The organism is Algibacter sp. (assembly GCF_039977455.1).
Classification (GTDB): domain Bacteria; phylum Bacteroidota; class Bacteroidia; order Flavobacteriales; family Flavobacteriaceae; genus Algibacter_B.
This window is the reverse complement of the sequence record NZ_JBDWDG010000007.1, coordinates 115,343-162,124: the sequence shown is the minus strand read 5'-3', so window position 1 is coordinate 162,124 and position 46,782 is coordinate 115,343. Positions and strand designations below refer to the sequence as shown.

Sequence of the window (46,782 nt, the reverse complement as noted above, 5' to 3'; positions counted from 1 at the left end):
GGAATGATAATTACTATCTACTACCTATTTATATTCCTTTTTTAGATGATAATGTTAACCTAACACAAAATCCGGGTTACTAAAATATAATTAAATTTATTTACAAAAACCTCCAACGATTTAAAATCGTTGGAGGTTTTTCTTAATTTCTTTATTTTTTTCTTGCGTTTCTGCCAGTTATGGTTTGGAGCCTATTATGAGTGTAGAATTTAAAAAATCTACTAGCTATTTACAACAAACAGTAAGCGGTACCGTAACAGATGTTAACGGACAACCAATACCGGGCGTAAATGTCCTAGAAAAAGGGACAACCAATGGCGTGCAAACAGATTTTGATGGTGTTTATAACATAAGCACTTCCAACCAAAATGCAACATTAGTATTTTCTTTTATTGGTTTTAAAACAAAAGAAATTGCTATTACAAACCAAACTACTTTTAATGTTTCTTCAGAAGAAGACATTTCAGCTCTAGATGAAGTTGTTGTAGTAGGTTATGGTACCCAGAAAAAGGTAAACTTAACGGCTGCGGTATCTGCGGTAGGAACTGAGGTTTTTCAAGACAGACCAACAGCGAATGCAGCACGTTCTTTACAGGGTACAGTACCTGGTTTAGTAATTTCAAATTCTACAGGAGGTGGTCAACCTGGTGAAGATTCTAATATTAACATCCGTGGTTTTATTACAGCTGGCGGAGATGGGGCTATTGGAGATGCTGGACTTTTAGTGCTTGTAGATGGTATCAGTATGAGTATAAGCGATATTAATCCAGAAGATATCGAATCTGTGTCTGTGCTTAAGATAGCTATTTGGCTGCCGATGGTTTACCAACAGCAGTTAGTACTCTTGACGGAAGCAATACTGACCTAAACACCATTGAAATTGGAAGAGACCCTAGATTAGCGGCCTTAATTATGGTACCAGGAGATGTTGTAGAAGTTCGCGATGGCGTAACAACAGTTTGGGAATATCCAGATTGGACTGATGCCAACACCGGTAATACAGGTTATGAAAGCCAAAAGTATAGAAATGTAGACTATAATGCTGATTTTAATGATTTTACTGAAAATACATCAAGAATTATTATGCGTTATGCTGAAGCCTTATTAATTTTTGCTGAAGCTAAAGCTGAATTAGGTACTATTACTCAAGCAGATTTAAACAGGTCTATTAACCTATTACGTGATCGTGTTAATATGCCTGGAATAAATTTAGGAGCTATTATTCCTGACCCAAATTGGCCAAATTATGGTTATACACTTACTCCTATTCTATATGAAATTAGAAGAGAACGATCTTTAGAACTTATGGCTGAAGGGTTTAGAACTGATGATCTAAACAGATGGAGAGCACATACTTTATTTGATAACGACCAACCAAGAGGTGCATTTTATAATGATGGCGTAGTAAATACTTTACCATTAACAACGCCAGTAGATGCTGATGGATTTTTACTACCTTTTTCCAACTTTGGTAATTTTAATTTCGATGAATCTAAAGCCTATTTAAATCCTTTACCTTTAGATCAATTACAACTTAACCCTAACCTAACTCAAAACCCAGGTTGGGAGTAAGTTTTATAATAATTTGTTTAAGTTAGTTTATTAATAATTAAACCACTGAGAACCATTACGTCCTACACCACAAAAAAATTAAAACAGGATGCAAAGGCAAAATAAATTAATTAATTTGAAAAAATTAAGTTAGGTTTTATTCCTTAACTTTTTATACTTTTGCTCTCCTTATAATGCGCACGTGGCGGAATTGGTAGACGCGCTGGCTTGAGGGGCCAGTATCCGTTTTAGGATGTGGAAGTTCGAATCTTCTCGTGCGCACTATCTTATACTAAAAAACACTTCTTTTCTATTTAATCTAACCTCCTAATAGTCACTTTATTAATAAAACTAATAAAATTTAAATTAAAAAGGCATACTTTTGTTTAACTTAAATTCATTTTAAATGAACAACATTAAAGTTAACTTTAGTATTAAAGACCTAGAAAACCTAACAGGTATTAAGGCACATACCATTCGTATTTGGGAAAAACGCTATAATTTACTTAGTCCAAAACGATCGGACACCAATATTAGAAACTATAGCTTAACAAGTTTTCAAAAACTACTAAATATTTCTTACCTTAATAATAATGGTTTAAAAATTTCTAAGATTGCAAAACTTAAACCTGAACAAATCCCCATAAAGGTTAGAGAAATAGCATCTAGGGTTCAAGTGGAAGATTACTCCATTAATGCTCTAAAAATGGCTATGATAAACTTCGATCAAGTTTTGTTTTATAACACCTATAATAATCTTTTAGAGACTAAAACATTTAGCGAAATTTTCTATTCGGTATTCCTCCCATTACTAGACGACATAGGAATGCTTTGGCAAACCAACACCATAACTCCTGCTCATGAGCATTTTTTATCGGTACTCATTAAACAAAAAATATTAATAAATACTGAACGCTTACAACTATTAGAGCCAAAACCAAACACTAGTACATTTGTTTTATTTCTTCCAGAAAACGAAATTCATGACATTGGACTTCTTTTTGTTAATTATCAACTTAGAAGCAAGGGCTACCATACTATTTTTTTAGGAGAAAGTGTACCCATGGAAAATTTAAATAATTTACTTGAATTTTTTAATGAAGTTACTTTTGTATCATATTTTACAGTATATCCTGAAAGTAAGGATGTTCAAGAATACATAATCAAATTCCATAATTTAATTCTAAAAAACGAAAACACAAGACTCATGCTATTGGGCAAAAAGTTTTCTGATTTGCAAATTGAAAATATCCCAGAAAAAGTAACTATCTTTAATTCAATTGAAAATTTAGTTAAACCTTTATGAAAATTTTCATATTGTTTAATTTTTAGCTAAATTTGTTAAACAATATGAAAGCAACTGTAAATATAATTGGCTCGGGTTTTTCTTCTTTGGCGGCAGCTTGCTATTTAGCCAAAGCAGGATACCAAGTAACTGTTTTTGAAAAAAATAAAACTATTGGAGGTCGTGCAAGACAGCTTCAAACCCATGGTTTTACTTTTGATATAGGACCAACTTGGTATTGGATGCCTGATGTATTTGAACGTTTCTTTTCAGATTTTAACAAAAAACCTTCAGATTACTATACTCTAGAAAAGTTGAATCCGGCATATAGCGTTTATTTTGGCAAAGATGATTTTATTACCATAGAAGACACTTTAGAAAAAATTTTAATCGCTTTTGAAAAAGAAGAACCAGGAAGTTCGAAAAAACTAAAAACCTTTATAAACCAAGCTAAAAACAATTATGATATCGCCATTAAAGATTTAGTATATAACCCGGGTGTGTCCCCTCTAGAATTAGTTACACCAGCTACCATAAGAAAAATAAATCAGTTTTTTAGTACTATAAAAAAAGATGTTAGAAAAGCCTTTAAAAATGAACGGTTAGTAAAAATACTTGAATTCCCTGTATTATTCTTAGGCGCCAAACCTAGCGATACACCGTCATTTTATAGTTTTATGAACTATGCTGATTTTGGACTTGGCACCTTTCATCCTAAAAAAGGAATGTATCAAGTGATATTAGCGATTGAGAATTTAGCAACATCACTTGGTGTAAATATTAAAACAGAAAGTCCTGTTGATAGCATTATTGTAAATAATAATAAAGCAGTAGGTCTAGAATCTAACGGTTCAACATATTTTTCTGATGTTGTAGTAAGTGGAGCAGATTATCACCATACCGAAACCTTGTTAGATAAATCTTTAAGGCAGTACACGGAGTCGTATTGGCAGAAAAAAACTTTTGCCCCTTCCTCACTCCTATTTTATGTAGGTTTCAACAAAAAACTTAAAAATGTAAATCATCATACTTTATTTTTCGATGTAGATTTTGATGTTCATGCCGAAGCTATTTACGACAATCCTAAATGGCCAGAAAACCCACTTTTTTATGCAAGTTTCCCCAGTATAACAGACCCAAATGCTGCTCCAGAGGGTAAGGAAGCTGGTATATTTTTAATTCCTTTAGCACCAGGTTTAAAAGATACACCACAATTAAGATCCACTTATTTTAATAAAATAATAAAACGCTTTGAAGAATTAACCTCGCAAAACGTACAAAATGATGTCATTTTTAAAGAGAGCTTTTGTATTAACGATTTTATAAAAGATTACAACTCCTATAAAGGCAATGCATATGGCATGGCAAATACTTTGTTACAGACCGCCTTTTTAAGACCAAAGCTAAAAAGTAAAAAAGTAGACAGTTTATTTTTCACTGGGCAATTAACCGTTCCCGGACCAGGTGTACCACCAGCGTTAATTTCAGGAAAATTAGTAGCCGATTTAGTAACAAAACATAATAAACTATTAGTATGAAATCCATATTTGATACCGTGTCTTACAACAGCAGTAAGCTTGTAACCAAGACTTATAGCACGTCGTTTTCGTTAGCTACTAAAATGCTATACAAATCAATTCGTGCCGATATTTATAACATATATGGCTTTGTTAGGTTTGCCGATGAGATTGTAGACTCTTTTCATGATTATAATAAGGAATTCCTATTCAATAAATTTTCTGAAGACTTAGAATTAGCATTAACACACAAAATTAGCTTAAATCCTATTTTAAACTCTTTTCAACACACCTTTCATAAATATAACATTGACAAATCGTTTGTAGATGCGTTTATGCATAGCATGCGACTAGATTTACATAAGTCCAACTATTTAAATGAAGATGAATACAAATCCTATATTTACGGTTCTGCCGATGTGGTTGGTTTAATGTGTTTACGTGTTTTTGTAAAAGGCAACGACGAAAAATTTAATGAACTTAAAGAGACCGCCATGTCACTTGGTTCAGCCTTTCAAAAAGTGAACTTTTTAAGAGATTTAAAAGCAGATTTTGAAGGTTTGGACCGCACCTACTTTCCAAATACCGATTTAAAAAATCTAGATGAAAAATCGAAACAATATATTATCAACGATATTGAAGCCGATTTCAAAAAAGGCTTAAGCGGTATTAAAAAACTGCCAATCGAAGCTAAATTTGGGGTTTTTATGGCATATAGGTACTATAGCCAATTACTAAAAAAACTAAAAAAAACACCAGCACTTAAAATTAAAGATTCCAGAATTCGGGTTTCCAACTCTAAAAAAATAGAGCTTTTAATGCGTAGTTATGTAAAATATCAATTAAATTTAATGTAAAATTACACCATGCATACCTTATATTGGATACTCATATTTATAAGCACCTATTTATTCATGGAATTTATGGCTTGGTTTACCCATAAGTACATTATGCATGGATTTTTATGGCGTTTACATAAAGATCATCATCACAAGGACCATGACAGTTGGTTTGAACGCAACGATGCTTTTTTTATATTTTACGCCGTAATAAGCATTGTTTTCTTTTTACTTTGGAAGCATACAAGCTTTTGGGCAGGATTACCTATTGGTTTAGGAATTTTTGCTTACGGACTATCTTATTTTATAGTGCACGATATTTTTATCCATCAGCGCTTTAAACTTTTTAGAAATGCTAATAATTGGTATGCCAAAGGTGTTAGGCGTGCTCATAAAATGCATCACAAGCACCTAGGAAAGGAAGATGGTGAGTGTTTTGGTATGCTGTTTGTTCCTTTTAAATATTTTAAAAAATAGATTTCAAACTGGCTTTAACCATGAGTAAAAACCATTTCGACTATATCATTATTGGAAATGGATTAGCTGGTTTACAACTGGCTTTAAAAATAGCAGCAGATTCCTATTTTAAAAATAAAAGCATTGCGCTTATCGATCCTTCTAAAAAAGACACGAACGATAAAACGTGGAGCTTTTGGGAAAAAGAACCTTCCACATGGAATTCTATAACACACAATACATGGAATAAAGCTTCAATAATAACAGCTAAAAAACACATTGATTTAACCCTAAAACCATATGCTTACAAATCAATTCGTTCTATAGATTTTTATAAAAAGGCTATAAAAACACTTTCAAAAAAAAATAATATTAAATTCATTTTAGAACATGTAACCGAAGTACAAGAAAATCTCGAAGTCCATGTCTCTACATTAAAAAATACGTATATGGCTTCGCATGTTTTCGATAGTAGAATCCCTGAGTCCTTTTCCATAAATTCAGAAAAACACATTTCAATAATTCAACATTTTAAAGGTTGGGTTATTAAAACAGAGAAAAACGCTTTTGAGAAAAACACTCTAATCATGATGGATTATAGACTGAAGGATGGCGAGCAAACTACATTTACTTATGTACTACCATTTTCTGAAACCGAAGCCTTAGTTGAATTCACCTATTTCACCTCTACTATTGTTTCAGATGAAACTTATGATGCCTATATAAAGCAATACATAGAAGACTATTTAAAACTAGAAAGCTATTCGATTATTGAAACGGAAAACGGGCAAATACCTATGACTACATTTCCGTTTGAAAAATTCAATACTAAAAAAATAACCAAAATTGGTACTGCAGGTGGTTGGGTTAAGGGATCAACAGGATATTCATTTAAGCATACCGAAAAAAAAGTAGCTAAAATAATTGAAAACATTAAGACAAACCAAACACCTTCAAAACAATTATTTAAGACACGATTTAAGTTTTACGATAAAGTATTTTTAAAAGTTTTAAAGGATGAAAATCATAAAGGTGAATGGATTTTTCAACAATTTTATGACAAAAATAGTGTTCAAACCATGTTTCGTTTTTTAGATGAAGATTCGTCTATCTTTGAAGAATTAAAAATAATGATGTCTTTGTTTTCTTGGCGTTTTATAAAGGCTTTCTTTAAAACACTTTAATTAGATGTTTTATAAACGAATTAGGAATTAACGACATTAACAGGATTTCCTTCTAAATAAGCTTTTAAATTGCCAACTGTAGTTTGCATCAATCTGCTTCTAGATGCTTTAGAGGCCCATGCAATATGAGGCGTAATAATACAGTTTTTTGCATTTAATAAGGGGTTATCTGCTTTTATGGGTTCAGTAGAAACCACATCGACCGCAGCTCCATATACTTTTCCCGAGTTTAGCGCATCTTTTAAATGATCTTCAACAATCAATCCACCTCGAGATGTGTTTATAATCATTACTCCATCCTTCATTTTATCAATATTCAATTTATTGATAATACCTTTTGTCGCATCGGTTTCCGGACAATGTAAACTAATTATATCTGCTGATTTTAATAATTTATCGAACGAAACATATCTACACGTTTCGGTTTCTAAAGCTGCTTTTTTACTTCGGTTATATGCAACTATATTTAAACCAAAAGCTTCAGCTATTTTTGCTGTTGCTTGGCCTATTTTTCCAAAACCAATTATACCTAAAGTTTTCCCATCAAGCTCTATAAGTGGTGTATTCCAGAAACAAAAGTCCTTCGATTTGGTCCACTCACCTTTATTCACTGCAGTGGCATGACCACCAACATTGTGGCACAACTCCAAAAGTAAAGCCATAGTAAACTGTGCGACAGCCTGAGTGCCGTAAGTAGGTACATTAGCGACTGTAATACCCATTTCTTTTGCCGTATTTACATCTACCACATTATAACCTGTAGCTAAAACTCCTATATATTTTAATTGAGAAACTTGTTTCAAAACGTCCTTAGGCAGAGGTGTTTTATTAGTAAAAACAATTTCGGCATCGCCAATGTTTTTTACGATTTCTTCAGTCTTACTTCCTGTTCGGTCATAAACTAAGACATCGCCAAATTGCTTAATCCCCTCCCAACTTAAATCGCCTGGGTTAAGTGTGTAACCGTCTAATACAACTATTTTCAATTTATTAATTGGTTTTTATTACGTTTTAAAATTATGGTAAAATTTACGAAAAATTTAAATTGCAAGGCCTTTTATTTTTTAAGCAAGCTATCGATAGTTGATCTAACCGTTTCGCTATTCCAGTTGGAAGCTCCTGTTTTATCAATTACAATATTCCCTGATTTATCAATTAAAAATGTTCTAGGAATACTTGTCACATTAAAAACATCAGGATGTTTAGAAATGGCTTTGTACGAGCTAAAAGTATATTCGTTTTTAATTAAGAAGTTATTAGTTACTTGAAAGTCTTCATTAGAAACAAAAACAAACTCTATTTTATCTTTATAGTCTTCATATAATAATTGCATACTCGGCATTTCTGCAATACAAGGCGGACACCAAGTAGCCCAGAAATTAACTAAAACCACTTTGTTTTTTGTAGTACTAAAGTTAACATCGTTATTGTTTTCACCTTTTAATAGCCAATTATAATCTGATATTTTGTTTTGCTTTGACACATCTATAGTAGATGGTGCAAAAAGCGCTAATCCTTTATTTAAAAAGACCTGTATAGGTTTTCGGGTTTGTGGTATTAGCAATAGACCTATTAGTACAAAAAAAATAATATTCTTTATTTTACTTCTATTCATTTTGATAATTTACAATTAAAAAGGCACAGTTTCAAAATTTGAAACCATGCCTTAAATCTAACAAAAAAGTTTATGTCTATCTAGTAACTGTGCCTGTTAAAATAGTTAATGGACCTGCTGCCATAGAAATTACAGTATGGTCTGCTGCATCATCAGGCACAATATGGGCTAATGGTTTTAAAGTAAAAGGCGCTGCACTATTATCTGGACTTGGCTCCACTGAAATAACAATAGTTTTTCCTTTTAAATCTGTTGGAAAAGTAACTCCTGCCGCAGTACCCATTACGTAATCTTCACCTGGATAAGCTGGTCCGTCACCTACACTACCTTTAAAAGGTGAAGTAGCAGCATTATCGTCTGCTATAGCTGGATCTAAAAATGTCCCTGTTGATACCGGAGTTCCATCAAAAACCACCCATCCTTCGTATATCCATCCCGCCGAAAGTATTGGTAAATCAAGACCTGCAATTGCCGTTCCGCTAGAATTATCTAAAAACCAAACACCACTTGATTCATTAGTGTCATCGGCATCTGTTGGAGTTGCCAAAATGTAGTTACCCGAAACTGAAGCAAAATCTGCAACAATACCTGCAGAACTTACACTTGCAGAATCTCCCAAAAAATCACCAATTAATAATTTAGTTTCCGCTGGTGCTGGATCAGGATCGACTGCTGGTTCAATAGTTAAGACAAAATTTGTGGCTTCATCAAGTGTTTCCTTTAAAATTGAAAAACTTGTTTCAGATAAATTTCCGTTATCATCTACTGTAAATACACCTGTAGAAACAGGGTTCCCATCAACAATTAGCCATCCTTCGTAGACAAAATTGTTTCCTAAATTTTCTAATCCATCTAATGAGATATTTAATCTTGATGACACGGTTCCGTCATCATCGTTACTGCACGAACTGGCTAAAATCCCCACCGCTAATACGGCTAAAAACATTTTTTTAAACATGATATATTTATTTTAGTTATTGTAATACTTCAAAAGTATATCACCTATATTTTATAAAATGTTAGCTATCTAACATTAAGCCGTTTTATGATGGATTCTTATTGTTTTTCTAGTAAACTGAATAACATTTTCTTCTTTTAATTCGTTTAGCAAAATGTTTAATGTTGGACGAGATATACCTATTAATGAGGCAATATCTTTTTGGGTATATGGATGATTGATGATTTTATCCCCAGTTTTTTCGCAATTATAACCATAATCTGAACATAACTCGTCTAAAAACTCAATAAGTCTAGTTTTAGCATCTTTAAAAAGTAAAAGCTGCAACCGTCTTTCCAATTTTTTTAATTTAAAACCAATGAACTTATATATTTTTAAACTAAAGGTTTGATTATTTCGCATTAGTTCATGCATGGTATTAACACCAACGGGACAAATACTCGTAGCGTTATCTAAAGATTGAGCAAACTCCTCTCGCTTTAACTCACCTAAAATAGCAGTTTCTCCAAAAATTTCACCTCGTGTTAAAATGGCTTTTACAACCTCATTACCATCTTCGCTATAATAGCCAATTTTTACTTTTCCTTTTTCAATAAGATATACTTTGTTTGCAGAATCTTCTTCAAAGTAGATGTAGTCTTTCTTTTTATAGGCATCAAACTCATGACCTTTTTTATAAGCCTTAAACTTATGCGGACAAAGCACCTTAAACAGGTTGACATCGTCAAAAAACCAAAGAGACCTCATTATATAAGAGAGTTTTATTAGGTAATAAACAGTCGATATTCCTAACAAATCCTTACAAAAACGCATAAAAAAACCTTCAAAAAATTTGAAGGTTTTAATAGTAAATATTTAATTTATTTATTCTTTTTCGTCCGAAACGTTTTCTGCTTCTGTAACCTCTAACGCATCTAACATGTTATGTTCTTGTAATAAGTTATACCATTGAATAACTTTTTTAATATCGCTAGCATACACTCTATCTTCGTCATAATCTGGTAAAACATTAAAGAAGTACTCTTCTAATTTATCTTTACTGTCTTTAGGTTTTACAGATGTTTTTTCTCCATTTTCCTTTTCTTTTATGCTTTGAAAAACTTGACGTAAAGGAACCTCTTCGGTTAATGTATAAATAGCAATTTCACTTAATACACTTACATTGTTTTGCATACTAACAGAAATACGTTTGTTATCCATTAACGATTCTGCCACAAAACCTCCTCTTGTTTGGGTAATTAACTTATACAACCCTGGTTTACCTGATATTGAAATTACTTTTTCTAAACTCATAAATTATTTTTTGAAAGACACAAATATCAACTGTTTATTGATGTATTGCAAATATTATCGTTTCTTTTTTTGGCCTGGAAATCGCATACGGTAATCTACATTTATTTTCCCTTTAGAAATATTAGTAAGCCTACCTTTTAATAATCGTTTTTTTAAACTTGATAATTTATCGGTAAATAAAATACCTTCAATATGGTCGTATTCATGCTGAATAACTCGAGCTATTAAGCCATCAAAAGATTCCTTTTGTGCATTAAAGTTTTCGTCAAGATATTCAATAGTAATATTAGGTTTTCTAAACACATCTTCCCTTACGTCTGGGATACTTAAGCAACCTTCGTTAAAAGCCCATTCGTCGCCATCTTCTTCAACAATTTGAGCATTAATAAAAACACGTTTAAACCCGTTAAGTGCTTTTTGCTCTTCTTTACTTAAATCTTCATCTTCGGAAAACGGTGTGGTATCAACCAAAAACAATCGAATAGGTAATCCTATTTGAGGTGCCGCAAGCCCTACACCGTAGGCGTTGTACATGGTCTCGAACATATTTTCTAACAGCCCTTCAAAATTAGGGTAATCCTTAGTAATATCTTTTGCTTTTTTCTTTAAAACAGCGTCTCCGTAAGCTACAATAGGTAAAATCATTCTCTAAATTATTATTCTATGCAAAAATACAATACTTAATGTTTATGCTTTGTATTTAATAAAAAATTATTCTTTTTTTGTTTAACTATTTAGAGTACAAATAGCTTTGTAAAATTAGAGTTGCACTAATTTCATCTATGAGCGCTTTGTTTTTTCTTTGACTTTTTTTCAAGCCACTATCTATCATGGTTTGAAATGCCATTTTTGAAGTAAAACGTTCGTCTACTCGTTTTATTGGTATTTTGGGAATAGCTTTTTCTAATTTAGAAAGAAATTTAACAATATGCACTTCGCTTTCTGAAGCCGAATTATCCATTTGTTTAGGCTCACCAACCAAAAACAACTCGACGTTCTCTTTGGACGTATAATCCTTTAAAAACGCTACTAACTCTTTAGTGTTAACTGTAGTGAGTCCGGAAGCTATTATTTGAAGTTCGTCCGTTACAGCTATTCCTGTTCTTTTTGTACCAAAGTCTATTGCTAAAATTCTTGACATATTTTTTTTTCAAAAATAACAAACATTCCTCTAAGAACCTTTGTTTAGTTTCCTATTCCTTAGAGATTGAAAATTACAAATGGAATCTTTTAAAAGGTTATTTCTTAATTAAAACAAAAAAGGCCATCCTAATGGACAGCCTTTCTCGATAGTTAACCTTAATTATTAATATTTGAACATTATCGTTTAAGCTCTAGTTGCTTTATTAATTTCTGTAAATACTAAATTGATGTTACTCACTTTTCTTTTACGATTTAAATACACTCTAATATCGCTAGAACTGCGAGCAATTGTTTCGTTTACTTGAGACGCATCAATTAATAATGAATCATTTTTTACTGTTGTAGCTTCAGTTTCGTTTGATACTGATACTATCTTATTAGCTTCGTTGTTTACAGCTTCAGTAGTGCTTTGTGCATTTCCTAAAGAGAAGCTTAGTATAGTGATTAATAAGATGTAAAAATTTGTTTTCATTGTGTTTATCATTGTTCGATGGTTCAAATATATATCGCCAACTGTGTTCATCTACAAAAAATTAGTTATACGTCATGAATTTTCGATTATAAGAGGACCGTCATGTTTTTACCGATAAACAGATAAAAAACCAATTTAAACGCTCAAAAACACCAAACCACACAATAATCTAGTATTGATCTGCATTTCTAGGATTAAATGTGTATTTCATCTTAAAAACACCATTTTTACTCATTGGTATTCTTAAGGTTTTTTACTTAAAATAATTCAATTTAAACGCCTTTTTAAATGATAGCCATTATATTTGCCAAAAATTATAATACCAATGACTGAATTACAACAAATAATCGAAAACGCTTGGGATAATAGAGATCTTTTAAAAGAAGAAAAGACCACGACAGCAATTAGAAACGTAATAGATTTATTAGACAAAGGAGAATTAAGAGTTGCTGAGCCTATAACAGATGGTTGGCAAGTTAACGAATGGGTAAAAAAAGCAGTTGTTTTATATTTCCCTATTCAGAAAATGGAAACTTTAGAAGCTGGTATTTTTGAATACCACGATAAAATTCCATTAAAGAAAAATTTTGCAAAACGCGGTATTAGAGTTGTACCTAATGCAGTTGCAAGACATGGAGCTTATATTTCTGCGGGCACTATATTAATGCCTAGTTATGTAAATATTGGAGCTTATGTAGATGAAGGTACCATGGTTGATACCTGGGCTACCGTAGGTAGTTGTGCTCAAATTGGTAAAAACGTACACTTATCTGGTGGTGTAGGAATTGGTGGTGTATTAGAACCATTACAAGCTGCTCCAGTAATTATTGAAGATAATGCTTTTATTGGTAGCCGTTGTATAGTTGTTGAAGGTGTGCGCGTAGAAACTGAGGCTGTTTTAGGAGCCGGTGTAGTACTTACAATGAGTACAAAAATTATTGATGTAACGGGTGATGAACCTAAAGAATATAAAGGTGTTGTGCCTGCAAGATCGGTAGTTATACCTGGTAGTTATGCTAAACAATTCCCTTCTGGAAGTTATAACGTACCTTGTGCTTTAATTATTGGAAAACGTAAAGAAAGCACTAATAAGAAAACATCGCTTAACGATGCACTTCGTGAGCATAGTGTAGCAGTATAAATGAAAATTCTAATTATTCAGCAAAAAATGATTGGCGATGTGCTTACAAGCAGCATATTGTTTGAAAGCCTTCGCCATAAATTTCCTGAATCACAATTAGATTATTTAATAAACGACCACACTTATCCTGTTGTTGAGAACAATCCGTTTATAGATAAATTTATTTTTATCACTCCCGAAATAGAAAAAAGTAAAATAAAGTTTTTCGCATTTTTAAAAAAATTAAGAAAAGAAGAATATGATGCGGTAATTGATATTTATGGAAAAATAAGTAGCGCTTTAATTAGCCTTTCAATTAAGGCTAATATAAAAACGGCTTACCATAAAAGGCATACCGCATATATTTACAGCCACACCATAAAACGCTTAAAACAACCCCAAAACAATTCTAGTTTAGCTATTGAAAACAGGTTTAAATTATTAGAGCCTCTTCAAATAAAATTTAGCCCTATTACACCCAAAATTTATTTAACCTCCACCGAGGTTAAGGATGCGAAATTGTATTTACAGGAAAACAATATCGACCTTCAAAAACCTTTATATATGATAAGTGTTTTAGGGAGCAGTAAAAACAAAACCTATCCTAAAAATTACATGGCAAAATTGCTTAACACAATTGTAGAGCAAAATACAGATTCTCAATTACTTTTTAATTATATTCCGAGGCAGAAAGAAGAAGCTAAGGCAGTTTTTGATGCTTGTAACAAAGTAACGCAGCAACATATTTTATTTAATGTATTTGGTAAAAGTTTACGCGAATTTTTAGCTATTACAAAACATTGCAACGCATTAATTGGAAATGAAGGTGGCGCCAATAATATGGCAAAAGCTTTAGGTATTAAAACTTTTACTATATTTTCACCTTACTTGAATAAAAAAAATTGGTTTGGAGGTGTTGAAAGTGACAAACATCATGTAGCTATTCATATTTCGGATTTTGTACCTTTTTCAGAACAAGATATAGTCTTAGCTAAAAAAAATGTAGAGGATTATTATTTAAAATTAAAACCTGAGTATATAAAACCAAAACTAATAAACTTTTTAAAACAATAATTACCAATGGGTTATAAGTTTTTAATTTACATATCTTATAGTTATGCCATTCCCATTGGAAACCCTTTAGAACAAGAAATTTTAAAACGTGGTTATGAAATTAAGTGGTTTAGCGATGTGGATAATAAAAACCCAGAATTAAACAACAAGAAAAATGTTTTAAAAAACATTAGGGAAGTTATTAATTACGAGCCCGATATTGTATTAGCGGCCACAGATGATGTACCAGACTTTATTTCTGGAATAAAGGTTCAAATATTTCATGGGTTTTTATCCTTTAAACGCCCTGAAAAAAATAATGTAGAAGCACATTTTAGAATTAGAGGCTTCTTTGATTTGTATTGTACACAGGGCCCATCAACTACAAACGGCTTTAAATTACAACAAGCTAAACACCCACACTTTGATATTGTTGAAACGGGATGGAGTAAGGTTGACCCATTATTTCCATTGAAAGCAAAAGACAAAACCAAAAAGCCCACTATTTTCATAGCCAGTACTTTTACGAAACGACTAAGTTTAGCTTATAATGATGCGGTTTTTAATGAAATAAAAACATTATCAAAACAAGGTAATTATAATTTTTCAATGGTAATGCACCCAAAGTTACCAGAAGAATTAAAAACTAAATGGCAAAGTTTAAATAGTGAAAATTTCACGTTTTTTGATACCACTAATTTAATTCCTTTGTTTAAACAATCGGATATTATGTTTGCTGATACCACATCTGCAATTCAAGAATTTTTATTACAAAAAAAACCGGTAGTTACTTTTAATCATACCTTTAATCATAACTATATAGTTAATATTACCGAAACAAGTGCTATTGAATCCGCCTTCGAAAAAGCTTTAACATACCCTAGTGATTTAATTGAAAATATTGATGCATTCGTTAATAATTTACACCCTTATTTCGATGGAAAATCATCAGAACGCGTTATTAGGGCAACAATAGATTTTTTACATAAAAACAAAAATCATCTTAAAAAGAAACCTTTAAACCTTATTCGAAAATATAAAATTAGAAAACGCCTTAATTTCTTTACTTTTAAAAGTTTTAACAAGGCCTTTACCAAATAATTTTAACACCATTTAATTTTTGAAAAACAAACAAAAAATATCGGTTTTAATAATTACTTTTAATGAAATAAAACACATTGAGAGCGTTATAAAAAATGTGAGTTTTGCACAAGAAATTATAGTGGTAGATTCCTTTAGTACAGATGGTACGTTTGAAAAACTTCAGCAATTTAAAAACGTAAAAGCCCTACAACGTCCATTTAAAAACTTTGCAGATCAACGTAATTTTGCTTTGCAACAAGCTAATCATAATTGGATTTTATTCATTGATGCAGATGAGCGTATTCCGGAACCTCTTAAAAATGAAATTCTAGAAGAGATTAATAATCCTGACGGCACTGTTGCGTTTATGGTTAAACGCTTGTACTTTTTCAAGCAAAAAAGAATTCGTTTTAGCGGCTTTCAAACCGATACTACCTATCGATTATTTAAAAAAGGAACGGTAACTTATATTGAAGATAAAATAGTACATGAGATGCCTAAAATTGACGGAAAAAGTAAACTATGTAAAAACACCATGTTACATTATTGCTTTGATAGTGCTGCCTATTACAAATCGAAAATGGAGCATTATGCTCAACTAAAAGCTTTAGAGCTTTTTAATAAAGGTAAAAAATCAAATGCCTACCATTTATACCTCCACCCTGTAATTAAATTTATAACCAATTATATTTTTAGATTGGGTATATTAGATGGTAAAGAAGGATTTCAAATTTGTTACTTAAGTGCTTATGGCGTGCATTTTAGATACCAAGAATTAAAGAAGTTAACGCGCTGATTTCCAAAACTTAATTTTATTTTTTAATCGCCTTCTTCGGTGATATCTGGCCTGAAAATCTTCAGTTTCATGCCACATTAAGTTAAAAACTTTATCATAATTTTCTCCCAAGCATTTAGCATACTCATCACTCATCACTTCAACCATAGATTTATGAACGGTTAAACGTGCAAAATTCTTAATACGGGTTTCAAAATCCATAGATTTGAATTCCATTCGGTTTAAATCTACCAAATAAAACAGATATGTTTCATTCACCTTATTTATTAAAGTATTGCCAGGTGAATGGTCTAGAAAATTGATACCATTTTCATGTAATTTATAAGTAAACCTTGTAAATTCACGCAAAATATTTTCATAATCTGGATAGTTAAAATCTGTGGTAAGTTCTCTATACGTTAAATCATAGTTTAAATGCTCACTTATGTAATAACTTTTCTTGAATAAAAATGGGGTTTTAAACTCGTAATAAGCAATTGGCTGTGGTGTTCCTATATTTAATTCGGTAAGTTTTTTTGCATACTCAAAAGATCGTTGTGCTTTACTTTTCCTGAAAAACTTATACGCAATTTGGTTTACAATATTGGGTATTCTGAACGATTTGATATTTACTAAACTATCATTTAATTTAAACAGCTTTAAACTGTTACGTTGTTGATTACCAAAATCTTCTCCTTCATCATCAAAGTTAACAATGAAGCCATCTATTTCCGATTTATAAGGCTTAAAATTATCATGAATTACAGAATTCTTCATACCGCAATATTACAATATTTTACGTTTTTTATTATAATGTTTCAACAATTTAGATATATTATTTTACATTTGATGAATACAAATTTATATGAGATTACTTCAAATAACAGCTTCTAGTGTATGGCGCGGTCATGAACAGTAAATTGTTTATTTAATTCTCCTTTCATTCAATAAAACCACAACTAGTTACATTATCTTTCAATAAAATCAATAAATAAATATATTTTGTTTAGTTTTATTTTTAGAAACAGATATAAATGCATAATATTTTTTTAGAATCGCATAATATAAAAAATTTAAACTTTGGTTTTGGACAGTTTAATTACCACCTAATTAAAGGAATATATAACGCAAATCAAGACGATTTAAACATTACTGTTCATACCCCTAAAATTCAAATATTAAAGAAAGAATTTGGTAGCTCTTTTAAATACAAAAAGTACTATTCATTAAGGAGATATCCTATATTTAGAATTAAAAAAAAATATGACTTATGGCACGCCATGAATCAAAACACTTCTATTGAGCCATACCATAATACCCCATACCTATTAACGGTACATAATACATCTCACATAAAAGACATAACTGATTATAAAAACAAAAAAAACAATATTAAGTTTCAAGAGAAATTAAATAAAAGTGATGGTATTACCTATATTTCAAACTACGCCAAGGCTTCAACACATAAGTATTTTAATGTTCCAAAAGTACCAGAATTTGTAATTTATAACGGAAACCCTATTTCAAAAATATTGCTTACTGAAAAACATATACCAAAAATAAACATCCAATCCCCCTATTTATTTACAATAGGAGAAATAAAATCTCGTAAAAACTTTACTTCTCTAATTCCCTTAATATTGGGATTAAAAGATTATAAATTAATAATAGCGGGAAAAAATGATACAAACGAAGCAGAAAAAATTAAAAAACTTATTTCAAAACATAAGTTATCGAATCGTGTTTTTCTAGTTGGCAAAATTTCTGAGCTTGACAAACAATATTATTACAAAAATTGTTCGGCATTTGTTTTTCCATCTTTAAGAGAAGGTTTTGGGTTACCAATAGTAGAAGCCATGAAATTTGAAAAACCAATATTCACTTCTAACAACACATCATTACCCGAAATTGGTGGCGATTTAGCATTTTATTGGGACAATTATGATCATGAACATATGATTGAAGTTTTTGAAAACGGAATGCATACATTTATAGAAAAACAAGAGTACTATAAATCTAAATTGGCTAAAAGAGCTCTAAGTTTTAATTGGGACGATGCGGCTAAAGCATATTTAAAGGTCTATAATACTTTAATACAATAAAATGCAAAAATTAATAAACTCAGTTAAGCGGAACATAAAAAAAAGAAAAACTATAAAAACTATTCTAAATACTGAACAGCAAAATAACTCTGTGGTAAATATTCATAGAATAGATAACAGAAATATTGGTGACTACTTTTGTGCTCCTCATTTATATTTCGATTCTTTAAAAAACAAACAGTTAGATATTTTTGATTACAAAAAACTTAACAATGCCGTGACCGATAATTGGATTAACAAAATAACTAACAACGCCTTAATAATAGGAGGTGGTGGTCTATTAAACCGAGGGTGTTTTGAAAAACAATTACATCTTTTTGAACAACTTAAGGCTAAAGGCAAAAAGACTGTTCTTTGGGGAGTTGGGCACAACTCAAAAAACAAAAAAGAATTCGATTCTATTACCTCATACAATATAGACATCAACAAATTTGGATTAGTAGGTGTGCGCGATTATAGCATGAAAGCTACTTGGGTACCATGCGTTAGCTGTTTGCATCCCATTTTTAATAATTCATTTATCGAAACTGAAGAAATTGGAATAATTTACCATAAAAAAACTATTAAAAACAAACAACTTTTAAAAAAACTACAAAATTACCCATCTACCTCGAACACAACCAACTTAGAAGATATGATTTCCTTTATTGGAAACTCACAAACTATTGTAACAGATAGTTATCATGCTATGTATTGGTCCATGTTACTAGGAAAAAAAGTGCTTGTGATTCCAAATTCATCGAAATTTTTCGATTTTAAATATAAACCCGTAATAACCTCGTTTAATAATTTTAAGAACGATTTGCATAAAGCACAATCATATTCTGGGGTTTTAGAAGAATGTAGAGAAATAAATATTGAATTTTCTAAAAAAGTTTTCGACTATCTCGAAATATAAAAGCAAAATAAAACAACGCCAATTCTACAAGTAGAGATAAAACAGTTTTAGCTATTAACTTAAGCACAAATAAAAGAAGTGTAAAATTTGCTTTAATTAATTTAAAGGTTGAAGTAATCATTTATAAATAAATGAGATTTTAAAACGCATGTATTATGTCGTAATTTTGCAACTTTAAAAAAGTAGTTAATTATATAAAATAATGCAAAACGAAATCAATAAAACCCTAGAAATCCTAAAAAACGGCGGTATTATCCTCTACCCTACAGATACGGTTTGGGGTATTGGTTGTGATGCTACCAACCCTGAAGCTGTTAAAAAAGTGTATCGTTTAAAAAACCGTATAGATTCCAAAGCACTTATTTGTCTAGTAACTGACGATAGAATGCTAAAACAATATGTTAAAACCGTACCTGAAACAGCTTTAAACATTATTGATATAGCAGAAAAACCAACAACAATTATTTATGACGACGCCAAAAATTTAGCGCATAATTTAATTGCTGATGACGGTAGTATTGCTATAAGAATTCCAGATGATGACTTCTGCTACTGGCTATCGCGTAAACTAAACGGACCGCTTGTTTCTACCTCTGCTAATATTAGTGGTGCTCCAACACCAAAATCGTTTAAAGAAATAAGCGATGAGATTTTAAAAGGTGTTGATTATGTAGTAAATTTGCAGCACGAAAAAATTTGCAATAAACCGTCTTCAATTATTAAGATAAGCAATAGTAATGTTGTAAAGATTATTCGAGAGTAAACGCTCAAATACTGGTAATGAATTACAAAGAAGCACTTCAGCATAATATATTTAAAATCATATCAAAATCGGCAAAAGAACTCCAATTGGAATCTTTTGTAATTGGTGGATTTGTTCGCGATTTTCTATTAAAACGTGATGATGCTAAGGACATCGACATTGTTGCTATTGGAGATGGCATTCAATTAGCAAAACAAGTTGCCAAAAACCTACCTAACAAAACCAAAGTACAAGTTTTTAAAACTTATGGTACCGCTATGTTAAGGCATGATGATATTGAAATTGAATTTGTTGGTGCTAGAAAAGAATCGTATACGGCAGACAGCAGAAATCCATCGGTTGAAAATGGCTCGTTAGAAGACGATCAAAACCGAAGAGATTTCACTATAAATGCATTAGCCTTAAACTTAAACGAGAAGGCATTTGGCGATTTATTAGACCCATTTAATGGTGTAAACGATTTAGAAAACAAAATCATTAAAACACCTTTAAACCCCGATATTACCTATAGCGATGACCCGTTACGTATGTTACGCGCCATTAGGTTTGCTACCCAACTCGATTTTATTATAGAAGCAAAATCTCTTGAAGCTATAACTAATAATAGCAAGCGCATTAAAATAATTACTAACGAACGTATTGTTACAGAGCTTCATAAAATTCTAGAAAGCAAAAAGCCATCCAAAGGTTTTTTATTATTGGAAAAAACAGGATTATTGAAACATATTCTACCAGAATTAACTGCCTTAAAAGGTATTGATGAGGTGGAAGGGCAGCGCCATAAAGACAATTTTTACCACACCCTTGAGGTGGTCGATAATATTTCACAAAACACTGATAACCTTTGGTTGCGTTGGGCAGCCTTATTGCACGACATAGGAAAAGCACCAACTAAAAAGTTTAGCAAAAAAGTAGGATGGACCTTTCATGGACATGAATTTGAAGGTTCTAAAATGGTCTATCATTTATTTAAAAGACTAAAAATGCCATTGAACGACAAAATGAAATTTGTTCAGAAAATGGTTTTTATGAGCTCGCGGCCTATTGTGTTAGCCGATGATATGGCAACAGATTCTGCTGTTCGCCGTTTGGTTTTTGATGCTGGTGACTACGTAGAAGATTTAATGACGCTTTGTGAAGCAGATATAACCACCAAGAATCCAAAAAAATTCAATAAATACCATAATAATTTTAAAATTGTTCGCGAAAAAATTATTGAAGTAGAAGCCCGCGATCATGTTAGAAATTTTCAACCGCCAATATCTGGTGAAGAGATCATTAAAACATTTAACCTGAAACCCTCTCGCGAAATTGGCCTTATAAAAGAAGCTATTAAAGAAGCTATTCTTGAAGGTAATATCCCGAATGACTATGATGCCGCATTTCAATTAATGCTTAAAGAAGGTAAGCGTTTGGGGCTACAAGCAGTAAACACTAAAAAAATATAACAGGCCTTTTTATAAAGCAATACGGCATCATGCATTTAGTTAAAACAAACTCTGGGAACAACGACTTCATAGATTTAGTGACGCAACTAGATGCTTATTTAAAAATAATTGATGGAGAAGATCATGAGTTTTACAACCAATACAACAATATTGATGTCCTAAAAAACACCATTGTGGCCTATTTAGAAAGTAAACCCGTTGGTTGCGGTGCTTTTAAAGAAGTTGATAAAAATACGGTAGAAATTAAACGCATGTTTACACATGTACAAACCAGAAATTTAGGTCTTGCAACTAAAATTTTAGAAGGTTTAGAGAATTGGGCAAAAGAATTGGGATATAAAAAATGTATTCTAGAAACAGGAAAAAGACAAATAGAAGCTGTGCATTTTTATAAAAAAAACAACTATAATATTATACCAAACTACGGACAATATGCAACTATTGAAAATAGTTTATGTTTTGAAAAAGCGTTAATTTAATATGAAAAAGGACAACAAAAAAGTTATCTATTGGTTGCTTACAGGGTGTGTATTAATTTTTATTATGGTTGTTGTGGGTGGTATTACTCGACTTACAGATTCTGGATTATCCATTTCAAATTATAAATTAATAACAGGTACAATTCCACCGCTAAATAATGCAGAATGGCAAGAAGCTTTTAATTTATATCAGCAATACCCTGAATTTCAAAAATTACATTCGCATTTTACTATTGAGGATTTTAAAAGTATTTATTTCTGGGAATGGTTGCACAGGTTAATAGGTCGAGTTATTGGCTTAGTATTTATTATTCCTTTTTTATATTTTCTAGCAGCCAAACAACTTACAAAAAGCACTATAAAAAAATGTTTAGTGTTATTAATACTTGGTGGTTTTCAAGGTTTTTTAGGTTGGTATATGGTTAAAAGTGGTTTGGTAGATAGGCCAGATGTTAGTCATTTTCGTTTAGCAGCACATTTAACAACAGCATTCCTCACGTTTGCAGCTACACTTTGGGTAGCCTTAGATTTATATTTTCCTAATAGAAAAACCATTAATAAGAAATTCAGAAATCTTATAATAGCCAGTTATTTAATTCTTATCGTTCAAATTATTTACGGTGCTTTTGTGGCAGGTTTAAAAGCCGGTTTACTTCATAACCATTGGCCTTTAATGAATGAAAACATGTTTATACATCATACGGTATATGTTCTTGAACCTTTTTACAAAAACCTAATTGAAAACCCTAGCGGTATACAATTTATTCACAGAACTTTAGCGTATTTAGTCGTTATTTCAATTATAGTATTATGGTTTCAAGCTCGTAAATTATCGCTTACTAAACTTCAAAACAAAGGTATAAATGCCCTGTTAGTTTTAGTAGGATTTCAATTTTTACTAGGTGTTTTAACCATAATATATGCTGTTCCACTTTGGCTAGGTGTTGCACATCAAATAGGAGCCTTTTTTCTGTTAAGCGCCATGACATTTACGCTACATAGATTCTCAAAATAATTTAAAAAAAAGCTACCTTTGTAGCATAATTTGCTTTCCATGATTTATAGATTTAGAGTTATTTTAGATAATGATACCGAAGAGGATATTTTTCGCGATTTAGAAATTCGCGAAACCGATACGCTTGAAGATTTGCACAATATAGTTACACAATCTTTTGGGTTTGATGGAAGCGAAATGGCTTCGTTTTACTTAAGTAACGATATTTGGGAGCAAGGTGAAGAAATTTCATTATTTGATTTAAGTGATGATGGCTCTGCGCGTTTAATGAATGAAACGTCTTTAGATAGCGTGGTGCACGAAGCGCAAACAAAATTAATTTACGTTTACGATTTTATGAGCATGTGGACATTTTATGTTGAACTTGCTGAAATTGTTGAAGAAACCGAAGGTCATGATTACCCAAACCTAATGTTTGTTCAAGGGCAAGTGCCAGATAATGCTCCAGAAAAAGTATTTGAAGCTGATGAAGACGACCCATACAACGAATTTGACGATGGTATTGATGTAGATGATTATGAAGACCTAGATTTTAACGAAAACTGGAATTAGTATTTCGTTGTTGTCTTAAATTCTCAATATTTACATTTTCATAATTCCGAGTTAAAAATTCCAATGAATGTTTTAGAATTTGCCCCATATTTTCGCAACGTTTAAAATTAACGTCTTGGGTATATTCAAAGATTTTATATTTTAATAAATCGATATTATCGATTGTTGAAATGGTATCTTCTTCCATACATTCTAGAAGCATATCTATACGATCATGAAAACTTTTTAAACGTTTTACTAAAATAGAACGCTCTTCAGTTTTATACTGAGTAATGGACAATTTTTGCATACTATTAGAAACCAACTGTACCATCTCATAATTTTCTTTAAAAAATTGTGGCCTGTATATATTAAACTTCCCCTCATAAGATTGTTGATCGAAATCTATAGCTCTTATTTTATACACCACATGATCAAAATCGTGGGTAGGCACAATTACATAATTGTAAGAACGCATATCACCTAAAAGCCTAATCATACAACGTTCGTTAAACTTAACAAACTCTTTTGCTATTTGAGATTTTTCAGATTTATCACATTTTGGTAAAAAATTCTTTATAAACTCATCTCCAGGGATACCTGCAATATGTTCTTCTATTAATGTATTCTTATACACCAAATAATTCAGATTATAAGGCGACAACATATGTTCTAGCTCTAAACCATAAATCCTAGAAGAATCAGCTGTTTTTACATAAAAATACGTGTAATTATCATTTAAAATATTTCTAACTTTTATTCTAAATGGTTTTGAGTTTCCAAAGGTGCAAAAATCAATAGCATCAACATTTAAAAAGGGTAAAACACTATCGTTACCATCAGAATGAAATATGGTATATACTTTTTTTAATGCAGCGTCAATTTCTTCGCGTTCATAATCGTTATAATAAACACGAATCCAAAGGGTATCGTTATCATCTTTATCATAAACCACTATAGACCCTTGAAAACGCAACAAATCATCATAAAAAATAGGGATTTTTATATTTCTATTGTATTCGCTTAAATAGTCATGTAACTTAGGCGTTATAGGAAACGATGGCTTCTTCTTTGAAATTTTTAAATCTTGCATAGGTATCTTACTTATTCAAATTTAATCTTTTTATTGATATGTGTGTAACAAAAACCATATACAATCGTCGTATTAAAATAACAAACCATAGCTAACATATTCGGTTGGCCCAAAAATCTTTTAGTTTGGACACCATACTTTCAATTAACAACCTTACCAAAAAATTCGGATACTTAACAGCAGTAAAAAACTTATCATTTACGATTAAAAAAGGGAATGTTTACGGTATTTTAGGACCAAATGGTAGCGGAAAATCTACCACATTAGGCATTGTGCTAAATGTAGTTAATAAAACCGAAGGTGATTTCCATTGGTTTGACGGCAACACCTCAACCCACGAGGCCTTAAAAAAGGTAGGCGCCATAATTGAGAGGCCTAACTTTTATCCGTACATGACAGCAGAACAAAACTTAAAATTAGTTTGTAAAATTAAAGGTGTTTCGCTTAGCAAAATAAACGAGAAACTAGAAACGGTTGGTCTTTTAGAACGTAAGGACAGTAAATTCCAAACCTTTTCTTTAGGAATGAAACAACGTTTAGCTATAGCTTCTGCCCTATTAAACGACCCAGAAATATTAATACTTGATGAACCTACCAACGGATTAGACCCGCAAGGTATTCACCAAATTAGAGAAATAATAAAACAAATAGCCACTAAAGGAACAACTATTTTATTGGCTTCGCATTTATTGGATGAAGTAGAAAAAGTATGCTCGCATGTTGTAGTGCTTCGCAAAGGTGTAAAATTGTATTCTGGTCGGGTAGATGAAATGATTTCTAGCCACGGATTTTTCGAACTTAAAACCCACAAGCAAACTGAATTAATTACACTGCTAGAAAACAATGCTTCCTTTGGAAAAATTAAAGTACAAGGCCAACTGATTACAGCCTTTTTAAAAGAACCCATGCAATCTGAAGATTTAAACAAATACCTTTTTAGCCAAGATATTATTCTAACACATTTAGTGCAACGTAAGGAAAGTTTAGAAGAACAATTTTTACAATTAACAGATAATAACAACCAAAACTAAACCTAATGTTACGACTTTTAAATTTAGAATTACAAAAGTTATTGCTAAATAAAACGAGTAAAATACTCATATTCATATCCTTTGTTTTGCCATTTTTTGTAATACTTCTGTCATCCCTTAAAATTAATGTTTTTGGTTTTTTCACCTTAGAACTGGGTGAGTTAGGCATTTTCAACTTCCCTATTATTTGGCACTTAACAACATTTTTTGCTTCACAATTTAAGTTTTTCTTTGCTATTGTTGTGGTAAGTATGATTGGTAATGAATACAGTAATAAAACTATTAAGCAAAACCTTATTGATGGATTAAGTAAAATAGAATTTATACTATCTAAGTTTTATACAATTGTATTCTTTTCATTGGTTTCAACCATAATTATTGGTTTCATTTCGTTTTGTATTGGCCTGTATTACTCTAGTTATAATGAGGCATCTATAATTTTTAGTGAAATCGAATTTCTATTTGCCTACCTTTTAAAATTAATTGGTTTCTTTAGTTTATGTTTGTTTTTGGGTATGTTGGTAAAACGTTCGGCATTTGCTCTAGCTTTTTTATTTATTCTATTTATTACAGAATGGATAGTATTTGGTTTAATATCATGGCAATCTGATGTTGCATTGGCCGGTACAATTCAAGACTTCTTCCCTTTAAAATCCATGTATAATTTAATAGACCAGCCTTTTCAACGCATTGCCATGACGAAATTCCCAGATAAGGGAGAACTTATTTATGATTACGCCGTGCATTGGTACGAATTAGCTATTGTAATAGGCTGGACAGCGGTTTTTGTTTTTTTATCGTATAGATTATTAAAAAACCGAGATTTATAATACCTTTGATAGCTATTGCTACTAAAAAATGAAAAAGACTATATTATTCGTAATATTCTGTGTAATAGGTATATCTTCTTTTTCACAGGCTGAAGCTTCAAATTGGTATTTTGGCTATGGGGCTGGTATTACTTTCAACCAAATAAACGGAGAGGTTTCGGCATTAAATGATGGGCAATTATTTACTAATGAAGGTTCTGCTGCTATTTCAGACAGTTTCGGGAATTTATTATTTTATACAGATGGAATAACGGTATGGAATAAAAATCATGGCGTTATGACTAATGGTTCTGGGCTAAATGGCGATCCGTCTAGTACGCAATCGGCTATTATAGTACCTAAACCAAATACACCAGACATTTACTATATTTTTACTGTGGATGATCACAATCCTGATGAAACCCATTACGGATTTAATTACTCTGAAGTAGACATGACTTTAAGCGGCGGTCTAGGTGCTGTTACCAATAAGAACATTAATTTAATTAGCGATTGTTCCGAAAAATTATCGGCTGTAGTAAAAGATTGTGAAACGAAATCCATTTGGGTGCTTGCTTTTGCATCAGAAAGTGGTTTTTTAGAAGAATACAATACCTTTCATGCTTTTGAGGTAAGCGATCTAGGTATAAACACCACAGCAGTTAAATCAACTTTTCCTATTGCCATAAACGATTATAGAGGGAATTTAAAGATTTCTCCGGATGGCAATAAATTGGCTTGTGCCAATGTTTCTGCCGATAGGTTTATTGGTAACACTAGTGACAGGTTATTATTGTTCGATTTCGATTCGGCAACGGGTAAAGCTTCAAATCTTAACCGATTACTTTTAAGTGGAAGTAGTAATTATCCTTATGGTATAGAATTCTCACCTAACAGCGAGTTGCTCTATGTACATGCCTCAAACGATTATAATGGCGCGAATAGAAATGTGGCTTCAAATCATTCTTCAGTACTTGCACAATACAACCTTCTAGCACCAGATATTCAAAGCTCAGAAGTGGTAATTGACAATAGAACTCTATATAGAGGCGGTTTACAACTTGGTCCTAACGGAAAAATCTATAGAGCACTTAGTGCTACTTACGATTTGGGATTATCTAACCTAGGTGTTATTAACAATCCTAATGCTATTGGGGTTGCTTGCGGCTACCAGCATAACGGATTAAGTGTTTCCCCTAATTTATCATCTCAAGGCTTGCCACCTTTTATTCAATCGTTCTTTAACGAAAAAGTAGATATTATAAATAATGGTACCGGATCGTTAACTTTAAACCTTTGTGATGGTGATAAATATACCCTAACCGCCCCAGATATTGCAGGAGCAACTTATACATGGACGGTTAATAAAACCCCGTTAACAAACACCAACAATGAAATAGAAGTATCCTCTAATGGTAATTATGAGGTTTTTATAGATCTAAACGATGGGAATTGCGGGGTTCTTGAAGGTCAAGCTTTTGTGAGTTTAAAACCGAATCCTGAGGCTTATAATGACATCTTATTACAATGTGATGAAGACGGGACTCCAGATGGTCTTACTATATTTAACCTGAACAAATCTCATGATAATTTAACTGGTGGCTTACCAGACCGGTCAACAAAGTTTTACACAGATATAGCCAGAACTATTGAGGTGAATGGCAACGCGTTTCCTAATACCTCAAACCCGCAAACCCTTTTTGTTGAAGTTATAGACGAAACTTCGGGGTGTAGTAGTTTTTCAGAACTAACCTTACAGGCTAGTGTTACAGACTCTAATAACGCCGAATTAGTACATTGTGACGATGATGGTATTGAGGATGGTATCCATAGTTTTAACCTTAGCGACGTTAATCCTAGTATTGTTAATGGGTTACCAACCGGTTTAAACGTTACCTATTTTGAAACTTACAATGAAGCCCTTTTAGGAACTAATAATATATCCGGTCCTTACACCAATACCACACCGTATTCCCAAACCATTTTTGCTCGTGTGGAAAATGCAAATAACTGCTACGGTATTAGTGAGGTTCTACTTACTGTAAATGCGTTACCAAATATAGAACCTGAAGGTTTTGAATACTACTGCTTAAATAATTTCCCAAATACTATAACCATTAATGCTGGGCTAATAAATGATTCTCCAAGCAATTACAACTATAGTTGGTCTAACGGTGATTCCACTTATGAAACCGAAATAAACACCGTTGGCACCTTTACAGTTACCGTTACTGACAAAACTTATGGCTGTTCAAAAAGCAGAACGGTTACCATTGCAACCTCTAATATTGCTACCTTTAGCGCTCCGGATTTTCAAGTAACTGATGCTGTGCAAAACAATACTATAACTGTATTTGTTTCTGGAGAAGGCACTTATCAATACAGCTTAATTGATGAGGATAATATAACTTTAAAACCATTTCAGGATAGTAACTTTTTTGAGAATGTATATCCAGGAATTTACAATGTTGCGGTTAAAGATGTGAAAAACAATTGTGGTATTACATATAAAAATGTATCCGTAATTGGATTCCCAAAATATTTTACACCAAATAACGATGGCATTAACGATACCTGGCAAATTTTAGGTATTTCCAATCAATTTCAGCCAAACTCAAAAGTATATATCTACGATAGGTTTGGAAAACTTTTAAAAGAAATTATAGCTTCCGAAAAAGGATGGGATGGCACATTAAATGGAAAACCTCTACCTAGCGACGATTATTGGTTTTCTGTTACACTAGAAGATGGTAGAATATATAAAAATCACTTTTCATTAATACATTAATAATCAAAGTGTTTTAAATTAAAAAAAACGCATTTTAACTGATTATTTTTGCATTTCATCTAAAAAACATCTATTTTCGGCCATATTTAGCCCCTACAAAATACTTAAAAAGTATCTAAAAAAGAACTAGAAAGCTACTACTAATTATGAGATCGATTGCCTCCATCATATTTACGCTATTTTTTTGCAGCGCTATTGGGTTTTCTCAACAAATTTCTGTGAATGATAACATTGGGCTAGAATCGTTAATTCAAGATAATTTAGTTAATGGCTGTGTAAACATATCAAATATTAGTTCTTCTGTTAATGGCGCTTCAAGTGGATTTCCTAGTTATGCTTATTTTGAAAAAGCAGGATCTAATTTCCCTTTTGAAAATGGAATTATGCTATCTACGGGTGGTGCCACTTCTGGTGGAAATTCCTTAAGAACACCTACCCTTAGCGAAGGTTCTACAACTTGGGGAACCGATACAGATTTAGAAACAGCATTAGGTATTACAAACACCATAAATGCCACATCTATTGAGTTCGATTTTGTTTCAATTTCTAATCAATTTCAATTTAATTACCTCTTAGCTTCCGAAGAATATTTTGGAATTAACCCCTGTCAATTTTCCGACGGATTTGCGTTTCTTATTAAGGAAGCAGGAAGTAGCGACCCATATCAAAATATTGCATTAGTTCCGGGTACAACAATGCCTGTTAATACCAGTACAATTCATAATGTTAGTGCAAATTCAAGCTCATTGAACTGTAATCCGTTAAACGAACAATATTTTGCTGGTTATAATCTTGGAGACACAAATTATAATGGTAGAACAACCGTATTAACAGCAGCAGGCAGCATTACACCTAATGTAACATACCATATTAAATTAGTAATTGCAGATCAAAACGATAACACGTTTGATTCTGCGGTATTTATTGAAGGTGATAGTTTTAAAGTTTTAGATTTAGGTGAAGACATAACCACCTGTGCAAGTTCTGCAATTTTAGATGCCGACTTAGAAAACCCATTAGCATCTTACGCTTGGTATAGAAATGGTACTTTAATTCCTGGTGCCATAGACCCAACATACACCGCAGTGCTTGATGGTATTTACCAAGTTGAAGTTGCTGTTCCTATTAATGGAAGTACTTGCGTAGAAACAGACGAGGTTGAGGTTGTTTTAAACACCGAAGAACCCATGGAATCTATTTCCGATTATCAATTATGTGATGATTCGAGCGGTGATGGCATAGAAACTTTCAACCTTAGTATTAAAGATACAGAAGTTGCGGCAAATGCACCGTTTACAAATTATTCGTTCAGCTATCATTTATCAGATAGTGAAGCTAGACTTAATTTAAATCCAATTACTACACCTATACAAAACACACAGTCGCCTCAACCTATTTATGTTAGAGTTCAAGATTCAGACAGCAATTGTTTTTCATACACAACCTTTAATTTAATTGTTAACCCCTTACCTAATATTGTAGACCCAACACCTCTGGAAGTTTGTGATAGTGACGATTCTCCAGACGGATTTGCTGTTATTGATTTAACCGAAAAGGACGATGAAATAACTTCAGGAAATCCTAATTTAGTGGTTTCATATCACTATAATTCATTGGATGTAAGCACTGGAGACAATCCTATACCTACGCCATATATAAATTCTAGTACTCCAGACCGAGTTTACGTTAGAATTATTGATACAACAACAGGCTGTGTTACCTCTACAACTTTAGATGTAGAAATTACAATAAGTCCTATTGTTAACAGAGATACTCAATATTTGGATGCCTGTGATAGGGATCTAGATGGTGATGCAGTGTTTGATTTAACCGAAGTAATCGATGCCATTTTAAATGGGTTAACTGGTGTTACCACAACCTTTCATTCCTCGTTTACCGACGCCGAAATGAATACCAATATAATCGCCGACGAAACAAATTACCAATATACAAACGCGGTAGCAGAACCTGGTTCTGGCACTATATATTTAAGAATAGTTGATGAAAACACAGGTTGCCCAACCATTGTACCTTTCGAGATTCATACCAATTTATTATTAACGGGTACAGACACCGGAGATTTTGCCCTTTGTGATGACAATGAAGATTCTACAGACACACTAGATTTTGATTTAAACACTGTTGAAACTTTTATTGCTAACGATTTACCTAGCACCATAACAGTTACTTTTTATGAAGATGAAGATGACCGAGATAATGGTGTTAACCAAATTGATAAAACAGTACCATACCCTGCTCTAAGTCCACAAGTTCTGTACGTAAGTATTGCTGGCGGAGGCTGTGTTGAGTCTACAGAAATCAACCTTTTAGTAAATCCTATTTTACTATTTCCTGAGGTAACTATACCTTACTGTGATGATGATGATGATGGCTTTGCAAGTATCGATTTGCATTCCTTAGACGAAACAGTTACAGGTGGAAATACAAACTTTACGGTGACGTACTTTGCAGACGAAACAGATGCCCAGATCAATAATACGGCAAACCAACTACCGCCATTTTACAATAACACAAGTTCAACCGAGACTCTTTATGCCCGCATAGAAAGTGTTAATACAGGTTGTGCTACTGTTAACCCTTTTCAAATAGAAGTGCTAGTTGCTCCAACTTCAAATCAGCCTTCAAATATTGTAATTTGTGATGATGATGAGGATGGCTTTTCAATTATAAACATTGAAGACAAAATAGACGAAGCCGTTTCTAGCAGAACAGGGTTAAATATTGATGTATATACAGATCTTGATGCTGCAAACAACAACACGATTGCAGAGGCTATTCCCACCTCAGAACTTAGTGCATACAATACGGATACTCAGACCATTTATATCCGTATTGAAAACGCCATTACAGATACAAACTGTACTTCTATTGTTTCATTTGAAGCCATAATAAATACCTTGCCAATTATTCCTACCGATATCCTTTTTCAAGTCTGCGAAGACGATGGCGATAATTTTGCAGATTTTATTTTATCTGAGATAGATGAAGAAGTACTAAACGAGCAACCAGGTAAAATTGTTTATTATTTTGAAGATGAAAATGATGCCATTACGGGAAACTTAGCCAATGCCCTTCCTAAAGATGCAAATACACCTTATAATTCGGCTTCCAGAACGTTGTACGTTAGAGTTGAAAATATTACAGACTCAACATGTTTTGATACAGGATCTATAGAAATTCAAGTAGCACCAGACCCTATTTACGACCCTATAATCGATTTTTTAGTTTGTGATGACGCTTCAAATGATGGCTTTTTCGAATTCAATTTAGACGAAAAGAAAGCCGAAATACAAACCAATTCACCAGATGTTTTAGGGATTACGTTTCACCTTTCGCCTCAAGAGGCTATGGATAACTTAAATCCTTTACCATCAACCTACACGAATGTAAGAAACCCACAGAGTATTTATATACGAATAGAAAGTAGTGCTTCTTTTTGTTATGTTGTAGAAGAATTAGGAATAAACATTGTATCAGCACCCGATGTATTAGTTGGTTCACCATCAATAACGGAATGTGCATCAACACAAGCAGGTATAACCACCTTCGATTTAACGTTTTACAATTTAGATACTCAAACAGCAGATTTTGAGGTATTAGATCGTGTAAAAAGCAATTTGACCATTAATTATTTTGAAGATTTAACCGATATTAATCACGATGACGGATTAGATAATTCTAATGAAATTGTTGACCCAACAAGTTTTGATTCTGAAGAAAAAACAGTTTATATTAAAATCACTAATACTTTAACAAGTTGCTTCACTTTAGTTCCTGTAGAATTAAAAGTAGACTTACCTCCAACAATAAATACAATAAATAATATTCCTATTTGCGATAACGACACTAAAACCTATGACCTCTATGAGGTTAACACTTTAGTGGTAAACGACCTATCCATAGTTAATATCACATATCATAATACCGAACAAGAAGCTATCGACAATACAACGCCGCTAGATAATACTTTTAATTATACGGCTAGTAGCCATGAAATTTTTATAAGAGTTTCCGATATTACTACCGGCTGCCCCATTGTAACGTCTTTTATATTAGAAATAAATGAAAACCCAACAGCCAATAGACCAACAGATTTAGCGCTTTGTGATGATGATTTTGATGGTGAACAAAATTTCGACTTAACGGCTAATAATAGTTCAATTCTAGGCAGTTTATCTTCATCCAATTACCGCATCACTTTTTATGAAAATTTAGATAATGCAGAAACCGAAACTAATGCCCTGCCCAACAATTACAGGTCGTTAACTGAAAAAACAATTTATGCCCGACTAGAAAATAGGGCGACTGGCTGTTTTGATACCACGCAGTTTGATTTACTAGTAAACCCAAAACCAGAAATTCCTTTAAATACAATCGTTCCATTATGTAACGACGAACCATTACTCGTAGTGGCAGATACAGGTGTCCCTGGAGATCAATATTTGTGGTCTACTGGAGAAACAACAAGCGAAATAATAATTGCTCCTGAAAATATTGGAAATTACTCAGTAACAGTAACTAGGCAAAATACGGTTGGGGCAAACTGTAGTACAACTCATAACTTTAATGTAATCCCATCTGAAGAAGCGGAAATAACACTTACATCCACGGTTAATTTTGCAGACCCAAATAGGATAACTGTAGAAATTAATAATGCTAGAATTGGAGACTATGTATTTATTTTAGATGGTGGAGAACCACAAACATCTAAAATTTTTAATGATGTTTCTTTTGGTCGCCATATTGTTACCGTTAGAGATTTAAATGGCTGTATGGATATCTCCCAGCCTGTTTTTGTTTTTGACATTCCTAAATTTGTAACCCCTAATAATGATAATGCCTATGATACTTGGCATATTGTTGGAGCAGATCAGTTACCTGGCACCCTAGTATATATTTACAACAGACATGGTAAATTACTTAAAATGCTACCTTACAACTCTCTTGGTTGGGATGGCACTTTTAATGGTCAAAATATGCCATCGGATGATTATTGGTTTTCTGCGGATATAGTTCAAAATGGCGAAACATTTAATATTAGAGGTCATTTTGCTTTAAAAAGATAATAAAGTAAATTTCTATTTTAAAAACGGCATCTACAAACTTTTTAAATTAAAATTAAACGTTTAGACTTTTTTTAAGTCCAACAATACTAAAAAAGTATATTTTAGTAATTCGATTTTAATTCGATTAGTCCTTATGTATAAAGTCTTACTTAATAAGAAGTTTTTAAAATTTATACTACATATTTTAATTATTCAACTTAGTTTTCAAGGTTACTCGCAATTAAGTAAAACACATTATATACCTCCATTAACAAGTGCATCATTTGGAAATGCTAATCCAGAAGATCAATATATTTATTTATCAACACCTAGCAACTCTAACATTCCTTATACTATTATTCCCTTAGGTCAACCCGAAACGAATTATATAACGGGTTCGGTTTCAAACACATCACCTCAGCAAATAACAGTAGACACAGGAAATGGTCAACTTTTTATACCATCAACAGAATCTAGCATTGTAACCAATAACAGAGGCTATATTATAAAAGCAGAAGCTCCCATTTATGTTTCTGTTAGAATGAATGCTGGTGATGGTGCTCAAGCTGGTGCGCTTGTCAGCAAAGGGCTATCTGCTTTGGGTACGACCTTTCGTGTTGGTAGTTTTACCAATGCAAACCCAAGTAGTAATTACTTAAATTTTGTATCGGTAATGGCCACCGAAGATAACACTATGGTTAACTTTAGTAATTTACCAAGTGGTTTAATAATAAAAAATTATACAGGCACAACACCCATAAATGTTACTTTAAACGAAGGTGAAAGCTATACTATAGCAACCAATAGTGACGACTCCGTTATTAATCAGGATGGCCTTATTGGTTGTTTAGTTAATTCAGACAAGCCAATTGTGGTTAATTGTGGTTCTGCCAATGGAAGTTTTGGTTTTGGTAACGGTAGAGATTATGGTATTGATCAAATTGTTGATGTTACTAAAATTGGAACAGAATATATTTTTGTTCGAGGAGACGGTGATAACGAATGGGAAAACGTTTTAATTGTTGCCCATACAAACAATACAACTATAAGTATAAATGGTAATACACCAATTACCACCATTAATGCAGGAGACTATTACGTTATTGAGGGTAACCAATATAATAGTAATGGTAACATGTACGTCGAAACCTCTCAACCTGCATTTGCTTACCAAGGTGTTGGAGGTTTAGGAAGTAATGGCACCCCTAATGAAGCCAATCAAGGTCTATTTTTTGTACCGCCTTTAAGTTGCGAAACGCGTGGTAACTTAGATAATATTGCTAATATTAATAATATAGGAAGCACGAATTATAGTGGTGGAATTTCTATTGTAACCAAGGTTGGGGCAACAGTAACCATTAACGGTGCGCCTATTGGTACTGCTTCCAATCCGGTAAATGGCAAACCCGATTATATAACCTATAAAGTAAAAGGACTATCAGGAAATATAGCCGTACAAAGTGATGATGAGTTATATTGCGCATACTTTAATTATAATGGTTCTGCAACTTCAGGAAGTTTTTATTCGGGCTTTCCATCGGCTCCAGAAATAAATTTTGATACACAGTTTACAACATTAGGAAATTGTATTCCTAATATCACCCTGGAAGCAGCCAATACCCAAAGTTTCGATAGTTTTAAATGGTTATTTGATGATGGATCAGGATCTGGTTATGTTGATTTATTGGTAACCGCAACAAGCATTACACCTAGCCTTCCGGGGAAATATAAATTAGTAGGTATTATTACCTGTACTGGAGAAGAATTAGAATCTATAGAAATTCCTATTAGCGTCTGTCCCGATGATTCCGATAACGACGGGATAATTGATAATATTGATATTGACAATGATAATGATGGTATTTTAAATTGTACAGAATCCAGAGGGGATGTTATTCTTGATTTATCAAATACAAGGGCGCCAATTCTTAGATTTGAGGATGGCAGTAGTAACACTACTATAGCAAGTAACTCCATCGTTTTAAACAGAACAATTTCTGGAACTAGCTCAATAAATTTAACCAGCACAGGACATATAACTAGTACAATTCCACAAGATAGTAATGCTGAAAACGAATACAGCATTTCATTTACAGAACCGGTTAATATTAAGTTTTATGAAGATATCCTAACAACACACATAAATGTAGATGGCGAATTTTTTATTGCTAAAATCTTACCCGTTAATAAAAATATTACACTTGTAGATCCTGATGACAGACTCCTAATCGATTCAAATTTCGATGGTATTTTTGAAACTGGCGTTACCATGATTTCAGGATCTGAAATACACTTTAAACCCAACCCTACCCCTAATGGACCAACACCTTACGAGTTTTTAGCAAATCAAGCAGATCAATTTTTATTCGTTCATAAATTAGAAAATATAACAACAGCTTCGACTTTTTCGGTTAATATAGCATTAACTTGTTTTAAAAATGATCATGATTTAGATGGGATTAATGACGCGTTAGATTTAGATGCTGATAATGATGGCATCCCTGATAGTATTGAATATAGAGGCACTCAAGTTGTTTTATCTGGTATTGACGCCAATCAAGATGGACTTGATGATATATTCTCTACTTTAATACTTCCTCTTGATACGGATAATGATGGGATTTACGATTTTTACGACTTAGATAGCGATAATGATGGCATATTCGATTTATTAGAAACCGGCCAATTAGGCATTTTATCGGACACCGATTTAAATGGTATGGTAGATGGCCCAAATTTTGGTTTAAATGGATGGGCGGATGCTGCAGAAACTACTCCAGATAGCAATCAAATAGGCTATGTATTAGATGATTTAGATGCTGATAACATTTTTAGTTACATCGATAAGGATACGGATGGTGATGGCTGCGTAGATGTTTATGAAGCTGGATTTTCCGATGGCAATAACGATTTTTACTTAGGAGATAATCCTCCAGTAGTAAATGATTATGGAGTAGTTACTAATGCTTTTGATGGTTACACGTTACCGCATTCAGATTACAGAACCGCAAAGCGCATAAGCATTACAACACAGCCTTTTTATACTACTGCCTGTGAATCCTCTTTAACAATTTTTTCTGTGGTTACCAATGCAGAAACCATACAATGGGAAACAAGCCCTGATAAAATTTCATGGACAACTTTAACAGATACAGGCTATTTTAGCGGCACACAATCTAGCGATTTACATATCGCTAATGTCCCAAACACACTAAATAACAATTGGTTTAGAGTTAGATTAAATAGTAGCGGTACAAGATGTACTACCTTTTCAGATGAAGTTTTATTGGTGGTAAACCCTAAACCAATCCTTAGCTCACCTGTAGTATTAGTACAATGTGATGACGATGACCTTAACACATTGGGCTTTAGCCCTTTTAATTTAACCGAGGCTAATAATAAAATTTCTACAAATGCCACAAACGAAACCTTTTCATATTACCTTACGCAATCCTCAGCTCTTCTAGGAGATATTACAAATACCGATTATATTAACAGTCCTACAAGTTTTGAAAATAGAACAATTAGTAACGATGTGGTCTGGGCCCGCGTTGAATCTCCATCAGGTTGTGCTTCAGCAGCTGAAATTCAGCTTAATGTATCTACTACAGTAGTGCCATCAACTTTTATAATTAATTTCAATCAATGTGATGATTATCTCGATATAAATGGTAACAATAACACTAACAACAATGATAGAGATGGCGTTGCTACCTTCGATTTTAGTAGTGCTACAGCTTCTTTTACAAGTTTTATTCCTCCTGGACAACCTGCATTACCACCTCGTTATTACAGAAATGAAACTGATGCCTTAGCTGAAGTAAATGAAATTACAGACCCTTCAAATTATAGAAATATTGGCTATCCTAATTCTCAATATATTTATGTTAGAGTAGATAGTGCCCTGTCTAACGACTGTTTAGCCCTTGGTGCGCATATTTTATTAACTGTAGAGCCATTGCCGCAAGTAAACCCTGTGACTATAGAAAGACAGTGCGATGATGATGACGATAGTAAATACCCATTTGATACCTCTCAAATTGAAAATGATATTTTAGGAACACAAAACCCTGCAGATTTCACGTTTTCTTACTTCGACGAAACGGGAACAGCCTTAGCTAGCCCATTACCAAATCCATTCCTTATCACCTCCCAAACCATTTCCGTTAAGGTTACCAACAAATCTACATCAGCACCAAACGGTCCATGTTACGAAGAAACAACATTAACTTTTAAAGTAGATACGCAGCCAATTGCTAATTCTATTACAGATCAAATTGCCTGCGACGGAAGCTCTGGCGATAACGATGAGGACGGCTACTATCCTTTCGATACTTCTACATTTAACTCAACTATTTTAGGGAGTCAAACCGGTATGGAAATCTTTTATACCTATACCAATGAAAATGGTACACTTTTATCAAACCAAAGCAGTTTACCAAATCCTTTTAACTCCCAATCCCAAACTGTTAAGGTTGAAGTAGTAAACCCTGAAAATAACACGTGTACAGCTAATACAACTATTAATTTCATTGTAAATCCGCTACCAGAATTTACAGTAGACACACCACGAATTGTCTGCTCATCGGACCCTACATTTTCTATCGATTTACAACCTTTTGAAGCTCAGATTACAGAAAGCTTCAATTACGAATGGTTCTTTTCTAGCTTAGATGGTAGTATTACCAATCAATTTGTATCAAACGATAGGATTATTTCGGTTTCTACAGCAGGAACATATAGCATCACTCTAACAAAAACAGATGGCACAGGCTGTTCAAAAACACAAAGTATTTTTGTTGATGCATCAGAACAAGCAACAATAACCCAAGAGGATGTTACTATTGTTGACTTATCGGACAACAATTCTGTAATTATAAACACTACTAACCTAGGCAGTGGTAATTATCAATACGCATTACAAGAAGCAAACTCCCCATTTATTAACTACCAAACCGAAGCGACATTTAATAATGTAAATCCTGGCTTTTATACCATACATATTAAAGATGATATTTGTGGTGTTTCTACTTTAAACATTTCTGTAATTGGTTATCCTAAATATTTCACACCAAACGGCGATGGCATTAACGATTATTGGAGAATAAAAGGCGTTGATAATCGTGTACAACCTAATACTACCGTTTTTATTTATGATCGATACGGAAAATTAATTAAACAACTTTTGGTGAGTAACCAAGGTTGGGATGGCACTTATAAAGGTAGCTTACAACCAAATAACGACTATTGGTTTCAAGTTAAGTTAGATGATGGTAGAACGTTTTCTGGACACTTCGCCTTAAAACGATAAACATTAAATTTCCGCCACTTAAATTCCTAATTCCATCAACTTTAAGTAATTTAGACAATTAATATTAAGGGCATATGCAGTTTAAAATTGAATCGGAATTCAATCCTACCGGCGATCAACCTCAAGCCATTAACCAGCTTGTTAACGGACTTACTTCGGGTGAAAAATATCAAACACTACTTGGGGTAACAGGTTCAGGAAAAACCTTTACGGTGGCTAATGTTATTGAGGAGGTTCAAAGACCAACCTTAGTTTTAGCGCACAACAAAACATTAGCGGCACAATTATATTCAGAATTTAAACAATTTTTTCCAAACAATGCCGTCGAATATTTTGTTTCCTATTACGACTACTATCAACCGGAAGCTTATATTCCTGTTTCAGGAGTATTTATAGAAAAAGACTTATCTATAAATGAAGAAATAGAAAAAATGCGTTTAAGCGCAACCTCTTCTCTTTTATCTGGTCGTCGAGATGTTCTTGTTATTGCATCCGTTTCCTGTATTTATGGTATTGGAAACCCTATTGAGTTTCAAAAAAATGTGATTACTTTAAAAAGAGACCAAGAGATATCTAGAACAAAATTATTACATCAATTGGTGCAAAGTTTATATTCTAGAACCGAAGCAGATTTTAGACATGGAAACTTTAGAATTAAAGGAGACACGGTAGATATTTTTCCAAGTTATGCTGATGATGCTTTTAGAATTCATTTCTTTGGAGATGAAATTGAAGATATTGAATCTTTTAATATTCAAACCAATGAAGTTGTTGAAAAATACGACCAACTTACCATTTATCCAGCAAACATGTTTGTAACCTCGCCTGATGTTTTACAAGGCGCAATAAAAGAAATTCAAGATGATTTAGTAAAACAACATGACTATTTTAAAGAAATTGGTAAACATCTAGAAGCCAAACGCCTTAAAGAGCGTACAGAATTTGATTTGGAAATGATTCGCGAATTAGGTTATTGCTCTGGTATTGAAAATTATTCGCGTTATTTAGATGGCCGATTACCAGGAACACGACCATTCTGTTTGTTAGATTATTTTCCAGACGATTATTTAATGGTAGTTGATGAAAGTCACGTTACCATATCTCAAGTTCACGCGATGTATGGAGGGGATAGAAGCAGAAAAGAAAATTTGGTTGAATATGGTTTTAGGTTACCTGCAGCCATGGATAATAGACCTTTAAAATTTGAAGAGTTTGAAGCCATACAAAACCAAGTTATATATGTTAGTGCCACGCCTGCCGATTACGAATTGCAAAAATCTGACGGTATTTATGTTGAACAAGTAATTCGTCCTACTGGGTTATTAGACCCTATTATAGAGGTAAGGCCAAGTTTAAATCAAATTGACGATTTAATTGAAGAAATACAATTACGTATAGAAAAAGACGAACGTACCTTAGTAACAACACTTACTAAACGCATGGCCGAAGAGTTAACTAAATACCTCGATAGAATTCAAATCCGTTGTCGTTATATCCATAGTGATGTAGATACCTTAGAGCGTGTTGAAATCATGCAAGATTTACGAAAAGGTCTTTTTGATGTGTTGGTTGGTGTCAATTTACTTCGTGAAGGTTTAGATTTACCAGAAGTATCGCTAGTAGCTATTTTAGATGCCGATAAAGAAGGTTTTTTACGTTCAGCACGTTCACTAACCCAAACTGTGGGAAGAGCTGCTAGAAACCTAAATGGTAAAGCCATAATGTATGCTGATAAAATAACCAAAAGCATGCAAAAAACGATAGACGAGACTGAATATAGACGAGAAAAGCAAATTGCATACAATACAAAACACAACCTAGTTCCTAAGGCCTTAAATAAAAGTTTAGACAATGTACTTTCTAAAAACTCCGTAAGTACTTACAGTTATGAATTAGAAGCCTTAAAAGCTGCCGAACCAGAAAGTGAATATTTAAGTAAACCTGAACTTGAAAAGAAAATTAGAGAACGACGGAAATTAATGGAAGAAGCTGCAAAAGCGTTAGACTTTATAGTAGCTGCAAAACTTAGAGATGAGATTAAAGCATACCAAGAAAAAATAGAAAAGCTAAAAGTATAACCTTTTAGCTTTTCATAGTAACCTACCATTGTAAATTATAATCAACACTTATTATATTAAGCCCTTAAACATTAAGAGAGAGAGAGATGACGTTTTAATTGTATTGTGTTTTAAAAATATCAATCAAAACATCTGGTGGTACTATTTTATTAGGAAAACTTTCCATTAAGTATAATACTTTGGTAATAGATTCATGACTTAGCCCCATACGTAAACCAAAGTTATATAACTTTATTACGCCAGCAGAATTATTATCCTTATTAGCTTCTTGTTCAATATTTAATAGTAATACTAATCTATGAAACTGAACTATACGTTCGCTATGTGATTTTAAATGCGTATACGACACAGGATTTTCTAACAGGTAGTCAAAATCTTCACGAGAAATATCTAACTGCTTAGCTACTCCTAGTAAAAAGTTATACTCAATGCGTTTAATATCCTTATCGTATTTTGCAAATGCGATCATTTCTGACAAAAGGCTTAGTTTTTCTACTCTATTTACCATTCTTGAGGGTTTTCTTTAACAAAAAAAAATTATAATATAAAGTTACACAGAAGGGATACATAAATAATCGTAGATTTAATGTAACTTATCGAAAAACAGTAGGCTTTTAATCGTAATTTTTACCTGTTTCATCAATAAAACAAATTATTAAACTAAAAAACTTGCACTTTATCTTATCGACTTCTAGTAATTCAGAGCAACTAAAAACACCTCAACACCCTGTATACCACTGTCATACAAGACTAAATTTTAGTTTAAAATGACCACTATAAAAATTCAATTTTTAAGGTATCTTTACAAAATGTAAAAAACGTTAGTATTTCATTTACCAAAATTGAAAATCGATGAAATGCATAAGCCTTGAGTAAACAAAAGAGTAACAATGACAAATAATGATATTTTAAAAAAATTAAGAGTAGCGTTAAAGCTGCGTGATGACGAGATAGTAAAGATTTTAGAGCTGGTAGACTTCAGAATTTCTAAAAGCGAACTAGGTGCTTTTTTTAGAAAAGAAGATCATCCAAAGTATATGGAGTGTGGCGATCAAATATTACGTAATTTTTTAAACGGACTTGTTATTCATCTTAGAGGTCCTATGCCAAAGAAAAATGAAAACACAGAGGGAAAACGTAAACCTCAGTTTGATACTAAAAAAGAAAGTAAGTTTTCAAAACTACCGCATAAAAAGGATATTAAAAAATAGCATTCTTAACGCCTAAATAAAGTATAAAAAAAAGAGCAACATTTAAATGTTGCTCTTTTTTTTATATAGTATTGATATGCTACTTTAAATTTAGCACTTCAACATTTAAGCTAATACTTGTTGTACCTTATCAGCAGCTTCTTGAAATTCAGTAGCACTCATAACGTCCAATCCAGAGTTATCAATTAATTCTTTTGCTATATCTGCGTTAGTTCCTTGTAAACGTACAATAATTGGTACATTTATAGTTCCCATGTTTTTATAAGCATCAATAACACCTTGTGCTACACGATCGCAACGTACAATTCCACCAAAAATATTTATTAGAATTGCTTTTACAGCAGGATCCTTTAAAATAATTTTAAATGCAGCTTCCACACGAGCAGCATCAGCAGTACCACCAACATCTAAAAAGTTTGCTGGTTCTCCACCGGCTTGCTTAATTAAATCCATTGTTGCCATGGCTAAACCAGCTCCGTTAACCATACATCCAACGTTACCGTCAAGATCAACATAGTTTAAACCAAGTTCTCCAGCTTCTACTTCAATAGCACTTTCTTCACGTACATCACGTAAATCAACATAGTTTTTATGTCTGTATAATGAGTTATCGTCAATGGTAACTTTAGCATCAACAGCCATTATTAAGTTATCACTTGTTTTTAAAACAGGGTTAATTTCAAATAAAGAAGAATCTGATTTTACATAAGCTGTATAAAGATTAGTAACAAATTTTGTCATTTCTTTAAATGCTAAGCCAGATAAACCTAAATTAAAAGCAACACGCCTTGCTTGAAAAGGCATTAAACCAACAGCAGGATCAATCTCCTCTGTAAAGATTAAATGTGGTGTTTCTTCTGCAACGGTTTCAATATCCATTCCACCTTCAGTAGAATACATAATCATATTACGTCCAGTACCTCTATTTAATAACACAGAAACATAAAACTCACTAGTTTCCGATTCACCTGGATAATAAACATCTTCCGCAACTAAAACTTGGTGAACACGCTTACCTTCTGCCGATGTTTGAGGCGTAACCAAATCCATACCTATTATTTGACCAGCGATATCTTCAACTTCTTTCAAATTTTTAGCAAGCTTAACACCACCGCCTTTACCACGTCCTCCAGCATGTACTTGAGCTTTAATTACGTGCCAGCTAGTTCCTGTTTCGCTAGTTAATTGTTTTGCTGCAGCAACTGCTTCTTGAGCATTTTGTGCTACTATACCTCTTTGGATACGTACTCCAAAACTATTTAATATTTCTTTACCTTGGTATTCGTGTAAATTCATAATATGGCTTCTTTTTTAAGATTCACAAATGTAAATAATAGCGTTTACTTACCCTAATATTTATTTGCGAAAACATTTAAAAAATATTCACAAAATTAAATTGTTAAATAATTAACAAAATGTTTAATTTGACATATTTTTTATTTTTTTATTTTTTTTTGAAATCAAACAAATATCTTTGACAAAAATTAAATGAATCATGTTAGATAATCAGTTGCTTAAAATTGCACAAGATTTTGGAAGTCCAGTATACGTTTATGATGCTGAGAAAATTGAAAACCAATACAAAAGACTTACGTCCGCTTTTAAAAATGTTAAGAAATTAAAGATAAATTATGCTGTAAAAGCCTTATCTAACATCTCTATATTAAAACTTTTAAGATCTTTAGGTTCTGGTATTGACACGGTTTCAATTCAAGAAGTGCAATTAGGATTGGCTGCAGGGTTTTCTCCAAACCAAATTATTTTCACACCTAACGGCGTTTCTTTAGATGAAATTGAAGAGGCTGCTAAACTTGGGGTTAAAATAAACATAGACAACCTATCTATTTTAGAACAATTTGGAACTAAACATCCAAAAGTTCCGGTTTGTATTCGTATTAATCCTCATGTTATGGCGGGTGGTAATGCCAATATTTCTGTAGGTCATATAGATTCTAAATTTGGTATCTCAATTCATCAAATACCACATATTTTAAGAATTGTTGAAAACACTAAAATGACCATTAACGGTATTCATATGCATACTGGTAGTGATATTTTAGATATTGAAGTATTTCTTTATGCTAGTGAAATTTTATTTGACACCGCTAAACAATTCAAAAACCTAGAATTTATCGATTTTGGTTCAGGTTTTAAAGTCCCTTATAAGCAAGGCGATATTGAAACTAATATAGAGGAATTAGGTAAAAAACTTTCGGCTCGATTTAATGAATTTTGTAAGTCTTATGGAAAAGATTTAACATTAGCTTTTGAACCAGGTAAGTTTTTGGTAAGCGAATCGGGTAGTTTTTTAACTAAAGTAAATGCTGTAAAACAAACGACTTCAACTGTTTTTGCTCAGGTAGATTCTGGTTTTAATCATTTAATTCGCCCTATGTTTTATGGATCTCACCATGATATTGTAAACATCTCTAACCCACAAGGAAGAGAGCGTTTTTATACGGTTGTTGGTTATATATGTGAAACCGATACCTTTGGTAATAACAGACGTATAAATGAAATTAACGACGGTGATATTTTAAGATTTAAAAATGCCGGAGCATATTGCTTTTCTATGGCTAGTAATTATAACTCTAGATTCAGACCTGCTGAAGTTTTATGGTACAATAACAAAGCGCACTTAATTAGAAAAAGAGAAACTTTTGAAGATATTATAAATAATCAAGTTGAAGTTGATTTCAACTCCAAAAAAGAAGCTGCTTTAACCAAATAATAGTAGCCTTGTAAAGAAAAAAAAGCCTCTTTAAAACCTTAACCTGTTTTAAAGAGTTTTTTTTTGAAATAAATAAGAGCTTATTACGCATTACAACTAAAATCGTTATATTTTTGAGAAAATTTTAATTTCATGGATTTTACAAACCCCCTCGTTTATGGTGTACCTTGCTTTCTTGGTTTAATATTGCTTGAACTAACTTATAGCAAAAGCCATAATGATGATAAAAGCAAAAAATTATACGACTGGAAAGATTTAGGTGCCAGTCTTGCCATGGGTATAGGCTCTGCCATTTTAGCTCCACTTACCAAAACCATTGCAGCAATAGTGCTTTTCAATTATGTTTACGAAGTTTTTAATCCGCTAGTTGATGGTGTTCGTATGAATATTATGGGTTGGCAATCCTTTGGATATGCTTGGTATATTTGGATAATTTGCCAATTATTAGATGATTTTAGTTATTACTGGTTTCATAGACAAAACCATAATGTACGTTTTTTATGGGCGGCACATATTGTACACCACTCTTCAGACAATTTTAATTTAGGAACCGCGGTAAGAAATGGTTGGTTTACTATATTTTACAAACCATTTTTTTATATGTGGATACCTGCAATTGGCTTCCCTCCTGAAATGTTAGTCGTTTGTTTAGGTATAGAGGCACTTTGGCAGTTCCAATTACACTCTGTATATATCCCAAAAATGGGATTCATAGAAAAATTTATGAATACACACACCATGCACCAAGTGCATCACGCCCAAAATCTAGAATACATGGATAAAAACCATGGTGGTTTTTTAAATATTTTTGATAAAATGTTTGGAACTTGGAAAGAACTCGATGAAAGTATAGATATTAAATACGGCGTAACACACGCTCCAAACTCTTACAACCCATTAGTTATTTTAACTCATGAATACAAAGATATTTGGAATGATATGAAGAAATCTAAAAACTGGTACCATAAGTTCATGTATGCCTTTGGTGCTCCAGGTTGGAGTCATGATGGAAGCACGTTAACCGTTAAACAACAACAAAAACTTTTAAAAGCCACAAATAAAGAACATTAATATTTGTTGAGAT

The 46,782-nt window shown here is 32.6% G+C and carries 39 protein-coding genes and 1 tRNA gene; 28 read left to right on the top strand and 12 right to left on the bottom strand.

The genetic code is table 11. The features are described 5' to 3' along the window. The first annotated feature begins 196 nt into the window (after window positions 1–196). The 8 genes from ABJM36_RS01935 (at window position 197) to ABJM36_RS01900 (ending at window position 6,832) form a co-directional block, all read left to right on the top strand. The gene (locus ABJM36_RS01935; RefSeq protein ID WP_348448599.1) at window positions 197–868 is read left to right on the top strand and encodes a carboxypeptidase-like regulatory domain-containing protein; all 672 of its coding nucleotides are present in this window, start codon (window positions 197–199) and stop codon (window positions 866–868) included. Then, complete coding sequence (locus ABJM36_RS01930) at window positions 808–1,572, top strand: RagB/SusD family nutrient uptake outer membrane protein (RefSeq protein WP_348448597.1); 765 nt, start codon at window positions 808–810, stop codon at window positions 1,570–1,572. The genes ABJM36_RS01935 and ABJM36_RS01930 overlap by 61 nt, the downstream gene beginning before the upstream one ends. 175 nt (window positions 1,573–1,747) lie before the next feature. Continuing rightward, window positions 1,748–1,833: transfer RNA gene (locus ABJM36_RS01925), tRNA-Leu, on the top strand. A gap of 124 nt (window positions 1,834–1,957) precedes the next feature. After that, entirely contained in the window at window positions 1,958–2,857 is a 900-nt protein-coding gene (locus ABJM36_RS01920; protein WP_348448595.1) for a MerR family transcriptional regulator, read from the top strand. Window positions 2,858–2,901: 44 nt separating this feature from the next. After that, window positions 2,902–4,374: a phytoene desaturase family protein gene (crtI, locus tag ABJM36_RS01915; protein ID WP_348448593.1), complete on the top strand. Its 1,473-nt coding sequence runs from the start codon at window positions 2,902–2,904 to the stop codon at window positions 4,372–4,374. Further along, complete coding sequence (locus ABJM36_RS01910; RefSeq protein ID WP_348448591.1) at window positions 4,371–5,210, top strand: phytoene/squalene synthase family protein; 840 nt, start codon at window positions 4,371–4,373, stop codon at window positions 5,208–5,210. Before crtI ends, ABJM36_RS01910 begins: the two co-directional genes overlap by 4 nt. 9 nt (window positions 5,211–5,219) lie before the next feature. After that, window positions 5,220–5,669: a beta-carotene hydroxylase gene (locus ABJM36_RS01905; RefSeq protein ID WP_348448589.1), complete on the top strand. Its 450-nt coding sequence runs from the start codon at window positions 5,220–5,222 to the stop codon at window positions 5,667–5,669. A 20-nt stretch (window positions 5,670–5,689) separates the two neighbouring features. Continuing rightward, window positions 5,690–6,832 carry a lycopene cyclase family protein gene (locus ABJM36_RS01900; RefSeq protein ID WP_348448587.1) on the top strand — a complete coding sequence of 381 codons (1,143 nt, stop codon included), beginning with the start codon at window positions 5,690–5,692 and terminating at the stop codon, window positions 6,830–6,832. A gap of 20 nt (window positions 6,833–6,852) precedes the next feature. On the opposite strand, the gene ABJM36_RS01895 is transcribed toward ABJM36_RS01900, so the two are convergent. From ABJM36_RS01895 to ABJM36_RS01860, 8 genes are all read right to left on the bottom strand, one after another. Next, window positions 6,853–7,818 carry a D-2-hydroxyacid dehydrogenase gene (locus ABJM36_RS01895; protein ID WP_348448585.1) on the bottom strand — a complete coding sequence of 322 codons (966 nt, stop codon included), beginning with the start codon at window positions 7,816–7,818 and terminating at the stop codon, window positions 6,853–6,855. 71 nt (window positions 7,819–7,889) lie between these two features. Continuing rightward, the gene (locus tag ABJM36_RS01890; protein ID WP_348448583.1) at window positions 7,890–8,447 is read right to left on the bottom strand and encodes a TlpA disulfide reductase family protein; all 558 of its coding nucleotides are present in this window, start codon (window positions 8,445–8,447) and stop codon (window positions 7,890–7,892) included. 76 nt (window positions 8,448–8,523) lie between these two features. After that, window positions 8,524–9,405, bottom strand: coding sequence for an anti-sigma factor (locus ABJM36_RS01885; RefSeq protein WP_348448581.1), 882 nt, complete (start codon window positions 9,403–9,405; stop codon window positions 8,524–8,526). A 75-nt stretch (window positions 9,406–9,480) separates the two neighbouring features. Continuing rightward, complete coding sequence (locus ABJM36_RS01880) at window positions 9,481–10,152, bottom strand: Crp/Fnr family transcriptional regulator (RefSeq protein WP_348448579.1); 672 nt, start codon at window positions 10,150–10,152, stop codon at window positions 9,481–9,483. A 117-nt stretch (window positions 10,153–10,269) separates the two neighbouring features. Next, window positions 10,270–10,698: a DUF5606 domain-containing protein gene (locus ABJM36_RS01875; RefSeq protein ID WP_348448577.1), complete on the bottom strand. Its 429-nt coding sequence runs from the start codon at window positions 10,696–10,698 to the stop codon at window positions 10,270–10,272. Between the two features lie 54 nt (window positions 10,699–10,752). Next, window positions 10,753–11,343 carry a peptide deformylase gene (def, locus tag ABJM36_RS01870; protein ID WP_348448575.1) on the bottom strand — a complete coding sequence of 197 codons (591 nt, stop codon included), beginning with the start codon at window positions 11,341–11,343 and terminating at the stop codon, window positions 10,753–10,755. 85 nt (window positions 11,344–11,428) lie between these two features. After that, complete coding sequence (gene ruvX / locus ABJM36_RS01865) at window positions 11,429–11,839, bottom strand: Holliday junction resolvase RuvX (RefSeq protein ID WP_348448573.1); 411 nt, start codon at window positions 11,837–11,839, stop codon at window positions 11,429–11,431. Window positions 11,840–12,025: 186 nt separating this feature from the next. Continuing rightward, entirely contained in the window at window positions 12,026–12,313 is a 288-nt protein-coding gene (locus ABJM36_RS01860) for a hypothetical protein (protein ID WP_348448571.1), read from the bottom strand. A gap of 325 nt (window positions 12,314–12,638) precedes the next feature. On the opposite strand from ABJM36_RS01860, the gene ABJM36_RS01855 reads away from it, so the two are divergent. From ABJM36_RS01855 to ABJM36_RS01840, 4 genes are read left to right on the top strand one after another with little or no spacing between them, the layout of a single operon-like run. After that, window positions 12,639–13,454: a 2,3,4,5-tetrahydropyridine-2,6-dicarboxylate N-succinyltransferase gene (locus tag ABJM36_RS01855; protein ID WP_348448569.1), complete on the top strand. Its 816-nt coding sequence runs from the start codon at window positions 12,639–12,641 to the stop codon at window positions 13,452–13,454. After that, the gene (locus ABJM36_RS01850) at window positions 13,455–14,507 is read left to right on the top strand and encodes a glycosyltransferase family 9 protein (RefSeq protein ID WP_348448567.1); all 1,053 of its coding nucleotides are present in this window, start codon (window positions 13,455–13,457) and stop codon (window positions 14,505–14,507) included. It abuts the gene before it with no gap. A 6-nt stretch (window positions 14,508–14,513) separates the two neighbouring features. Continuing rightward, complete coding sequence (locus ABJM36_RS01845) at window positions 14,514–15,587, top strand: CDP-glycerol glycerophosphotransferase family protein (RefSeq protein ID WP_348448565.1); 1,074 nt, start codon at window positions 14,514–14,516, stop codon at window positions 15,585–15,587. Between the two features lie 19 nt (window positions 15,588–15,606). Then, window positions 15,607–16,365 (top strand): glycosyltransferase family 2 protein, encoded by a 759-nt coding sequence (locus tag ABJM36_RS01840; RefSeq protein WP_348448563.1) that lies wholly within the window; start codon window positions 15,607–15,609, stop codon window positions 16,363–16,365. Here the strand turns inward: ABJM36_RS01840 and ABJM36_RS01835 are convergent. After that, window positions 16,354–17,121, bottom strand: coding sequence for a lipopolysaccharide kinase InaA family protein (locus tag ABJM36_RS01835; RefSeq protein ID WP_348448561.1), 768 nt, complete (start codon window positions 17,119–17,121; stop codon window positions 16,354–16,356). The two genes, ABJM36_RS01840 and ABJM36_RS01835, sit on opposite strands and share 12 nt — an antisense overlap. A 257-nt stretch (window positions 17,122–17,378) precedes the next feature. Between ABJM36_RS01835 and ABJM36_RS01830 the strand changes: the two genes are divergently transcribed. From ABJM36_RS01830 to ABJM36_RS01800, 7 genes are all read left to right on the top strand, one after another. Next, entirely contained in the window at window positions 17,379–18,446 is a 1,068-nt protein-coding gene (locus tag ABJM36_RS01830) for a glycosyltransferase family 1 protein (protein WP_348448559.1), read from the top strand. A gap of 1 nt (window position 18,447) precedes the next feature. Next, window positions 18,448–19,344: a polysaccharide pyruvyl transferase family protein gene (locus ABJM36_RS01825; RefSeq protein ID WP_348448557.1), complete on the top strand. Its 897-nt coding sequence runs from the start codon at window positions 18,448–18,450 to the stop codon at window positions 19,342–19,344. Between the two features lie 202 nt (window positions 19,345–19,546). After that, entirely contained in the window at window positions 19,547–20,107 is a 561-nt protein-coding gene (locus ABJM36_RS01820; RefSeq protein WP_348448555.1) for an L-threonylcarbamoyladenylate synthase, read from the top strand. A 17-nt stretch (window positions 20,108–20,124) separates the two neighbouring features. Further along, window positions 20,125–21,555, top strand: coding sequence for an HD domain-containing protein (locus tag ABJM36_RS01815; RefSeq protein WP_348448553.1), 1,431 nt, complete (start codon window positions 20,125–20,127; stop codon window positions 21,553–21,555). A gap of 29 nt (window positions 21,556–21,584) precedes the next feature. After that, on the top strand, window positions 21,585–22,034 hold the full coding sequence (locus ABJM36_RS01810) for a GNAT family N-acetyltransferase (RefSeq protein ID WP_348448551.1): 450 nt from the start codon (window positions 21,585–21,587) through the stop codon (window positions 22,032–22,034). Window position 22,035: 1 nt separating this feature from the next. Then, window positions 22,036–23,049 carry a COX15/CtaA family protein gene (locus ABJM36_RS01805; RefSeq protein WP_348448549.1) on the top strand — a complete coding sequence of 338 codons (1,014 nt, stop codon included), beginning with the start codon at window positions 22,036–22,038 and terminating at the stop codon, window positions 23,047–23,049. Window positions 23,050–23,088: 39 nt separating this feature from the next. Beyond that, entirely contained in the window at window positions 23,089–23,601 is a 513-nt protein-coding gene (locus ABJM36_RS01800) for a hypothetical protein (protein WP_348448547.1), read from the top strand. On the opposite strand, the gene ABJM36_RS01795 is transcribed toward ABJM36_RS01800, so the two are convergent. Then, window positions 23,582–24,673, bottom strand: a complete 1,092-nt coding sequence (locus ABJM36_RS01795; protein WP_348448545.1) for a hypothetical protein — start codon at window positions 24,671–24,673, stop codon at window positions 23,582–23,584. The two genes, ABJM36_RS01800 and ABJM36_RS01795, sit on opposite strands and share 20 nt — an antisense overlap. Before the next feature lie 125 nt (window positions 24,674–24,798). Here ABJM36_RS01795 and ABJM36_RS01790 point away from each other — a divergent pair, with 125 nt between their 5' ends. From ABJM36_RS01790 to uvrB, 6 genes are all read left to right on the top strand, one after another. Beyond that, window positions 24,799–25,704 carry an ATP-binding cassette domain-containing protein gene (locus tag ABJM36_RS01790; protein WP_348448543.1) on the top strand — a complete coding sequence of 302 codons (906 nt, stop codon included), beginning with the start codon at window positions 24,799–24,801 and terminating at the stop codon, window positions 25,702–25,704. Between the two features lie 5 nt (window positions 25,705–25,709). Then, entirely contained in the window at window positions 25,710–26,534 is an 825-nt protein-coding gene (locus ABJM36_RS01785; protein ID WP_348448541.1) for an ABC transporter permease subunit, read from the top strand. Window positions 26,535–26,562: 28 nt separating this feature from the next. Further along, a complete protein-coding gene (locus ABJM36_RS01780; RefSeq protein WP_348448539.1) occupies window positions 26,563–29,301 on the top strand; it encodes a T9SS type B sorting domain-containing protein in 2,739 nt (912 codons plus the stop codon). Between the two features lie 218 nt (window positions 29,302–29,519). Then, window positions 29,520–34,388: a choice-of-anchor L domain-containing protein gene (locus tag ABJM36_RS01775; RefSeq protein ID WP_348448537.1), complete on the top strand. Its 4,869-nt coding sequence runs from the start codon at window positions 29,520–29,522 to the stop codon at window positions 34,386–34,388. Window positions 34,389–34,521: 133 nt separating this feature from the next. Then, the gene (locus tag ABJM36_RS01770) at window positions 34,522–39,678 is read left to right on the top strand and encodes a T9SS type B sorting domain-containing protein (RefSeq protein ID WP_348448535.1); all 5,157 of its coding nucleotides are present in this window, start codon (window positions 34,522–34,524) and stop codon (window positions 39,676–39,678) included. A gap of 74 nt (window positions 39,679–39,752) precedes the next feature. After that, entirely contained in the window at window positions 39,753–41,756 is a 2,004-nt protein-coding gene (gene uvrB / locus ABJM36_RS01765; protein WP_348448533.1) for an excinuclease ABC subunit UvrB, read from the top strand. Window positions 41,757–41,850: 94 nt separating this feature from the next. Here uvrB and ABJM36_RS01760 read toward each other — a convergent pair whose 3' ends face one another. Continuing rightward, the gene (locus ABJM36_RS01760) at window positions 41,851–42,264 is read right to left on the bottom strand and encodes a TerB family tellurite resistance protein (RefSeq protein WP_348448531.1); all 414 of its coding nucleotides are present in this window, start codon (window positions 42,262–42,264) and stop codon (window positions 41,851–41,853) included. A 382-nt stretch (window positions 42,265–42,646) separates the two neighbouring features. Between ABJM36_RS01760 and ABJM36_RS01755 the strand changes: the two genes are divergently transcribed. Continuing rightward, window positions 42,647–42,967 carry a DUF1456 family protein gene (locus tag ABJM36_RS01755; RefSeq protein WP_348448529.1) on the top strand — a complete coding sequence of 107 codons (321 nt, stop codon included), beginning with the start codon at window positions 42,647–42,649 and terminating at the stop codon, window positions 42,965–42,967. 105 nt (window positions 42,968–43,072) lie between these two features. Here ABJM36_RS01755 and sucC read toward each other — a convergent pair whose 3' ends face one another. Continuing rightward, the gene (gene sucC / locus ABJM36_RS01750) at window positions 43,073–44,263 is read right to left on the bottom strand and encodes an ADP-forming succinate--CoA ligase subunit beta (protein ID WP_348448527.1); all 1,191 of its coding nucleotides are present in this window, start codon (window positions 44,261–44,263) and stop codon (window positions 43,073–43,075) included. A 199-nt stretch (window positions 44,264–44,462) separates the two neighbouring features. On the opposite strand from sucC, the gene lysA reads away from it, so the two are divergent. Next, complete coding sequence (lysA, locus tag ABJM36_RS01745; RefSeq protein ID WP_348448525.1) at window positions 44,463–45,698, top strand: diaminopimelate decarboxylase; 1,236 nt, start codon at window positions 44,463–44,465, stop codon at window positions 45,696–45,698. 132 nt (window positions 45,699–45,830) lie between these two features. Then, a complete protein-coding gene (locus ABJM36_RS01740) occupies window positions 45,831–46,769 on the top strand; it encodes a sterol desaturase family protein (protein WP_348448523.1) in 939 nt (312 codons plus the stop codon). The last annotated feature ends 13 nt before the right edge of the window (window positions 46,770–46,782 follow it).

What these genes read in the sequence shown, in the direction of transcription:
- ABJM36_RS01935 (WP_348448599.1), top strand. Translation starts at nt 197, where the DNA reads ATGAGTGTAGAATTTAAAAAATCTACTAGCTATTTACAACAAACAGTA.
- ABJM36_RS01920 (WP_348448595.1), top strand. Translation starts at nt 1,958, where the DNA reads ATGAACAACATTAAAGTTAACTTTAGTATTAAAGACCTAGAAAACCTA.
- crtI (WP_348448593.1), top strand. Translation starts at nt 2,902, where the DNA reads ATGAAAGCAACTGTAAATATAATTGGCTCGGGTTTTTCTTCTTTGGCG.
- ABJM36_RS01910 (WP_348448591.1), top strand. Translation starts at nt 4,371, where the DNA reads ATGAAATCCATATTTGATACCGTGTCTTACAACAGCAGTAAGCTTGTA.
- ABJM36_RS01905 (WP_348448589.1), top strand. Translation starts at nt 5,220, where the DNA reads ATGCATACCTTATATTGGATACTCATATTTATAAGCACCTATTTATTC.
- ABJM36_RS01900 (WP_348448587.1), top strand. Translation starts at nt 5,690, where the DNA reads ATGAGTAAAAACCATTTCGACTATATCATTATTGGAAATGGATTAGCT.
- ABJM36_RS01890 (WP_348448583.1), bottom strand. Translation starts at nt 8,447, where the DNA reads ATGAATAGAAGTAAAATAAAGAATATTATTTTTTTTGTACTAATAGGT.
- ABJM36_RS01885 (WP_348448581.1), bottom strand. Translation starts at nt 9,405, where the DNA reads ATGTTTAAAAAAATGTTTTTAGCCGTATTAGCGGTGGGGATTTTAGCC.
- ABJM36_RS01880 (WP_348448579.1), bottom strand. Translation starts at nt 10,152, where the DNA reads ATGAGGTCTCTTTGGTTTTTTGACGATGTCAACCTGTTTAAGGTGCTT.
- ABJM36_RS01875 (WP_348448577.1), bottom strand. Translation starts at nt 10,698, where the DNA reads ATGAGTTTAGAAAAAGTAATTTCAATATCAGGTAAACCAGGGTTGTAT.
- def (WP_348448575.1), bottom strand. Translation starts at nt 11,343, where the DNA reads ATGATTTTACCTATTGTAGCTTACGGAGACGCTGTTTTAAAGAAAAAA.
- ruvX (WP_348448573.1), bottom strand. Translation starts at nt 11,839, where the DNA reads ATGTCAAGAATTTTAGCAATAGACTTTGGTACAAAAAGAACAGGAATA.
- ABJM36_RS01860 (WP_348448571.1), bottom strand. Translation starts at nt 12,313, where the DNA reads ATGAAAACAAATTTTTACATCTTATTAATCACTATACTAAGCTTCTCT.
- ABJM36_RS01855 (WP_348448569.1), top strand. Translation starts at nt 12,639, where the DNA reads ATGACTGAATTACAACAAATAATCGAAAACGCTTGGGATAATAGAGAT.
- ABJM36_RS01850 (WP_348448567.1), top strand. Translation starts at nt 13,455, where the DNA reads ATGAAAATTCTAATTATTCAGCAAAAAATGATTGGCGATGTGCTTACA.
- ABJM36_RS01845 (WP_348448565.1), top strand. Translation starts at nt 14,514, where the DNA reads ATGGGTTATAAGTTTTTAATTTACATATCTTATAGTTATGCCATTCCC.
- ABJM36_RS01835 (WP_348448561.1), bottom strand. Translation starts at nt 17,121, where the DNA reads ATGAAGAATTCTGTAATTCATGATAATTTTAAGCCTTATAAATCGGAA.
- ABJM36_RS01830 (WP_348448559.1), top strand. Translation starts at nt 17,379, where the DNA reads ATGCATAATATTTTTTTAGAATCGCATAATATAAAAAATTTAAACTTT.
- ABJM36_RS01825 (WP_348448557.1), top strand. Translation starts at nt 18,448, where the DNA reads ATGCAAAAATTAATAAACTCAGTTAAGCGGAACATAAAAAAAAGAAAA.
- ABJM36_RS01820 (WP_348448555.1), top strand. Translation starts at nt 19,547, where the DNA reads ATGCAAAACGAAATCAATAAAACCCTAGAAATCCTAAAAAACGGCGGT.
- ABJM36_RS01815 (WP_348448553.1), top strand. Translation starts at nt 20,125, where the DNA reads ATGAATTACAAAGAAGCACTTCAGCATAATATATTTAAAATCATATCA.
- ABJM36_RS01810 (WP_348448551.1), top strand. Translation starts at nt 21,585, where the DNA reads ATGCATTTAGTTAAAACAAACTCTGGGAACAACGACTTCATAGATTTA.
- ABJM36_RS01805 (WP_348448549.1), top strand. Translation starts at nt 22,036, where the DNA reads ATGAAAAAGGACAACAAAAAAGTTATCTATTGGTTGCTTACAGGGTGT.
- ABJM36_RS01800 (WP_348448547.1), top strand. Translation starts at nt 23,089, where the DNA reads ATGATTTATAGATTTAGAGTTATTTTAGATAATGATACCGAAGAGGAT.
- ABJM36_RS01795 (WP_348448545.1), bottom strand. Translation starts at nt 24,673, where the DNA reads ATGCAAGATTTAAAAATTTCAAAGAAGAAGCCATCGTTTCCTATAACG.
- ABJM36_RS01785 (WP_348448541.1), top strand. Translation starts at nt 25,710, where the DNA reads ATGTTACGACTTTTAAATTTAGAATTACAAAAGTTATTGCTAAATAAA.
- ABJM36_RS01780 (WP_348448539.1), top strand. Translation starts at nt 26,563, where the DNA reads ATGAAAAAGACTATATTATTCGTAATATTCTGTGTAATAGGTATATCT.
- ABJM36_RS01770 (WP_348448535.1), top strand. Translation starts at nt 34,522, where the DNA reads ATGTATAAAGTCTTACTTAATAAGAAGTTTTTAAAATTTATACTACAT.
- uvrB (WP_348448533.1), top strand. Translation starts at nt 39,753, where the DNA reads ATGCAGTTTAAAATTGAATCGGAATTCAATCCTACCGGCGATCAACCT.
- ABJM36_RS01760 (WP_348448531.1), bottom strand. Translation starts at nt 42,264, where the DNA reads ATGGTAAATAGAGTAGAAAAACTAAGCCTTTTGTCAGAAATGATCGCA.
- ABJM36_RS01755 (WP_348448529.1), top strand. Translation starts at nt 42,647, where the DNA reads ATGACAAATAATGATATTTTAAAAAAATTAAGAGTAGCGTTAAAGCTG.
- sucC (WP_348448527.1), bottom strand. Translation starts at nt 44,263, where the DNA reads ATGAATTTACACGAATACCAAGGTAAAGAAATATTAAATAGTTTTGGA.
- lysA (WP_348448525.1), top strand. Translation starts at nt 44,463, where the DNA reads ATGTTAGATAATCAGTTGCTTAAAATTGCACAAGATTTTGGAAGTCCA.
- ABJM36_RS01740 (WP_348448523.1), top strand. Translation starts at nt 45,831, where the DNA reads ATGGATTTTACAAACCCCCTCGTTTATGGTGTACCTTGCTTTCTTGGT.